The sequence below is a fragment of the Micromonospora sp. bgisy143 genome (assembly GCF_057708145.1).
Genome location: NZ_JBYIRN010000009.1, coordinates 111,832 through 169,291, shown reverse-complemented (window position 1 = coordinate 169,291; position 57,460 = coordinate 111,832). Strand labels below are relative to the sequence as shown.

The window sequence follows — 57,460 nt, the reverse complement described above, 5'->3', positions numbered from 1 at the left end:
CACGGGCAGGTCCGCGCGGCCGGCGGCGCGCAGCCCGTCGAGCACCGCGGGTACGGCCGCCAGGTGCGAGCCGGACAGCACCGACAGCCCGACCAGGTCGACGTCCTCCTCGACGGCGGCGGCCACGATCTGCCCGGCGGTCAGCCGGATGCCCTGGTAGACCACCTCGAAGCCGGCGTCGCGGGCGCGTACGGCGATCTGCTCGGCGCCGTTGGAGTGTCCGTCCAGGCCGGGCTTACCGACGAGCAACCGCAGCCGTCCGCTGCCCAGCTCGCGGGCGGTGGCGGCGACCCGTTCGCGTACCGCCGCGAGACCCGCGTCGCCGCCGCTGCCGGTGGCGCCGGACAGGCCGGTCGGCGCCCGGTACTCACCGAAGACCTGGCGCAACGCGCCCGCCCACTCCCCGGTGGTCACCCCGACCCGCACACAATCCAGGGTCGCCGGCATGAGGTTGGCGGTGGTCGCGGCGTCCGCGCGGAGCCGGGCCAGTGCGGCGTCGACCGCCGCGTCGTCCCGCCCGGCACGCCATTCGCGTACGGCGGTGACGGCGGCCGCCTCGACCATGGGATCGACCTGTTCGACGGCCTCCGCGCCCGCCGCCGTCAGCGGGGACGGTTCGGTCTCGGCGAAGCGGTTGACGCCGACCACCACGTCGACGCCGGACTCCAGCCGACGGCGGCGCTCGGCCAGCGAGGCGACCAGTGCGCTCTTGAGATAGCCCGTCTCCACGGCGGCCACCACGCCGCCCATCTCCAGCACGGCGTCCAGCTCGACCCGCGCCCCGGTGACGATCTCGTCGACGAGCGCGGTCATGACGTGCGAGCCGGCGAAGAGGTCGGGGTATTCGAGCAGGTCCGACTCGTACGCCAGGACCTGCTGCATGCGCAGCGACCACTGCTGGTCCCAGGGACGGGGTAGACCGAGCGCCTCGTTCCAGGCGGGCAGTTGCACGGCCCGGGCGCGGGCGTCGCGGGACATGGTGACGCCGAGCATCTCCAGCACGATGCGCTGGATGTTGTTCTCCGGCTGCGCCTCGGTGAGGCCGAGCGAGTTGACCTGTACGCCGTAGCGGAACCGCCGCTGCCGGGCCTCGGTCACGCCGTACCGGTCCCGCGTGATCTCGTCCCACAGCACGCCGAACGCGCGCATCTTGGCGATCTCCTCGACGAAACGCACGCCCGCGTTGACGAAGAACGAGACGCGCTGCACCACGTCGCCCATCCGCTCGGCGGGCACCTGACCGGAGTCACGGACCGCGTCGAGGACGGCGACGGCGGTGGCCAGCGCGAAGCCGACCTCCTGCACGGGCGTCGCGCCGGCTTCCTGGAGGTGGTACGAGCAGATGTTGACCGGGTTCCACCTCGGCATGGTGGTCAGGGTGTGCGCGATGACGTCGGCGCTCAGCCGCAGCGAGGCCGCCGGCGGGAAGATGTACGTCCCCCGCGACAGGTACTCCTTGATGATGTCGTTCTGGGTGGTGCCGGAGAGCAGGTCGGCGGTCGATCCCTGTTCCGCCGCCACGGTGCCGTAGAGGGCGAGCAGCCACATCGCCGGCGCGTTGATGGTCATCGAGGTGTTCATCTCGGCGAGCGGGATGCCGTCGAACAGCGCCCGCATGTCGCCCAGGTGGGCCACCGGCACGCCGACCCGCCCGACCTCACCGGCGGCCAACTCGTGGTCGGGGTCGTACCCGGTCTGGGTGGGCAGGTCGAAGGCGACCGACAGGCCGGTCTGCCCCTTGGCGAGGTTGCGGCGGAAGAGCGCGTTGGTGGCGGCGGCCGACGAGTGGCCGGCGTACGTGCGCATGACCCAGGGGCGATCCCGCTCGGGCAGCCGGCTCGGCGTCTCATCCATTTCCGGAGTCTAAGTTACCGTTCAGTAGAAGGAGCTGTGGAAAACCACACAGGTCCATGTCGGGGACGCCCGGGTGCGAAGCGCCCGCGGTGGCGCGGACCGCCACACCCCGGGCACCCGCCGCTTGTCGCCAGGCCGCACACTTGACGTCATGGATGATGAGCTGGCCATCTCCGTCCGTGGGCTGCGCAAGGCGTACGGCGACAACGTGGCCGTGGCGGGTGTGGATCTCGACGTCCACCGGGGCGAGGTGTTCGCGTTGCTCGGCCCGAACGGCGCGGGCAAGACCACCACGGTGGAGATCCTGGAGGGCTACCGGCGCCGGGACGCCGGTGAGGTGGCCGTGCTCGGCGCGGACCCGGCCCGACCGGACGCCGACTGGCGCTCGCGGGTCGGCATCGTGTTGCAGGGCACCGGCGAGTTCGACGAGCTGACCGTGGCCGAGGTGGTCCGGCACTTCTCCGGCTTCTACCCGGACGCGGACGATCCCGCCAAGGTGATCGAGCGGGTCGGGCTGGCCGCGAAGGCGAAGGCCCGTACGCACACCCTCTCCGGCGGGCAGAAGCGCCGCCTCGACGTGGCGCTGGGCATCATTGGCCGCCCCGAACTCCTCTTCCTCGACGAGCCGACCACCGGCTTCGACCCGGAGGCCCGCCGCGAGTTCTGGGAGCTGATCCGCGACCTGGCCGCTGCCGGCACCACTATCCTGCTCACCACCCACTACCTGGACGAGGCGGAGGCGCTCGCCGACCGGGTCGGCGTGATCGCCGGCGGCCGACTGATCGAGGTGGCCACGCCCAACCGGCTCGGCAACCGGCAGGAGGCCCTGGCGACGGTCTCCTGGCGTACCCCGGAAGGGGCTTGGGAGAGCGCGCAGAGCGCGACGCCGACGGCCCTGGTGGCCGATCTGGCCGCGCGTTACGGCGGCGAGGTCCCCGGGCTCACGGTGACCCGGCCGACTTTGGAGGACGTCTACCTCACGATGATCGGACACGCGCGATGACGACCACGACGAAGCCGGCCACGCCGATCGCCGCGACCCCGGGCCGGCGGCCGGGCGCGGGCGCGCTCGCCCTGCGCCAGGGCCGACTGGAGATCACGCAGTTCCTGCGCAGCCGGGAGTCCGTGGTCTTCACGATGGGCTTCCCCATCATCATGATCCTGATCTTCGCGTCGATCTTCGACGGGACGATCGGCGGCGGGGTCAAGTTCACCCAGTACTTCATCACCGGCATGATCGCGACCGGCCTGATGACGGTGAGCTTCCAGAACCTGGGCATCTGGATCCCCATCGAGCGGGACCGGGGCGTGCTCAAGCGCTACCGGGGCACGCCGATGCCGAAGTGGGTCTGGTTCGCCGGCAAAGTGATCATGGTGGTGGCGATCGGGATCGCCGAGACCGCGCTGCTGCTGGCCGTCGCGGTGGCGCTGTTCGACCTCGACCTGCCCGGCACCGCCGGGAAGTGGTTCACCTTCGGGTGGGTCTCCGTGCTCGGGGTGACCGCGTGCACGCTGTGCGGCATCGCCATCTCGTCGCTGGCCCGTACGGCCCGCAGCGGCTCGGCGGTGGTCACCCCGGTCGCGCTGGTGCTCCAGTTCATCTCCGGGGTGTTCTTCGTCTTCACCGACCTGCCCACCTGGATGCAGCAGGTGGCGGCGCTGTTCCCGCTCAAGTGGATGTGCCAGGGGCTGCGGGCGGTCTTCCTGCCGGAGAGCTTCGGCGCGCAGGAGCCGGGCGGCTCGTTCGAGCTGGGACGGGTCGCGCTGGTGCTGGCCCTGTGGTGCGTGATCGGCCTGGCCCTCTGCCTGACCACCTTCCGCTGGACCACCAAGCGCGACGGCTGAGCGGACGACCGGGGCGGGCAGCCCGCCCCGGTCGCCGTCACCACTCAGTACGTGTAGAAGCCCTTGCCGGTCTTGCGGCCCAGGTCACCGGCGGTGACCATGCGCTGGAGCAGCTCCGGCGGGAAGAACTTCTCGTCGGCCGTGTCGGTGTAGATGTTCTTCGAGGCGTGCAGCAGCACGTCCACCCCGGTCAGGTCGGTGGTGGCCAGCGGACCCATGGCGTGCCCGAAGCCGAGCCGGCAGGCGGTGTCCAGGTCCTCCGCCGACACGACGCCGGACTCGACCAGCTTGACCGCCTCCATCACCAGGGCCGAGATCAGCCGGGTGGTGACGAAGCCGGCGATGTCCCGGTTGACCACGACCACGGTCTTACCGATCTCCTCGGCGAAGGTCCGTGCGGTGTCCAGCGTGGCGTCGCTGGTCTTGTAGCCGCGAACCAGCTCACAGAGCTGCATCATCGGCACCGGGGAGAAGAAGTGGGTGCCGACGACCGCCTCCGGCCGCTCGGTGACCGCCGCGATCTGGGTGACCGGAATGGCCGACGTGTTCGTGGCGAGCACCGCGTCGGACTTGCAGATCTTGTCCAGCGCCCGGAACACCTCGTGCTTGATCTCCAGCCGTTCGAATACCGCCTCCACCACGATGTCCGCGTCCGCCGCGGCCTCCAGGTCGGTGGTCGGCGTGATCCGCGCGAGGGTCGCCTCGACCTCGGACGCCTCGATCTTGCCCTTCTCGGCGAACTTCTCCAGCGACTTCCGGATGCCGCCGAGCCCTCGGGTGGTGGCCGCGTCGTCCAGGTCGCGCAGCGTCACCTGCCAGCCCGCCTGCGCCGCCACCTGGGCGATGCCGGAGCCCATCAGCCCGGCTCCGACGACCGCGAGTCGACCCGCCATCTGCTTCTCCCTCGCTGCGATTGAGTGCCTGCCTGCACCCTAGTCGGCGAGCCTGAACGACGGCTAAGTCGGTGGTCAGATCTCCAGCGACGGCTCCTCGGGCGCGGTCCCCCGCTCCACCGCCACACCGAGCGCGCGCAGGTCGGCCACGAAGTCCGGGTACCCCCGGTCGACGTGGTGCACGTGCGACACCTCGGTGGGCCCGTCCGCGCAGAGCCCGGCGATGATCAGCCCCGCTCCGGCACGGATGTCGGTGGCCCGTACCGGCGCCCCGGACAGCCGCTCCCGACCCCGGACCACGGCGTGGTGCCCGTCGGTCTTGATGTCCGCGCCGAGCCGCATCATCTCGTTGGCGAACATGAACCGGCCGTCGAAGATGTTCTCCGTGATCAGGGACGCGCCGTCGCTCACCGACGCCAGCCCGATCGCCATCGGCAGCAGGTCGGTGGCGAAACCGGGGTACGGCAGGGTCACCACGTCCACCGCGCGGGGCCGGTCGTCCATGCGTACCCGGAAGCCGTCTCCCCGCGTCTCGACCAGGCCACCGGCCGCGACCACCTTGTCCAGCGCGACCTCCAGGTAGGCCGGGTCCAGCCCGGTCACCGTCACGTCGCCGCGGGTCATCGCGGCGCCGAACGCCCAGGTGCCGGCGACGATCCGGTCCCCCACGGTGGCGTGCCGCACCGGTCGCAGGCCGGCCACGCCGGTGATCCGCAGGGTGGACGTGCCGGCGCCGGAGATCCGCGCGCCCATCTGGTTGAGCATCGTGCAGATGTCGACGATCTCCGGCTCCCGGGCCGCGTTCTCGATCGTCGTGGCGCCCTGGGCCAGCACCGCCGCCATCACCAGGTTCTCGGTCGCGCCCACGCTGGGGAAGTCCAGCACGATGTCGGCCCCGCGCAGCCCGTGCGGGGCCTCGGCGATGACGAAGCCGTGCTCACCGGAGATCTCCGCGCCCATCCGGGTCAGCCCGGAGATGTGCATGTCCAGGCCACGGGAGCCGATCGCGTCGCCGCCCGGGTGGGCCACCCGCACGTAGCCCCGGCGCGCCAGCAGGGGGCCGAGCACGCAGATCGACGCCCGTAGCCGCCGGACCAGGTCGTAGTCGGCCTCCGCGCCCGGCTGCTCGGGTACGTCGATGGTGACCGAGCGGGACCGGGCGACCCCGCCGTGGGCCACCATCGGGTCGACCGGGTCGTCCGCGTCGAACCGGACGTCGCAGCCCAGCCGCCGCAGCACCTCCCCCATGATCGCGATGTCGGTGATCCGCGGGACGTTGGTGATCACACTGCGGCCGGGCGCGAGCAGCGCGGCGGCCATCAGCTTCAACGCCGAGTTCTTGGCGCCGACGACGTGCACGGTGCCCGCCAGTCGGGCCGCACCGCAGACCCGGATGACGTCGACGTCGTTGACCGCCGGGTCACCGGCGTCGCCCGGACCCACCACCGCCGGCCAGCCGGGTGTCGGGTCCGGCCGAGCGGGGATCGTCAGTTCCGGTATCCGTAGGCTGTGCGTCATGGCCGTCCACCTCACGCGCATCTACACCAAGGCCGGCGACGCCGGCATGACCAGGCTGAGCAACAACGAGCAGGTCCCGAAGACCGATCCACGGATCGCCGCGTACGCGGACGTCGACGAGTGCAATGCGGCGATCGGTGTCGCACTCGCCCTGGGCCAGCTCGACGAGGAGCTGCGGGCCGTCCTGGCGTCGGTGCAGAACGACCTGTTCGACGTCGGCGCCGACCTGTCCACCCCGGTCGAGCCGGAGCCGAAGTATCCGCCGCTGCGGGTGACCGAGGAGTACGTCGAGCGCCTGGAGGGCTGGTGCGACGAGTACAACGCGCGCCTGAGCAAGCTGGACTCCTTCATCCTCCCGGGCGGCACCGCCGGGGCGGCGCTGCTGCACGTGGCGCGGACCATCGCCCGACGAGCCGAGCGGGCGGCGTGGGCGTTGGTCAGCCACGATCCGGACCGGACCAGCCCGCTCCCGGCAAAGTATCTCAACCGGCTCTCCGATCTGCTCTTTATCCTGTCAAGAACGGCAAATCCGGCAGGTGACGTGCTATGGGTCCCAGGCGGCAAGCGCTGAGGTCGGGCTCCGCGCGCGACGTGCGGGTATGGGTTCCCGCTCTCGCCGCCATCACGCGTCGCCGAAGCTGACACCTCGATCCAGCCGCGCTGGCTTGATCGACTCGGGTTCCACGAAGTCGGGGCATCAACGCCACCGGGACACCCCGACTTCAAGGAAACTGAGTCGATCAACTCGCCGCGCGACCCCCGAAGGCGAGACTCAGCGAAACCGGTAACGGCAGGTGATCAAAGACCCGGACCGGACCGACGCACCGCGCCGCGGACGGGTTTCCGGGGCAGCCCGCCCGGCGCAGGGATCAAGCCTGACCGCCCGGAGCCGGGTGGGCTGCCCCGGAAACCCCAAAGAGCGACCACAGAAAGGCCGGATCAGGCAGCCGGCCAGTCCTGGGAGGCCAGACGCGGCGAGACCGCCCCCGGAGGGGCGGCCTCGAGCCAGGAAAGGAAACCGGTCACGGTCGACCGCGCCATGGCGATCTCCACCGGTGCATGGTGACTGGTACAGCGGAGGATCACCCAGTCGGCCGGCATGGAGAGCCGTTCCTGCCCTTCGGGCAACCGCCGGCGCTCGACCGCGAGACCCTTGCGGGACAGAACCCGCTTGGGACGGAGCGCGAAGCTGAACATCCGGTACCAGCGCAGTTCGTCACCGGCGAACCGGCCGAAGCCCGGGGACCAGCCACGCCCGTCGAGCACGGTGGTCACCCGGACGCTGAGCCGGATGATGCCACCGCTGCGGGTGACGACGGCCCGCCGGACGAAGAGTACGAGAAGCGCGACGAGGATGACGGCGACGCCGATCCCGATCCCTTCGACGATCTCCATCCCCGGTGTGGCTCAGCGGCTCTGCGCGGAAACCGGGGTAGCGCTCTCGGCCAGCACGGTGACGCCCTGGGCGCTCACCGAGAGGAAGCCGCCGGCCACCTCGTACGCCACCTGCTCGCCACCGGCCAGCTTGATGCGGACCTGGCCGGGCTCGGCGAGCTGGCCGAGCAGCGGCGCGTGACCCGGCAGGACACCGAGCTCGCCCTCGGTGGTCCGGGCGACGACCATTTCGGCCTCGCCGGACCAGACCTTCTCCTCGACGGCGACGAGCTCGACGTGAAGCTGCTGTGCCACGCTGTCTCCTTGCTGCGGCGACGGATTGCCGAAAGTCTAGTCGTGCCGCTGGAGCGCCCCCAACGCGGGTGGCGAGAGCTACGCCACGACTACTTGGTCTTGTTCTGAAATTCCGGGTGCTCGAGCAGGAACGGGTCCAGTTGTTCATTGTGCAGGGCGGTGAAGAAGTCCGAGACGCCTGCCTGGAACTGCTCACCCTTGTAGGCCTTGCCATCGAAGACCGGGCCGCCCGGCAACTTGATCATCTGGATGGTGTTGGGCCGGATGTTCTTCAGGGCGAGCCCGAAGTCGACCACGCTGTTGCCCCGACCGTTGAAGATCAGCGACTGGCCGGCCGCGCGGAGCACCTTGTCCAGCTTGATCGGGTTGGCCACGACGTCGGCGCTGAACGCCTGGCCGACCATCGCCTTGACGAACTGCTGCTGGTGACGCTGCCGGCCGTAGTCGGCGTCCGGGACACCGTTCTTCGGGTAGCGCTGCCGGACGTAGTCCAGGGCCTGCCACCCCTTGAGGTGGTGGTTGCCCTTCTTGTAGATCGCCTGCGGGCCGATGTAGCCCTCACCGCGCGGGTTGCCCGGGCGGGGCTTGCCGTCGGGCTGCTTGTGCTCGGACTTCACGTCCCGTTCGACGTACATGTCGACGCCGCCCATCGCGTCGACGATCTTCTGGAAGCCGGTGAAGTTGATGATCGCGCCCGCGTCGAAGCGCTTGATGCCGGTCACCTTCTGCACGGTGCTGGCCAGCAGCTCGAAGCCGCGCGCCGCGTCCGGGTTGCCCCCCTGCACCCGGCTGCCGAACGACATGGCAGCGTTGATCTTCGTCGTCTCGCCGGGGAAGTTGGCCTTCTTGAAGGCCGGGATGTCGACGTAGAGGTCGCGCGGCAACGAGAAGAGGTAGGCCCGGTCCATCGACGCCGGAACGTGCAGCACCATGATCGAGTCAGCCAGCGGCGCGGCCGTCGGCGTACGCGGGTCGATGCCGACCAGCAGGAGGTTGAGCGGACCCTTGATGTCGCTCTTCTTCTCCTTGGCGCCCGCCGCCTGGTCACCGAAGAGGTCGGCCTTGCCGACGGCGCCCTCGTAGCGGGCCATCAGCACCTCGGTGCCGACGAGTACGCCGCCGCTGAGCATGGTCAGCACCAGACCGAACACGGTGCAGAGCTTTGCCCAGCGGGGCACGCCCCGCCACATGGACGACTTGCGGCCCTTCTTGCCGGCCTTACCCACGCTCATCTCCGTTCGCTACGCCCACGCAGTGGAGACGGGCTCACGTCGTCGAAAGGTTGCACTCGTCCGCGTTCGTGAAAGGTGAACGCGCCGACCGACCGTATCTCGGCTGCCGCCCGAGCGACGACCACCAGTAACGGACCGCGACGATGGTAAGACGCGAAGATGAACAAAAGACTGCCCCGACATTGCCGGGGCAGTCTTTTGCGGTACGGATTCGATGCGGGCTGTCAGCCCTTCATCAGCTCCTCAGCCTTCTTCTCCAGGTCCTCGAGACCGCCGCACATGAAGAACGCCTGCTCGGGGAAGTGATCGTACTCACCCTCGCTGATCTTCCGGAACGCCTCGATGGTCTCCTTGATCGGGACCGTCGAGCCCGGCACGCCGGTGAACTGCTCCGCCGCGTAGGTGTTCTGCGACAGGAAGCGCTCGATCCGCCGGGCCCGGGCCACGGTGATCTTGTCTTCCTCGGAGAGCTCCTCGATACCGAGGATGGCGATGATGTCCTGCAGGTCCTTGTAGCGCTGCAGGATCCGCTTCACCTCGGTGGCGACCTGGAAGTGCTCCTGGCCGACGAACTCCGGGGCGAGAATCCGGGACGAGGAAGCCAGCGGGTCCACGGCCGGGTAGATGCCCTTGTCGGAGATCGACCGCTCCAGGTTGGTGGTCGCGTCCAGGTGGGCGAACGTGGTGGCCGGGGCGGGGTCGGTGTAGTCGTCCGCCGGCACGTAGATCGCCTGCATCGAGGTGATGGCCTGGCCCCGGACGGAGGTGATCCGCTCCTGGAGCTCGCCCATCTCGTCGGCCAGGGTCGGCTGGTAACCCACCGCACTCGGCATACGGCCGAGCAGGGTGGAGACCTCCGAACCGGCCTGGGTGAAGCGGAAGATGTTGTCGATGAAGAGCAGCACCTCCTGCTTCTTCACGTCCCGGAAGTACTCGGCCATGGTCAGCGCGGAGAGCGCCACCCGGAGCCGGGTGCCCGGCGGCTCGTCCATCTGGCCGTAGACCAGGGCGGTCTTGTCGATGACGCCGGACTCGGTCATTTCGGCGATGAGGTCGTTGCCCTCACGGGTGCGCTCACCCACGCCGGCGAAGACCGAGGTACCACCGAAGTTGCGGGCAACACGGGTGATCATCTCCTGGATGAGCACCGTCTTGCCCACGCCCGCGCCGCCGAACAGGCCGATCTTGCCGCCCTTGACGTACGGGGCGAGGAGGTCGATCACCTTGATGCCGGTCTCCAGCATCTCGGTCTTCGGCTCCAGGTCGGCGAAGGCCGGCGCCTTGCGGTGGATGCCCCACCGATCGTCGGCGTCGATGGTCTCGCCCTCGGTGAGGTTGAGGCACTCGCCGATCGCGTTGAACACGTGGCCCTTGACCGCGTCGCCCACCGGAACGGTGATCGGCGAGCCGGAGTCACGAACCTCCGCGCCGCGGACCAGGCCGTCGGTCGGCTGCATCGAGATGGCGCGGACCAGGTTGTCACCCAGGTGCTGGGCGACCTCCAGGGTCAGCGTCTTCTCACCGCCGGACAGGCTCACGTCCACGTTGAGGGCGTTGAACAGGGCCGGCATGGCGTCGCGCGGGAACTCGGCGTCGACGACCGGGCCGATGACCCGGACCACGCGACCCGTGGCCGTCTTGGTCTCTACTGGGGCAGTCATCACACTTCACTTCCCGACGCGGCCAGCGCGTTCGCGCCGCCGACGATCTCGCTGATCTCCTGGGTGATCCCGGCCTGGCGGGCCGAGTTCATCTCACGCGTGTACTTCTCGATCATCTCTTCGGCGTTGTCGGTGGCGCTCTTCATCGCCCGCCGCCGCGCCGCCGACTCGCTCGCCGCCGACTCGATCAACGCCGCGTAGATCCGCGTGTTGATGTACCGCGGCAGGAGCGCGTCGAGCAGCGCCTCCGCCTCCGGCTCGAACTCGTACGCCGGCAGTAGCCCCTCGGAGCGCGGCCGGTCCTCCACCTGCATCGGGCCGACGATCTTGGTGACCGGCGTCTGCGTCATCAGCGAGTGGAACTCGGTGTAGACGATGTGCAGTTCGTCGACGCCGAGCACCCCGTCCGCACCGGGACCGCCGTCGACGTCGTCCGCGCCGGCGGTGAACGCCTTGATCAGCGTCTCACCCACCGTGCGGGCGTCCTCGAACGACGGCTGCTCGCTGAAGCCCGTCCAGTTCGCCTCGATCGGCCGGTTGCGGAACCGGTAGAACCCGACGCCCTTACGCCCGATGACGTAGAGCACCGGCTCCTTGCCGTCCGCCTTGAGCCGCGCGATAAGCGACTCGGCCATCCTGATCGCGTTGGAGCTGTAACCGCCGGCCAGGCCACGGTCGCTGGTGACCAACAGGACGCCCGCCCGCCGCACCCGCTCGCGCGGGGTGAGCAGCGGGTGGTCGATCCGCGCGTTGGACGCCAGCGCCGTGAGCACGCCGGTGATGGCCTGGGCGTACGGCAGGGACGCCTCCACCCGGGCCTGGGCCTTGGCGATCCGGCTCGTCGCCACGAGCTCCATCGCCTTGGTGATCTTCTTCATCGACTTCGCCGAGCGGATCCGTTGACGAAGAACGCGAACCTGGGCCGCCATCGGATCAGCTCTCGGCCGGGCGGTCGGTCGCGCCGTCGCGGAAGCGGGTCACCGTCTCGCGGTTCTGCTCGCCCTCGAGCGGGGCGGCCGGCGCGTCGTTGATCGTGCGCTCGTCCTCCTTGCCGAGGAAGACCTGCTTGAACTCGCCGATCGCGGTGTCCAGCGTGTTGATGATGTCATCGCCCCACTGGTTGTCGGCGATCGCCGCGAGGACACCCTCGTGCTTGTGCCGCAGGTACTGCAGGAACTCCGCCTCGAAGCGCCGGATCTCGCCGACCGGAACGTCGTCCAGCTTGCCCTCGGTGCCGGCCCAGACGGAGACGACCTCCTCCTGCACCGGGTACGGCGAGTAGTTCGGCTGCTTGAGCAGCTCGACCAGCCGGACACCGCGATCCAGCTGCGCCCGCGAGGCCTTGTCCAGGTCGGAGGCGAAGGCGGCGAACGCCTCCAGCTCGCGGTACTGGGCCAGGTTCAGCCGCAGCGAACCGGCGACCTTGCGCATCGGCTTCACCTGCGCCGCGCCACCCACCCGGGAGACCGAGGTACCGACGTTGATCGCCGGACGGACGCCCTGGTTGAACAGGTCGGTCTCCAGGAAGATCTGGCCGTCGGTGATCGAGATGACGTTGGTCGGGATGAAGGCCGAGATGTCGTTGGCCTTCGTCTCGATGATCGGCAGACCGGTCATCGAGCCGCCACCCAGCTCGTCGGAGAGCTTCGCGCAGCGCTCCAGCAGGCGGGAGTGCAGGTAGAAGACGTCACCCGGGTACGCCTCACGGCCCGGCGGGCGACGCAGCAGCAGCGACACGGCCCGGTACGCCTCGGCCTGCTTGCTCAGGTCGTCGAAGACGATCAGGACGTGCTTGCCGCCGTACATCCAGTGCTGCCCGATGGACGAGCCGGTGTACGGGGCCAGGTACTTGAAGCCGGCCGGGTCGGACGCCGGCGAGGCGACGATGGTCGTGTACTCCATCGCGCCCGCCTCCTCCAGCTGCCCCTTGATCGAGGCGATGGTGGAGGCCTTCTGGCCGATGGCGACGTAGATGCAGCGGACCTGCTTCTTCGGGTCGCCGCTGCGCCAGTTCTCCCGCTGGTTGAGGATGGCGTCCAGCGCGACGGTGGTCTTGCCGGTCTTGCGGTCACCGATGATCAGCTGACGCTGGCCGCGGCCGATCGGGGTCATCGCGTCGATGGCCTTGATGCCGGTCTGCAGCGGCTCGAACACCGACTGCCGGGCCATCACGTTCGGAGCCTGCAGCTCCAACTCGCGGTAGCCCTCGTCGGCGATGTCGCCGAGCCCGTCGATCGGCTGGCCGAGCGCGTTGACCACGCGGCCGAGGAACGCGTCGCCGACCGGAACCGAGAGCACCCGGTCGGTGCGCTTGACGCGCTGCCCCTCCTCCAGGTTGGCGGAGTCACCCAGGACGACGACGCCGATGTCCCGGACGTCGAGGTTCAGCGCCACGCCGAGCGTGCCGTCCTCGAACTCCAGGAGCTCGTTGGTCTTGGTCGAGGGCAGGCCCTCGACGTGGGCGATACCGTCACCGGTGTCGGAGACGGTGCCGACCTCCTCGCGGGAGACGTCGGACGAGTAGGAGGAGACGTAGCGCTCCAGCGCGCCGCGGATCTCCTCCGTCGAGATGGTCAGCTCGGCCATCCTCTGCTTCCTTAAAATTCAGGGGCCCGGGATACCTAGTACCAACCGGTCCGAATGGCGTCTGTCAATCCGGGCGCTGCGGCGGCGGAGCCGCCCCGATGGTGGGGCGGCGGAACCACCGCATTACTGGCGGCGAAGCCGTTCAGCGCTTCGCGAGCGCGTTGCGGGTCTCGTTGAGGCGGCGCAGGATGGTGCCGTCGTACAGATCGGAACCGACCCGGACACTCACACCACCGAGAACGGCGGGGTCGACCGTCTGCTTGACGGAGACCTCTCGACCGTATATCGCGGCGAGGCTCGCACCCAGTCGACGCTCGTCCTCGTCACTCAACGGGGCCGCGACGGTCACGTACGCCACCTGCCGGTCACGCCGGTCGGCGGCCAACTCGACCAGCCGGGTGAGCGCTCCGCCGAAGGAACGTCCGCCGAATCCGGCGAGCGCCGCCTCGACGAGGCCGACGGTGACCGGCCGGGCCTTGCCGGCCAGCAGCTCGCGGGCCAGGGTGGCCCGCTGCTCGACCGGGGCGACCGGGTCGGCGAGCGCGTTGCTCAGCGCCGGCTGACCGGACACGACCTGACCGAAGCGGAACAGCTCGTCCTCCACCTCGCCCAGCTCACCGGCGGAGTCGGCGCTGGCCAGCAGCGCCTCCACGCCGAGGCGCTCGGTGCCGTCGAGCAACTCCGACGGTGCCGACCACCGGCCGGAGACCAGCGTGACGAGCAGGTCGAGCGCGTCCGCGCCGATCCGCCCACCCAGCATGTCGCCGAGCAGCGCGCCGCGGTCCTCGCCGGACCGGGCCGGGTCGGAGAGCGCCCGACGCAGCCGCGGCTCACGCCGCAGCAGGGTCGCCACGGAGAGGATGGCGTCGGCGGTGGCGGCCACCGCCGACGGCTCCGCGCCGCGGACGTACGCGTCGAGGCGCTCGGCCGCGACCTTGTACGACTCCCGGCTGGCGGCCTGCATCAGCGGGCCCCCGTGCTCTCGAGACCGCTCAGGAACCGGTCGACGGTGCCCTTGCGCCGCGCCTCGTCGGCCAGCGACTCGCCGACGATCTTGCTGGCCAGGTCCACCGCGATGGTGCCGACCTCCGCGCGCAGCTCGCGCACGATGGTGGCCCGCTCGGCGGCGAGCGCGTCCTTGCCGGCCTGGATGACCCGGTCGGACTCCTCGCGCGCCTTGGCGAGGATGTCCTGCCGGATGCCCTCCGCGTCGGCCCGCGCGTCGTCACGGATCTTCGCGGCGTCGGTCCGCGCCTCGGCGAGCTGGGCGCGGTACTGCTCGAGCAGCTGGTTCGCCTCGGCCTGAGCGGCCTCGGCGCGCTTGATGCCGCCCTCGATCGCGTCGACACGCGCCTGGAACGTCTGCTCCATCCGCGGGAAGACGAACTTCATCAGCACGAAGCAGAGCACGGCGAAGGCGACCGTGCCGACCACGATCTCCTGCCAGATCGGAATGATCGGGTTGTGGTCTGACTCACCACCCTCGGCGGCGAGGAGGAACAACATGGGTGACCTCCCGGTCGGAAGGGGCGGGATCAGCCGGCCCAGATGAAGCCGAAGGCGATGCCGAACAGGGCGAGCGCCTCGATGACGGCGAAGCCGATCCAGACGTACGGCAGGGTCATGCGCGACGACTCGGGCTGCCGGGCGGTCGACTGGATGTAGGCGGCGAAGACCAGGCCAACGCCGATGCCCGGGCCGATGGCCGCGAGACCGTAGCCGATGGCGGCGGTGCTGCCCTCTACCGCGGCGACGTAATCCATTAGTGGTTCCTCCTGGTTATCACGCGTGACTCTCACGCGGGACGACAACGGTTGGTGCGTGGATCAGTGCTCTTCGGCGAGAGCGCCCTGGATGTAGCTGGCGCTCAGGACCGTGAAGACGTAGGCCTGCAGGACGATGACCAGCGCCTCGAGGAGGGTCAGCGCCACGGTCATCACCCAGGAGACCACCGAGACCGGCGCCAACCAGGCGTTGGCGTTGAGCATCGCGAAGCCGCCGAGCGTGAAGACCAGCAGGAGCATGTGGCCGGCGAACATGTTCGCGAAGAGACGAACGGCCAGCGAGAACGGCCGGATGATGAAGGTCGAGAACGCCTCGATCGGAATCAGCAGCGGCAGGATGTACCAGGGTGCCGGCGGGATCAGGGCGTGCTTGAAGTACTTGCCGAAGCCGTGGTGCCGGATGCCGATGTAGTTGAACAGCACGTAGCTGATCACGGCGAGGATCGCCGGGAAGGCGATGTGCGAGTTCGGCGAGATCTGGAAGAACGGGATGATCGCGAACGCGTTGGTCAGCAGCACGAAGCAGAACAGCGTCGTGAAGTAGGGGGCGAACCGCACGCCCTGGTGCCCGATCATGTCGACCGAGATGTTGTTCCGCACGAAACCGTAGATCGACTCGGCGAACCACTGCTTCTTGGTCGGCACCAACTGAGGGTTCCGGTAGGTCGCCAGGAAGAAGATGATCAGGACGCCGACCGCGATCCAGACCATCAACGTGAACTTGGTGAACCACGGAGCGTTCTCCGCGCCCCAGGGCACGATCGCGGGCAGGTAGAAGTCCTCCACACTGGGTGGGAATGCCGCCTGGCCCGCTGCCAGGACGTTCGCCTGTCCGAACACCGCGTCCCTTCCTAAGTAGGCGTGCCGAGTCGGCGGATGACCAGGATGACGCCCCCAGCCATGCCGAGCACGAAGCCGATCCCGGTGGCGACGCCACCGGTGTCGAGCCACTGGTCGACCAGCCAGCCGATGAAACCCCACACGAGCATGCCTCCGATGAGGTAGCTGAGCGCGGTCCAACCCTGACCGGCGCCGGACGGATAGTCGTCCGGTGGACCGGCGGGACGGGGGTTTTGGTCATCAGCCATGACGGGGCGAACGATATCAGCCGGGAAGACGAGGCTGTGCCTCACCCCCCGCACAACCGTCGTTGTGTGGGCTTCTCGTGGGCGCCGTCGTCTGTGGGCACGCTACTCCCCTTCCGCCCGTCGGAAAATGACCGGAGGCCGACACATTGCCGCGCGTCCGATAGGTGGGACACCCGTGTCGACGACCAGGTCAGCCGGAGCGGCGGGCGTGCACCGTGGTCAGCCACCAGAGGTGCGCCGCCGTCCACACTGCCACCCCGGCGACGATGCCGAGGCAGAGCGGAACCAACCCCGCCCAACCGGTCGACGCCACGGCCACCAGGACGACACCCAACAGGGTGAACTTCAGCACGTACAGCCCCAGACCGAGCGGCAGCAGCAACTGCGGGTTGACCTTGTCGGCCCGCGCCAGCACCACGGTCGTGAGGGTGTAGCTGAAGACCGTCACAGCCACGCCGGCCGCCGCGCCGAGCGCGGCCGTCGCGCCGCCGGTCACCCCGCCCACCACGGCCGCGACCACGGCCAGCGCCGCCGACGCCGCCAGCAGCACCGGCAGGTGCCGCAACCGCCACCGTCCGTCGGCGGCGGGCTCGACCACCCCGGGCTCAGCCACGGGGGTACGCCGGGAAAGCCGCCGCCAGCTCGGCTACCTCGGCGCCGATCGCGCTCAGCGCGTCGGCGCCACCCGGTTCACCCGGGTTCGTCCGGACCGCGCGGGCGATCAGGGCGGCCACCTGGCGCAGCTCACCCTCGCGCATGCCCTGGGTGGTGACGCTCGGCGTGCCCACCCGGATACCCGAGGCCACCAGCGGCGGCTGCGGGTCGTACGGGATGGCGTTCTTGTTGAGCGTGATCGAGGCGGCGTCGCAGCGGGCCTCGGCCTCCGCGCCGGTCACCCCCAGCTCGCGCAGGTCGATCAGGGCGAGGTGGGTGTCGGTGCCACCGGAGACCGGGCGCATGCCCTCGTCGGCCAGCCCGGCGGCGAGCGCCTGCGCGTTGCGGACCACCTGGGCGGCGTACGTCTGGAACTCGGGCTGGGCCGCCTCGCGCAGCGCGACCGCCTTCGCCGCGACGGCGTGCATCAGCGGGCCGCCCTGGGTGAACGGGAAGACCGCCTTGTCGATCCGCTGGGCCAGCGACTCCCGGCAGAGGATCATGCCGCCGCGCGGACCGCGCAGCACCTTGTGGGTGGTGGCGCAGACGACGTCGGCGTACGGCACCGGGGACGGGATGGCCCGGCCGGCCACCAGGCCGATGAAGTGCGCGGCGTCCACCATCAGGTACGCGCCGACCTCGTCGGCGATCTCCCGGAACCGCTTGAAGTCGATCAGCCGGGGGTACGCGGTGGCCCCACAGATGATCAGCTTGGGCCGGTGCGCCCGGGCCAGGTCGCGTACCTCGTCGTAGTCGATCAGCTCGGTGTCCGGCCGGACCGGGTAGCCCACCGGGTGGAACCACTTGCCGGAGAAGTTCACCCGGCTGCCGTGGGTGAGGTGCCCGCCGTGCGGCAGGTCCATCGCCAGCACCGTGTCGCCCGGCTGCACCAACGCGGCGTACGCGGCCAGGTTGGCGCTCGCCCCGGAGTGCGGCTGGAGGTTGGCGTGCTCGGCCCCGAACAGCTCCTTGGCCCGGGCGATGCCGATCTCCTCGGCCCGGTCCACCTCGGCGCAGCCGCCGTAGTAGCGCCGCCCCGGGTAGCCCTCGGCGTACTTGTTGGTCAACGTCGAGCCGAGCGCGGCCAGCACCGCCGGCGAGGTCAGGTTCTCGCTGGCGATCAGTTGCAGGCCACCCCGCAACCGGTCCAGCTCGCCGAGGACCACCCCGGCGATCTCCGGATCGGTGGCCCTGAGCTGGGCGAAATCCGGCCCCCAGAAGGTGCTCGTCTCGGTCTCCACAGCGAACGAGTCTAGGGGGCCGCACACTGGGAGCCGTGAGATGCCTCGTCACCGGTGCCACCGGATACATCGGCGGGCGGCTGACGCCGCTGCTGCTCGCCGACGGGCACACCGTGCGCTGCCTGGCCCGCAAGGCCGTCCGCCTGCGCGACGTGCCGTGGGCGGCGGCGGCCGAGATCGTCGAGGGCGACCTGAGCCGGCCGGAGACGCTGCCCGCCGCGTTCGCCGACGTCGACGTCGCGTACTTCCTGGTGCACTCGCTCGGCCGGGCGGACTTCGAGGCGGCCGACCGGACGGCGGCCACGAACTTCGCGGCGGCGGCCCGCGCGGCCGGCGTACGCCGGATCGTCTACCTCGGTGGTCCGGAGCCGGCGGCCGACGCCGAGGTCCCGTCGCCGCACCTGCGGTCCCGGGCCGAGGTGGGCCGGATCCTGCTGGCCAGCGGCGTACCCACGGCGGTGCTGCGCGCCGCGGTGATCATCGGCTCCGGTTCGGCGTCGTTCGAGATGCTGCGCTACCTGACCGAGCGGCTGCCCGCCATGGTCACGCCGCGGTGGGTTCGTAACCGGATCCAACCGATCGCGGTCCGCGACGTGCTGCGCTACCTGGCCGGCTGCGCCAGCCTGCCGCCCGACGTCAACCGCGGTTTCGACATCGGCGGACCGGACGTGCTGACCTTCCGCGACATGATGCAGCGCTACGCCCGGGTGGCCGGGTTGCGGCGGCGGGTCATCGTGCCGGTCCGGCCGCTCACGCCGTCGCTCTCGTCGCACTGGGTCGGCCTCATCACCCCGGTGCCGAACAAGATCGCCCGGCCGCTGGTGGAGAGCCTGATCCACGAGGCGGTGGCCCACGAACACGACATCGCCCGGTACGTGCCCGATCCGCCGGGCGGCCTCACCGGCTTCGACGAGGCGGTGCGGTTGGCGCTGGTCAAGGTGCGCGACGCCCAGGTGGAGACGCGCTGGTCCACCGCGAGCGGCCCGGACGCGCCCGCCGAGCCGCTGCCCAGCGACCCGGACTGGTCCGGCGGCACGGTCTACACCGACGTACGCGAACGGACGGTGCACGCCTCACCGGCAGCGCTCTGGCGGGTCATCGAGGGTGTCGGCGGCGAGCACGGCTGGTACTCGTTCCCCCTCGCCTGGTCGGTACGCGGCTGGCTGGACCGACTGGTCGGCGGGGTGGGGCTGCGCCGGGGCCGACGCGACCCGCACCGCCTCCAGGTCGGCGAGGCGCTGGACTTCTGGCGGGTCGAGGAGATCGTTCCGGGTGAGCTGCTGCGGCTGCGCGCCGAGATGCGACTGCCCGGCCGCGCCTGGCTGGAGATGCGGGCGCTGCCGGCCGACGACGGCCACAGCCGCTACCAGCAACGCGCCGTCTTCCTCCCCCGCGGCCTCGCCGGCCACGCCTACTGGGGCTCGGTGACCCCGTTCCACGCCGTGATCTTCGGCGGCATGGCCCGCAACATAGCCCGCAATGCCGAACAAACCCCCTAATCCCCCCGCCCACGCCCCTTCCCCACGCCCACGCCCACGCCCACGCCCACGCCCACGCCCACGCCCACGCCCACGCCCACGCCCACGCCGATCTTGCAGTTTGTGTTGCCGATTTGCCGCTCTTTGTGCCCTACGTCCCCACAGAAAGTGCAAGATCGGCGCGACGGCGGCGGGCGCGGGCGGGGCGGCGGGCGCGGGCGCGGGCGCGGGCGCGGGCGGGTTAGTTTGTGGTGCGGGCGCCGGTCACCTGGAAGGCGGCGCGTTCGCTGGGGGGGACGAAGTCGCGGACCGGCTGGTCGCGTAGGGCCACGCCGAGCACTTGGCCCACCGCGGTCACCATCCGGGCCTGCACGGCCTGACCGACCGCGTCGCGCGGATCGTCGGGGTTGGCCGCCATCGAGGCGACCACCAGCTGCGGGGTGAAGGCCACCACCGTCTCCGTCTCGTACCGCTCGGAACTGCCGGTCTTGCCCGCCACCGGACGGCCCAGCCGGGCTCGCAGGTCAGGGGCCGTGGCGCCGTCGCACCGCCCGTACATCGACTGGTCGCCCACCGGACAGCGGGCCGCGTCGGCCGCCGCGCGGGCCACATCGGTGTCGAGCACCTGCCGGCAGTCCGGCTTGGCGGCATCCACCGGACGACCGGTCGAGTCGTTGATCGAGACCACCGGCAGCGGGGCACACCACGTTCCCTCGGCGGCCACGGTGGCGTACGCCCCGGCCAGGTCCAGCGGGGTCGTCGCGGCGACCCCCAGGGTGAACGGGCCCCAGTCCTTCGCACCGTAGCGGGCCAGCCGCTCGTCCGAGTCGGCGCGCAGCACGATGCCCAGCCGCTCGGCCATCTCCACCACCCGGTCGGCGCCGACCCGCTCGGTGAGCCAGGCGAAGTAGGTGTTCACCGACCGGCCGAACCCGGTCCACATGGTGCGAGGGCCGTCCATCGACGACGGGCTGGCGTTCGCCGGGCACCAGCGACCGTCACAGCTACCCGCGCCGGTCGCCGGGAAGCGGGTGAGCAGTTGCGTGGGCGCGGTGAACTCGGTCGACAGCGGCATGCCGGATTCCAGCGCGGCCAACATGGTGAAGAGCTTGAACGTCGAACCGGCCTGGTACCCGTCGATGGCCCCACCACCGGCCACCAACTGGTTGACCGTGTTCGGGTAGTTCTTCTGCCCGACCGGGTTCTCCTTGACGCTGTAGTTGCGGTTCACCGACATCGCCAGCACCCGGCCGGTGCCCGGCTGGACTACGGCGGTGGGTACCGCCCGCGCCTCGGTGGGCCGGTAGATGCGCAGGATCTGCTCGGTGGTGGCCTGCTGCACGGCCGGGTCCAGCGACGAGACGATGGAGAAGCCGCCCCGACGCAGGGTGCGCTGCCGCTCGTCGGCGCTCGACCCGAACGCCGACTGGCTGCTCCACCAGCGGGTGAACCAGTCGCAGAAGAAACCCCAGTCCTGGTGCCCGTCGGGCACGCCCGTGCAGTCGTTCGGCGTCTCGCTGGGCCGCAACTGCAACGGCTCGGCCCGCGCCGCCGCCGCCGCGTCGGCGGGGACCTGGCCCGTCTCGACCAGGCGTTCCAGCACGTACGTCCGCCGGCGCAGGGCGCTGTCGGCGTCCCCGTTGATCGGGTCGTCGCTGTCCGGCGACCGGACCAGACCGGCCAACAGCGCGGCCTGGGACAGGGTCAACTCCGCCGGCGAGACGGAGAAGTAACGCTTGCTGGCCGCCGCGATCCCGTACGCCCCGGCGCCGAAGTAGGCGATGTTGAGGTACCGGGTGAGGATGTCCTCCTTGCTGAGCTCCCGCTCCAACGCCAGCGCGTACCGCATCTCCTGGAGCTTGCGGGCGGTGGTGACCTCGGTGGCCGCCTGGCGCTGCCGCTCGGTGAGCCGGGGATCGCTGCTGAGCACGTTGCGGACGTACTGCATGGTCAGGGTGGAGGCGCCCTGCCGGGTCCGGCCGTCGCGCTTGTTCACCGTGAGGGCACGCACCACGCCGCGCAGGTCGACCCCGCTGTGCTGGTAGAACCGGACGTCCTCGGCGGCCACGATGGCCTGGCGCATCACCGGGGCGACCTCGCGCAGCGGCACGTCCACCCGGTCCTCCTGGTAGAAGGACGTGATCAGGGTGGTGCCGTCGTTGGCGTAGAGGTTGGAGCGCTGCGCGGTGGGCGGCGTCCGGAGCGTGTTGGGCAGCTCCGAGTACGGCGTGGAGAGGGCGCTGAAGCCGATCCCGAAGACCAGGGCGGCGGGTAGGGCGGCCCCGGCCAGCACCAGTCCGGCCAGCACGCCGGCGATCACCACGGTCAGCAGTTTGTCGAGTCGGGCCCGGATCATCAGCTCTCCCCGCAGGAGCCGGTCACACTAGGACCCGTTCAGAATGACCCGGAACACCCCTTTCGCCCCTGGTTTTCCCCAAACCCGGAGGAAACTCGCACGGCGCTCAGGGCAACAGCGCGGCGGCCAGCGGGTGGACCGTCTCCTCGATCTCGTCCGCGACCCGGGTGAAGCACTGGTCGCCGCGCCCCCACGGATCGTCGAGATCGTCGGTGGGCAGCGGCGAGGCGCCCAGCCGGTGGTCGTGCGCCGCCGCCACCAGGGCCACGCCCCGCGCGTACACCGCCTCCGGGGTCGCCTCGGCCGCCGGCAGCGCGGACACGTCCACCGCGCCCAGCAGCCGACCGAACTCGCCCAGCACGAAGGTGCGGGCCGCCGCGTCCGGGCGCAGCGCCACCACGTACTCCTGCTGGTCGGCGGTGGCCGTCAGAACCAGGTCCGCCGCGTCGATGTGGTCCGAGCGCAGTTTGCGCGCCGCGAACCCGTCGACGTCGCCGCCACGGTCGATGACCTGCCGGGCCGCCGGCGGGTTCATCTCCTCGCCGGCGTGCCAGCCCCCGGTGCCGGCGCTGTGGCTGTACAGCAGCCCCTCGGCGCCGGCCGGGTCCTGCGCACGCCGCGTCAACCGCTCCCGCACCGCGAGGGCGAGCAGCCGCTCGGCCATCGGGGAGCGGCAGATGTTGCCCATGCAGACGTGCAGGACGGTGAACGGGGGCACTCAGGCCCCCTGGAGGTCGAGGAGGTCCGGTACGACGTCGCGCAGCTTCTCCAACGGGATCGCGCCGGCCCGCAGCAACTGCGGCACCTCGCCGGTCAGGTCCACGATCGTGCTCGGCACCGGATCGGGACAGGGCCCGGCCTCCAGGTAGGCGCGCACCGAGTAGCTGAGCTGGTCGCGCGCCTCCTCGGCGGTCACCGCAGCCGGCTGGCCCGTCTTGTTGGCCGAGGAGACCGCCATCGGGCCCGTCTCACGCAGCACCTCCAGCGCCACCGGGTGCAGCGGCATGCGTACCGCCACGGTGCCGGTCTTGTCGCCCAGGTCCCACTGCAGGCTCGGCGAGTGCTCGACCACGATGGTCAGCGCACCCGGCCAGAACGCCTCCACCAGGTCCCGCGCCGCCGAGGGCAGCGAGAAGACCAGGCCGTCCAGGGTGTGCCGCGAACCGATCAGGACCGGCGGCGGCATCTGCCGGCCCCGGCCCTTCGCGTCCAGCAGCGCCTTGACCGCGTACGGCGTGAACGCGTCCGCGCCGATCCCGTAGACGGTGTCCGTCGGAAGGACGACCAGCTCGCCGTTCTTGACCGCCTCGATGGCCGCAGCGATGCCGCGGTCCCGATCGGCGGGCGATCGGCAGTCGTAGAGCATCACGAGGAGTCAGTCTGCCACGCCGGCCCGGACGCGGTGTGCTGGCCGTCCGCCCGTCGGGACGCGGTGGCGTAGCGGGGCCGACCGGTGAGGTCCGGATGCGCCACGACGGCGTCGAAGCGGCCGTCGAGGGCGAACAACTCCGGCACCGCCTCGCCGTGCGTGTCGTCGTGCTCGACCCCGATCACGCCGCCGGGTCGCAGCAGCGCCGCTGCCCGGTCGATCACCGGCCGGATCACCGCCAGACCGTCGAGGCCCCCGAAGACCGCCTCCGCCGGATCGTGCGCGGCCACCTCCGGCGGCACCACCACGTCCACCGGAACGTACGGCGGGTTGCAGAGCAGCACGTCCACCCGACCCACCAGGTCGGCGAGCAGGTCGGGCGCGGTCACGTCGGCCTCGACCACCTCGATCGGCCGGTCCCCCGCCGCCGCCCGCTCGGCCGCGTTGCGGCGCAGCCACGCCAGCGCCGCCGGGGACCGCTCCACCGCGACCACCCGCGCCCCGGGCAACTCCTGCGCCACCGCCAGGGCGATCGCGCCGGTGCCGCTGCACAGGTCCACCACCAGCGGCTCGGATCTGCCCCGGCCCTGCTCGACACCCCAACCGGCCAGCAGCTCCGTCTCCGGGCGGGGTACGAAGACGCCCGGGCCGACCGCCAGCTCCAGGTGCCGGAAAGCCGCCCGACCGGTCAGGTGCTGCAACGGCTCCCGGCCGGCGCGCCGAGCGACCAGCTCGTCGAGCCGGGCCAGTTGGGCGTCGTCCAGGTCGTCGGCCAGGACCAGCCTCCCCCGGGGCACGTCCAGCACGTACGCCACCAGCAGCTCGGCCTCCACCCGCGCCGGGCCCACGCCGGCCGCGGCGAGCACGCGGGCCGCCCGGGCCACCGCGGCGGACGGACGGGTACGGCCTGTCCCTTCGGGGGGGTGTTGCGGCAGAGTGGTCACACGATAATCATGAGGCGTCGCGGGGCGATGCCATGAACGGGTGCGTCGAGGCGCACACGACAGGAGGTTGTGGGTGGGCTGGCTCGACCGGGTCCATGACCAGGTTGACACTCTCTCGCACGCCCGCGCTTTGCAGGAAGCAAGTCGCTCCGCGGAGTCGTACACCCTGCTGGAACGTGTGATCCGCACCACGTCGGACCCGGCGGCCCGCGCGGACGCCATGGTCCAGCGGCTCTCCGCGTTGATCAATCTCGGTCGGACGGCGGAGTTCACCCGGGCCATCGAGGAGGCGTCGGCGGCCGTCCGGGACCTCGCCGAGCCCTACCTGCACGGGCACCTCAACGCGCTGGCCGCGCTCGCCGCCCACCACCAGGGCGCGCTGGACCGGTGCGTCACCCACCTCGTCAAGGCGGCCCGGGCGCTGAACGCCGTGGAGGACCCGGACCGGGACACCGCCTGGGGCTGGCACGACCTGGCGATGGCCTACAGCTACCTCAGCTTCCACGGGTACGCGCTGGGCGCGATCGAACGCGCACGGCAGCTCGGGTTGACCGCCGGCATCCCGGAGGAGACGTTCGCCGCCCCGGGCATCCGGCTCCGCAACGCCGTGGCGCTGGACCACAACGGCGACAGCGACGGGTGCCTGCGCGTGCTCCGGGACGTGGCGGCCGACCTGGCCCAGTTCGTCCAGAGCGGGCGGGCCGGCCGGCTACGGCCCAGCAGCCTCGCCGCGTACGGGTACTCGGCGGCCCGGCAGGCGGCGCTCGGCGACACCCTGGAACCGAACGGCGACGCCGTACCGTCCCGGCTGCTCACCCACGGCGGCGACAGCGCCCGCGCCCGGGACCTGCGGCAACTCGGCATGGTCTGCCTGGCCGTGGCGGACGGTCGGCCCATCGAGGCGGTCGCCCGGCTGGACACCATCCGGGTGTCCACCGAGACGCTCGGGGCGGCCGAGCCGGCCCGGCTGCGCAGCATCGCGCTCGCCCGCGCCGGTGACCATCCCGCCGCCCACCGGGCGGACCGGCTGGCGTTCCGGCTCGCCGCCCAGCGCAACGACCGGCTGCGCGACGTCTACATCGACGGCATCGCCGCCCGGATCGACCACGAGGAGATGCGCCGGGAGGCGGCACGGTACGAGGGCGAGGCGTTGACCGACCCGCTCACCGGACTGCCCAACCGGCGTCGTCTGGAGCGGTACATCACCGCCGTCGTCACCCGGGGCGAGCGGGTCGTCATCGGCGTCTGCGACCTGGACGGCTTCAAGGCGGTCAACACCCGGCACGGCCACCACTCCGGTGACCTGGTGCTGCAACGCATCGCCGGAGTGATCAACCGGGTGATGCGCCGGGGCGACTTCGTGGCCCGCTACGGCGGCGACGAGTTCGTGGTGGTGCTCCCGGACACCGGCATGGCCGAGGCCGCCGAGGTGGCCCGCCGGATCGAGACCGCGGTACGCAACGAGGACTGGGAGTCGCTGGTGCCGGGCACCCCGGTCGGGGTGAGCATCGGCTTCGCCGAGGTCTCCGGCGGTAGCGGGTTGCGCGACGCGCTCAGCGTCGCCTTCGAGCAGGCCGACCGGGAGATGCTGCGCGCCAAGACCCGCCCCCGCGCCAGCTGACCCCCAGCGGGGTCAGCGGCGGGTCAGTTCGGTGTCGCCGGCCAGGCGGGCGGCGCGGTCGGCCTCGGCCAGGGCGTCCAGGACACCGTCCAGGTCACCGGCGAGCGCCAGGTCCAGGTTGTACGCCGTGTAGCCGATCCGGTGATCGGTGATCCGGTTCTGCGGGAAGTTGTAGGTGCGGATGCGCTCCGAGCGGTCCACGGTGCGTACCTGCGCCTTGCGGGCGTCCGAGGCGGCGGCGTCGGCCTGCTCCTGGGCGGCGGCGAGCAGCCGGGCCCGCAGGATCCGCATCGCCTGCTCCCGGTTCTGCAACTGGGACTTCTCGTTCTGGCAGGACACCACGATGCCGGTCGGTACGTGCGTGATCCGGACCGCCGAGTCGGTGGTGTTCACCGACTGGCCACCCGGGCCGGACGAGCGGAACACGTCGATGCGCAGGTCGTTCTGGTCGATGGTGACGTCGACGTCCTCGGCCTCCGGCAGCACCAGCACCCCGGCGGCGCTGGTGTGGATGCGGCCCTGCGACTCGGTCACCGGGACGCGCTGCACCCGGTGCACGCCGCCCTCCCACTTGAGCCGCGACCAGACACCGTTGCCGCCGTCCGGCACGCCCTTGGTCTTGATCGACAGCGAGACGTCCTTGACCCCACCGAGGTCGGAATCCTGCGCGTCGATCACCTCGGTGACCCAGCCGTGCCGCTCGGCGTACCGGGTGTACATCCGCAGCAGGTCGCCGGCGAACAGTGCCGACTCCTCACCGCCCTCGCCGGCCTTGATCTCGACGATCACGTCCTTGGCGTCGTGCGGGTCACGCGGGATGAGCAGCTCGGCGAGGCGTTCCTCCAGGGCCGGCAGGGACGCCGCGATGGCGTCCGCCTCGGCGGCGAACGACGGGTCCTCGTCGGCCAGCTCGCGGGCGGCGGCCAGGTCGGCACGCGCCTGCTCCAGCTCACCGGCGGCCTTGTGCAGCGGCACCAGCTCGGCGTACCGGCGACCCACCCGACGCGCGGTGCCCTGGTCGGCGTGGATGGCCGGATCGGCCAGCCGCTTCTCCAGCTCCGCGTACTCGTCGAGGAGTCCGGCCAGACGCTCGCTGCTCATGCTGCGGATGCTCCTTCGACGATGCGGCACCGGGAGGGCCGGAGGTGTTGCCGGGCGAAACGCGGACGGCGCCCGCGTCCGGTGAAAAACCGGACACGGGCGCCGAACGAGGAGTTACTTGGCCTTCTTGGCCTGAACCTTGGCGTACTTCTGCTGGAACTTCGCGACCCGACCGGCGGTGTCGAGAACGCGCTGCTTACCGGTGTAGAACGGGTGGCAGGCGCTGCAGGTCTCGACGTGGATCGCGCCGCCCTTGGCGGTGCTGCGGGTCGTGAACGTGTTACCGCAGGAGCAGCTGACCTCGGTGGTCACGTACTCCGGGTGGATGTTTGCCTTCATTTCGCCTCGGTCCTCTCGTTGGTGGTCGCCGGGTCGCCGTCATCGCTCGTCGCGCCGTACGCGACGGGCTCGGGCGTGAACCGGAACCGGTGTGGCCGATTGACCAGTGTGCCATGGGCCTGAGCCGACCCGGTAAGCGGGCCGCACACCTCGTCCGGCATCGTCAACACAGGTCTCCCTGTCCGCATTCCCGCCGTCCGGGCCGGCATTCGTCCGGGTCGGCGTGCCCGCCCGGAGGCACGGCTGTGCCCTCACCGGCCCCACCAGCCTCCCCTTCGCCACCTTTGCTCTGCTTCAACGGACGCAACGGTTCGTGCCGCTTACTGTTGCGTCCGTTGAAGCAGAGCAAAGGACGTGTGGCGCGCAGACGGGGTGGGACGGGGTGACATTCGGCTGAGGCTGAAAACGAGAAGAGGCGCGGCCGTTGCGACCGCGCCTCTTCTCGTCAACTGGTCAGCGACGGAGGTTCACTCCCCCGGCGTCGACTTCGCGATCTGCATCAGGAACTCGATGTTGGTGCGGGACTGCTTGAGGCGGTCCAGCAGCAGGTCCATCGCCGCCTGCGAGTCCAGCGAGTGCAGCACCTTGCGGAGCTTGTGGATGATGGCCAGCTCCTCGGGCGCGAGCAGGACCTCTTCCTTACGGGTACCGGACGGGTTGATGTCGATGGCCGGGAAGGTCCGCTTGTCGGCGATCTTCCGGTCCAGCTTCAGCTCCGCGTTACCGGTGCCCTTGAACTCCTCGAAGATGACCGTGTCCGCCATGGAACCGGTCTCCACCAGCGCCGTGGCGATGATGGTCAGCGAGCCGCCGTTCTCGATGTTGCGGGCCGCGCCGAGGAAGCGCTTCGGCGGGTAGAGCGCGGTGGAGTCGATACCACCCGACATGATCCGGCCGCTGGCCGGCGCCGCCAGGTTGTACGACCGACCGAGCCGGGTCACCGAGTCGAGCAGCACGACGACGTCGTGCCCCAGCTCGACCAGGCGCTTGGCCCGCTCGATGGCCAGCTCCGCCACCGTGGTGTGGTCCTGCGGCGGACGGTCGAACGTGGCCGCGATGACCTCGCCCTTGATCGACCGCTGCATGTCGGTGACCTCTTCGGGCCGCTCGTCGACCAGCACCACCATGAGGTGGCACTCCGGGTTGTTGCGGGTGATCGCATTGGCGATCGCCTGCAGCACCATCGTCTTACCCGCCTTCGGCGGCGACTGGATGAGCGCCCGCTGGCCCTTGCCGATCGGCATGACCAGGTCGATGACCCGGGTGGTCAGGATGTGCGGCTCGGTCTCCAGCCGCAGGCGCTCCTGCGGGTAGAGCGGCGTGAGCTTGTAGAACTCGGGCCGACGCCGCGCCTCCTCCGGCTCCATCCCGTTGATCGTGTCCAGCCGCATCAGCGGGTTGTACTTGTCCCGCCGCTGGTCGCCGCTGTTGCCGCCCTCGCGGGCCGCCCGCACGGCACCGGTGATCGCGTCACCGCGACGCAGGCCGTACTTCTTGATCTGGGACATCGAGACGTACACGTCGTTCGGGCCGGCCAGGTAGCCGGTCGTCCGGACGAACGCGTAGTTGTCGAGCACGTCGATGATGCCGGCAACGGGGACGAGCACCTCGTCCTCGCCGACCTGCGGTTCACGGCCGCCGGTGTCGCCGCCGGTCTCGCCACGCTCGCCCCGACCACGCCGACGGTCCCGGAAGCGGCTGCGCCGGCCACGCCGACCGCCGCCCTCGCCGTCCTCGTCGTCGCTGTCGCGCTCGACCCGCTGACCACGGTCGTTACGGTCGGCACGCTCCGAACGGTCGTTGCGGTCGCCCCGGTCGTTGCGCTCGGCACGCTCGTTGCGGTCGCCCCGCTCGGCGCGATCGCCCCGGTCGTTACGGTCGGCACGCTCACCGCGCTCGGCACGCTCGCCCCGGTCGTTACGGTCGGCACGCTCGCCCCGGTCGTTGCGCTCGCCCCGGTCGTTGCGCTCGCCCCGGTCGTTGCGCTCGCCCCGGTCGGCACGCTCGCCCCGCTCACCGCGCTCGCCCCGGTCGTTGCGCTCGGCACGCTCGCCCCGGTCGTTGCGCTCGGCCCGGTCGCGGCGGTTCTCGCCACGTTCGGACCGCTCGCCGCCCTCGACCTCGTCGGTACGGGCCTCGGCGGCACGCGGCTCGGCGGTGGCGGCCTCGGCGGTACGGGCCTCCGCCGCAGCGGTACGGCTGCGGCGCGAACGACCACGGCTCTCAGTCTCGGCGGCCGGCTCGGCCGGCGCCTGGTCGGTGCTGCGACCCTCGGCCGCCGGGCGGTCCACGGTCTCCCGCACCTCCTCACGGGCCGGAGCGGCCGCGGCGGCGACCTCGGCCCGCGGTCGAGGGGTTCCGGCGGCGTTGCCGCCCTGCCGCTCGGAGATCGCGGCGATCAGCTCACCCTTGCGCATGCGAGCAGTGCCGGAGATGCCGAGCGACGCAGCCAGGCTCTGCAGCTCTGGCAGCAGCATCGCCGACAGCCCGGTACCGCTGCGCCGACGACGGGCGGGAGCGGCAGCGGTGGCATCGCCAGCGACGTTGGAAACATCCGACGTCACGTCGGTGGTGTCGCTCAATGGATTCCTTCCCTCGATAAGGCCGGGACTGCCCGGAGTCGGAGCTCAGGTGGCCGGGCGGCCTCGGTGCACCCGCCTCGCAAGGACGCGTCGCGGGAGTCTGTGACACAGCAGCCGGTGGTTTCCCGACCCACCAAACGTCGGTGAGCAGGTCTCGCCGTCTGCGGCGACCTGTGGAAACTGCGGTGCGGCGTGGGCCTTGGCAGGGGTGACGGGCTGACCGCCGAGAGCTTCGGGGGTGCGCCGCCCCGCAGGAGATCGCGTGCTTCGCGGCTGTGCTAGGTCTAGAGCGTAATCAACTCTTCCGACCTGCGGCAACAGGGTCCCGCTCGGCGTGTCCCAGTCTACCCCGGGCGACCCGGGCACCGCTGACGTCTATCGGTAACTTCCAAATCTGCCAGTCTGTTCCCGCGTCGAGGCCCGCAGGCGGCTCGCCGAATGCCAGCACACTCGGCCCGGCACCGGAGACCACAGCCGCCACACCCGCCTCTCGCAACGCCCTGACCAGCGCCGATGTGGCTGGCATCCCGGCCGCGCGGTAATCCTGGTGCAGCCGGTCGACGGTGGCCGGCAACAGCAGCGCCGGGTCCGTGGTGAGCGCATGCACCAGCAGCGCGGCCCGTCCCGCGGTCAACGCGGCGTCGGCATGCGGCACGGTGGCCGGCAGCGCGGCCCGCGCGGTCGCGGTCAGGCCGCGCTCGGCGGGCACGAAAACCGTGGGTCGTACGGCGTCGGCGACCGGCAGGGACACCGCCCGGGCACCGTCCGGCTCGGTCCAGGCCAGCGTGAAGCCGCCCAGCAGGCACGGGGCGACATTGTCCGGATGGCCCTCGATCTCGGCGGCCAGCCGGAGCACGGCCGACTCGTCCAGCCGCCGTTCGCCGTCGGCGACCAGGGCACGGGCGAGCAGGACCCCGGCGACGATGGCAGCCGACGACGAGCCGAGGCCGCGCGCCTGCGGGATCCGGTTGACGCAGTCGACGATCAGGCCGGTGGGCTGCGCGCCGAGCACGTCGAACGTGGCCCGCATGGCCCGCACCACCAGGTGCTGGTCGTCGTCCGGCAACTCACCGGCGCCCTGACCGGCTACCGCCACCCGGACCCCGCCGGAGGACACCTCGGCGGCCAGGTCGTCGTAGAGCCCGAGGGCGAGCCCCAGCGCGTCGAAGCCCGGACCGAGATTGGCGCTCGTCGCGGGGACCCGGACCCGGACCGGCCCGGCGGTGAAGTTCGTCGGCACGCGCTCATGCTAGGACCCGACACCGACGATCCGGCCGCTCGCCCGCACCGTGGGACCGGCCGGGTCTCAGCCGGCGGCGCCGGGGACCGGTTCGGCGGCCGGATCGGTCAGCGAGAGACGGCGGGTGGCGATCCGCCAGCCGATCGCGTAGACGACGGTGACCAGTCCGCAGCCGGCCAGCACCACCCGCTCGTCCACCACGTCCACGACCAGGGCCACCGCCAGTTGACTCACCGAGATGGCAAGCGTCGCGAGCATCATGTCGGTGGCGAACACCCGCCCGCGCAGTCGGTCCGGCACCTCGCCCTGGAGGGCGAAGTTCGACATCACCCAGTTGCTGCCGCCCGCGAAGTGCGCCACGAAGACCAGCAGCAGCACCAGCGGGAACCAGCGGACCACCGACGTGCCCACATAGGACAGACCATAGAGCGACATGGAGAGCGCGAGCCCGGGCAGCAACCAGGACCGGTTGGTCAACACCCGGCGCATCAGGATGGGGCCGACCAGCGCACCCGCTCCGCGTACCGCGAAGAGCAGACCCGCGCCCAGCGAACCGACCCCGTACACGCCGGCGAGCAGCGGAAACACCGTCAGCACGCCGTTGCCCAGGCCGACCGCCGACTTGACCGTGACCAGCGCCAGCACCCGAGGCCGGTGCCCGATGTAGCCCAGCGCCTCGCGGACCGCCGTCCACGTCCGCTGCGCCGGCGCCAGCGGGTCGCGGGCCGCCTGCAACGGCCGGCGGATCCGGGTGGCGAGGCCCGCGGCCAGCGCCAGACCCACCGCCGCCACCCAGAAGCAGGCGTACGGGCCCGCGGCCGAGCTGAGCACGCCACCCAGGGACGCGCCCACCACCGTCATGGTGCCCCAGGCCGAGCCGGCCACGGCGTTACCGGCGGCCAACTCGTGCGGCTCCAGCACGTTGGGCAGCGCGGCCTGCGCGGCGGGCGAGTAGAACGCCTTGGCGACCGCGACCGCCCCGATCGCCACCAGGGCCAACCAGGCCGTGCCGCGGTCCCGGACGCCGAGCAGCAGCAGCACACCGGCCAGCGCGGCCAGGTTCGCGGCGATCATGATTTTGCGCCGGTCGAAGCGGTCGGCGATGGTGCCGGTGTACGGCAGCAACAGCGCCACGATGCCGGTGTCCACCGCCAGCACGAGGGCACCCCAGACGCCGCTTCCGGTCAACTGCGGCAGCAGCACCAGTAGCGGCACCATGACGAACCAGTCGGCGCCGAAGACCACCAGCTCGGCGAGGAAGAGGTTGCGGAAGCTCCGATTGCCGGTAAGGACCGAAAGGGTGGACGCCACGGACCGGCACCCTACCCGGTCGGCGTGCCGGCCACACCCGCTCCCAGCAGCGCCGAGACGGTGACGAAGGTGTACCCGCGCGCCCGGAGTCCGGTGATCATGTCGGGCAGGCCGCGCAGCGCGACCAGCCGCCGCCGCTGACCGACGTCGTGCCCGAGCAGGATCGTCCCGGGCCGGACGCCGTCCACGATCCGGCGGGCATGGCCGGCAGGGTCGCCGGGGAACTCCCGCTCGACCATCTGCAACGACCAGAGCACCAGCCGATAGTTCAACCGGGCGGCCGCGTGCAGCACCGCACCGCCCAGGTGCCCGTACGGCGGACGGACCAGCCGGGGCGCGCGGCCCGTCACGTCGGTGATCACGTCGTGGGTACGGCTCAGGTCGTCGTACACCGCGGCGGCGTCCAACTGCGCGAGGTCCCGGTGCGCCCAGCTGTGATTGCCGACCTCGTGCTCGCCGAGCCGGTCGCGTACCAGGTCGGCATGCTTGCGCACCTGGGTGCCGACCAGGAAGAAGGTGGCGGGCACCCGGTGCTGGGCGAGGGTGTCCAACACCATGGGCGTCCACTGTGGGGCCGGACCGTCGTCGAAGGTGAGGGCGACCAGCCGCTGGGTGGTCGACCCCGACCAGACGACCGGCAGGGCGCCGGTGCCGACGTCCTGAGCGCCGTTGCCGACCGTGGCGCTGGCCGGGCCGCCGGCCAGCGGGAGTCGCCGGTGGGTCAACCAGATGTCCGTGACACTCGCCCCGGCGGCCGCTCCGGTCACCACCAGGGCACCTCGGCGCAGCAGGTCGCGCCGGGACCAACCGCGCGCGCCCTCGCTCATCCGCCTGCCCCGCTCCTCAAACCTGACCTCTACCAGGAGTATGCAAGAGGCGACACAAAGTCGAGGTCCGGTCGCGCGATCGGTGTGTTCACGGGCGCGACGGACAGCGCCCCCGGCAGGCGATCCTGCCGGGGGCGCTGTGTGATCCGTGCGACTACTCGGTGGGCTCCGACGGCGGCAGCGGAGAGGTGCGGCTACGGGGCAGCCGCAGCACCTCGAACTGGTCCGTCCCGTCCACCAGCGCACCCGACGGCGCGGGGCGCGTCGCCGACGGCTGCGCGCTCTCGGCCGACGTCGCCGCCGGTGCGCTCGCCGGCACCGCCACCTGGTTGGGACCGTCCGGCTCGACGGTCTCCGACCCGCTCGGCGCGGCGTCGCCGGAACGCCGGCGGGTACGGCGTCCCCGCAGCGACTCCTTGGTGTGCTCCACCATCGAGTAGAGCGTCGGCACCAGGATCAGCGTCAGCAGCGTCGAGCTGAGCAGGCCACCGATCACCACGACCGCCAGCGGCTGCGAGATGAAGCCGCCCTCGCCGGTCAACCCGAAGGCCATCGGCAGCAGCGCGAAGATCGTCGCGACCGCGGTCATCAGGATCGGACGCAGCCGCCGCCGGCCACCCTCGACCACCGCCTCCTGGACCCCCATGCCCCGTGCCCGGTACTGGTTGATCAGGTCGAGCAGCACGATGGCGTTGGTCACCACGATGCCGACCAGCATCAGCACGCCGATCAGCGCCGGCACACCCAGCGGCGTCCCGGTGATCAACAGCAGACCGATCGCGCCGGTCGACGCGAACGGGATGGAGATCAGCAGGATCAACGCCTGGGTGAGGCTGCGGAACGTCGCCACCATGATCAGGAACACGATGGCGATGGCGACGAGTACCGCCAGGCCCAGGTCACCGAAGGCGTCCGACTGGTCGGCGCTGACCCCACCGATGGTGAAGGTCGCCCCCGGGACGTCGATGCCGTCGAGCCGCTTCTGCAGCTCCTTCGTGGTCGCGCCCAGGTTGGAACCGGTCGCGGCGCCGGTCACCGAGACGCTGCGCTCACCGTCGATCCGGGTGACCTGCTGCGGCCCCTCGGCCTGCGTGACGTCCGCGATGTCGTCCAGCTTCACCGGTCCGACCGGAAGGGCCCGCAGCTCCTCCACCGACACCGGCGCGGTCGCGCTCAGCCGCAGCACCACGTCCTGCTGGCGGCCGTCGAGCGCCACCTGCCCCAGCGGAGCGCCACGGAACGCCTGCGACACGAGCTGACCGACGGCGGCCTCGGTGAGGCCGACCCGGCCGGCCGCGACCCGGTCGACGGTCACGTCCACCCGCGGCACGCGCGCGGCGAGGCTCGTGGTGACGTCCTCGACGTCCGGGACGTCGTCCATCGCCGTACGGGCCGCCTCGGTCGCGCGGGTCAGCACCTCCGGGTCGCTGGCCTGGACGATCACCTCCAGCTGACTGGTCGACGCGTCCTGGCCACCGCCGAAACTGACCTCGCCCACGCTGGTGCCGAGCTTGTCGAACTCCCGCCGCAGTTCCTCGCGTACCTGCTTGGCGTCCTTGTCGCCGCCGAGCGCCAGTGACCAGCTCGCGACGTTGTTGCCGCCGCCGCCCGCCCACGGCGTGTCGCCGCCCCCGGCCGTCACCTGGTACGTGTCGATCCCCTTGATCCGGCCAAGGACCGCCTCGACCTGTTTGGCCGCGGCGTCGGTCGCGGCCAGACTGCTGCCCGCCGGCAGTTCCTGCCGGAAGCTGAGCGTGTCCTGGCCGGAGTCGTCCAGGAAGTTCGTCTCCAGCTTCTGCGCCAGCCCGAAGGTGGCGAAGAGCACCAGCAGGCCCAGCCCGACGGTGATCCAACGGGTCGACCGCTTGCGGGTGGCGAAGCCGATGACCGGCAGGTACGCCCGCTGCAAGGGGCTACGCAGCTCCTTCTCCTCGGCCTCGCGGCGCACCGCCTCGTCGTCGACGGTGCCGCCGCGCGGCTTGAGGAACCAGTACGCCAGCACCGGGATCACCGTCAGCGAGACCAGCAGCGAGGCGAGCAGGGCCACCGTCACGGTGATCGCGAACGGCGCGAAGAGCTGCCCGACGAATCCGCCGACCAGCGCGATCGGGGCGAACACCGCCACCGTCGTGAGGGTGGACGCGGTCACCGCGCCAGCCACCTCACGGACACCGGTGATGATCGCGTGCCGCTTCTCCTCGCCGTACTCCAGATGCCGTTTGATGTTCTCCAACACCACGATCGAGTCGTCCACCACCCGGCCCACCGCGATGGTCAGCGCGCCGAGGGTCAGCAGGTTGAGCGAGTAGTCGCCGATCCACAGGGCGATCAGCGCCACCAGCACCGACAGCGGGATGGAGACCGCGGTGACCACCGTCGAGCGCACCGACAGCAGGAACACCAGGATGACGATGACCGCCATCAGCAGACCCAGCAGGCCCTCGGTGGTCAACGACTCGATCGACTTCTCCACGAACGGCGCCTGGTCGAAGACCACGGTCAACTCCGCGCCGGAGGCGTCCTTCAGGTCGGCCAGCCGGTCACGGATCTCGTGGGAGATCTCCACCGCGTTGCCGTCCGGCGCGGCGGTGACGGCGATGCCGAGGCTGTCCTTGCCGTTGGTCCGGGTGATCGCGGTGGCCGGGGCGAGCTGCTGCTCGACCGTCGCCACGTCACCGAGGCGGACCGGGGTCGCACCGGGCGCGACGACGATGCCGCGCAGGTCGTCCAGGGTGGCGACCGGCGTTCCGACCTGCACCGGCAGGGCCAGGCCGCCCGAGGCCACCGCGCCGGCCGGCACGGACACGCCGTTGGTCTTGAGGGCGGTCCCGATCGCGGTCGGCGCGAGCTTCGCCGCGGCCAGCTTCGCCGGGTCCGGGGTGACCACCACGACGTCGTCGCGGGTGCCGGTCACCTCGACCGTACGGACGCCCTCGATGCTCTCCAGCTCCGGCACCACCGTGGCGCGCAGCTTCTCGGCGAGCGCCCGCTCGTCCGCACCACCGGCCGCGGCCAGCACCACCGCCGGCAGGTCGTCGGTGCTGCCCGCGATGACCTGCGGGTCGACGCTGTCCGGCAACTGGGCGTCGATCCGGCTCAGCGCGGTCTGCATCTTGTTGACCACGTCGTCCAGGTCGGTGCCGAACTCGTACTCCACCTGGACGGTGGCCGATCCCTCACGGGACGTTGAGGTGATCTTGTCCAGCCCGGGGATGCCCTGGAGGGCGTTCTCGATCGGCTCGGTCACCTGCGACTCGACGATCTCGGGTCCGGCGCCGGGGTAGGCGGCCACGATGAAAGCGGCCGGGAACTCGAGCGACGGCAGCAGTTGCTGCTTCAGCGACGGCACGGCGAACGCTCCGAACGCCGTGGTCACCACCGCTATGAGGGCGACCAGCCCTCGGTTGGCGAGGCTGAATCTGGCGAGCAGCGACATCGGCCTGGCTCACTCCTGGAAGAGAATGCGGGCGGGGATACGTGAAAGTGTGCCGGACTCGATCACCGGAACCCCCGCCGCCCCCAGGGGCGGCCCACCGCGCGGTGGCGCGCTCAGGCCAGGTCGAGGGCGCGGGCCGCGGCCAACGGGTCGTTGCCGATGGTCAGCGGGGCGGGCGCGGTGGAGATCGCCCACTCCGGGTCCTTGAGACCATGGCCGGTCACCGTGCAGACCACCGTCGAACCGGCCGGCACCGCTCCCGCGGCGGCCTGCTGGAGCAGGCCCGCCACGCTGGCCGCGCTGCCCAACTCGACGAAGACGCCCACCTCACGGGCGAGCAGCCGGTACGCCGACAGGATCTCCCGGTCGGTCACCGCCGCGATGAGGCCGCCGGAGGCCTCCCGCGCGTCGAGCGCCTTGGTCCAGCTCGCCGGGTTGCCGATCCGGATGGCGGTGGCGATGGTGGACGGCTCCGGCACCACCTGACCGGTCACGATTGGCGCCGCACCGGACGCCTGGAAGCCGTACATCTTCGGCGCGCGCGTGGTGGCGCCGGCGGCCTGCTCCTCCGAATACCCCATCCAGTACGCGGAGATGTTTCCGGCGTTGCCGACCGGCAGGCAGTGGATGTCCGGGGCGTCGCCGAGCGCCTCGACGATCTCGAACGCGGCGGTTTTCTGCCCGTGCAGCCGGTCGATGTTCACCGAGTTGACCAGCGCGACCGGGTGGTCCTGGGCCAGCTTGGCGGCGAGCGCCAGACAGTCGTCGAAGTTGCCGCTGACCTGGAGCAGCTTCGCGCCGTGCACCAGCGCCTGGGCCAGCTTGCCCAGCGCGATCTTGCCCTGCGGCACCAGCACCGCGCAGGTCAGCCCGGCCCGGGCCGCGTACGCCGCGGCGGAGGCGCTGGTGTTACCGGTGGAGGCGCAGATGATCGCCTTGTTGCCGGCCTCGACCGCCTTCGACACGGCGAGGGTCATCCCCCGGTCCTTGAAGGAGCCGGTCGGGTTGGCGCCCTCCACCTTCAGGTAGACGTCACAACCCAGCCGGGCCGAGAGCACCGGCGCCGGCAGCAGCGGGGTGTTCCCCTCGTGCAACGTGACGACCGGCGTGGCCGCGGTGACGGGCAGCCGATCCCGGTACGCCTCGATCAGACCCCGCCACATGTCGCTCTCCTCGCCTCTCTACCGCCGCTTCGACCCGAGCACCGGGTCACCCTGGACCACCCTGCCGGAGCCATCGATGGCACACCCCGGGTTACCCACCTGGCGGGACGCCCGGACCGTCTGATGGCCCAACGACTCAGGCGCCGCCCTCGACCCGCAGCACGCTCGTCACCGACCGGACGATGTCCAGGCCACGCAGTTCCTCGACGGTCGCGGCGAGCGCGGCGTCCGGCGCGACGTGGGTGACGATGACCAGCTCGGCGTCGCCGTCCCGACCGGGGGCACCACCCGCCGAGCCCTGGCGCACGGTCGCGATCGACACGTCGTGCCGGGCGAACACGCCCGCCACGGCGGCCAGCACACCGGATCGGTCGGCCACGTCCAGACTGACGTGGTAGCGGGTCAGCGCCTCACCCATCGGCCGCACCGACAGGTCGGCGTACGCGCTCTCGCTGGCCGCGCGGACGCCGGCGAGCCGGTTGCGGGACACCGCCACCACGTCGCCGAGCACCGCGCTGGCGGTCGGCGCGCCGCCCGCGCCCCGGCCGTAGAACATGAGCTGCCCGGCGGCGTCGGCCTCGACGAAGACCGCGTTGAACGCGTCGCCGACGCTGGCCAGCGGGTGGCTGCGCGGAATCATCGCCGGGTGCACCCGGACGCTGACCGTCTCCTGACCGGCCGCGTCGACGCCCCGCGCGGCGATGCAGAGCAGCTTGATCGTGCAGCCCATCGCCTGGGCACTGGCCATGTCCGCGGCGGTCACCTCGGTGATGCCCTCGCGGTGCACGTCGGCCGCGCCGACCCGGGTGTGGAAGGCCAGCGAGGCGAGGATGGCGGCCTTGGCCGCCGCGTCGAAGCCCTCCACGTCGGCGGTGGGGTCGGCCTCGGCGTACCCCAGCTCGGTGGCCTCCTCCAGGGCCTCGGCGAAGCCGGCGCCGGTGGCGTCCATCGCGGACAGGATGAAGTTGGTGGTGCCGTTGACGATGCCGGTGACCCGGTTGATCCGGTCGCCGTGCAGTGACTCGCGCAGCGGGCGCAGCAGCGGGATGGCGCCGGCGACGGACGCCTCGTAGTAGAGGTCCCCGCCGCCCTCGGCGGCGGCCTCGTGCAACGCCACGCCGTCCTCGGCGAGCAGCGCCTTGTTGGCGGTGACCACGCTCTTGCCGGCGCGCAGCGCCTCGACCAGCCAGCTCCGGGCCGGCTCGATCCCGCCGACCACCTCGATCACCACGTCCACGTCGTCGCGCTTGATCAGCCCGAGCGCGTCGGTGGTGAACAGGTTCTCGTCGATCGGCAGGTCACCGCGGTCGCGGCCGAGCCGGCGGACGGCGATGCCGGCGATCTCCAGTGGAGCGCCGATCCGGGCGGCCAGGTCGGCCGACTGCTCGTGCAGCAGCCGGACCACATCCTGGCCGACCGTGCCGCAGCCGAGCAGAGCCAAGCGCACAGGTGACGTCATCCCACATCCAATGCCAGCAGGTCCTCTTCGGTTTCCCGCCGGACGATCAGGCGCGCCTGGCCGTCGCGTACCGCGACGACCGGCGGCCGGGGCACATGGTTGTAGTTGCTGGCCATGCTCCGGCAGTACGCGCCGGTGCCGGGCACCGCGACAAGATCTCCGGGCTGCACGTCGGCGGGCAGGAATTCATCCTTCACCACGATGTCCCCGGACTCACAGTGCTTTCCCACCACGCGGGCGAGCAACGGCTGCGCGTCCGAGGCGCGCGAGGCCAGCGTCGCCGAGTACGAGGCGTCGTAGAGGGCGGTACGGATGTTGTCGCTCATCCCGCCGTCCACGCTCACGTACGTCCGGATGCCGTCGAGGTCCTTGACCGTGCCGACCTCGTAGAGGGTGAACACGGCCGGCCCGACGATGGCCCGGCCCGGCTCGATCGACAGGTGGGGTACGGCCAGGTTCTCGGCGGCGCACTCCGAGTCGACGATCTTGCGGAGCCGCTTGGCCAGGTCCTGCGGTGCGGCCGGGTCGTCCTGGGTGGTGTACGCGATGCCGAAGCCGCCGCCCAGGTCCAGCTCGGGCAGCTCCACCCCACGGGCGTCGCGGATCTGCGCCTGGAGGGCGAGCACCCGTCGGGCCGAGACCTCGAAGCCGCTGGCGTCGAAGATCTGCGAACCGATGTGCGAGTGCAGGCCACGCAGCTCCAGCACGTCCTCGTCGAGGATCTTGAAGGCGGCGTTCGCGGCGGCCCCACCGGCCAGCGAGAAGCCGAACTTCTGGTCCTCGTGGGCGGTCGCGATGAACTCGTGGGTGTGCGCCTCGACGCCCACCGTCACCCGGACCAGCACCCGGGGCCGGACACCGCGCTCGCGGGCCAGGGCGGTGAGCCGGTCGATCTCGGTGAACGAGTCGACGATGATCCGGCCCACCCCGGCGTCCAACGCCCGGCCCAGCTCGGCGACCGACTTGTTGTTGCCGTGGAAGCCGATGCGCTCCGGCGGCATCCCCGCCGACAGCGCGGTGGCCAGCTCACCGCCGGTGCAGACGTCCAGGTACAGGCCCTCCTCGGCGATCATCCGGACCACCGCCCGGCAGAGGAACGCCTTGCCCGCGTAGTAGACGTCCTCGGTCGGGAAGGCCGCCCGGAAGTCGCGGCAACGCGAGCGCAGGTCGGCCTCGTCGAGGACGTACACCGGGGTGCCGAACTCGGCCGCGATGTCGCGGACGCTCAGGCCCGCGACGGTGACCGCGCCGTCCGCGCCGCGCGCCACCGACCGCGGCCACAGCGCCGGCACGAGGGCGTTGACGTCGACCGGGGTACGCAGCCAGGCCGGCCCCTGGTTGCTGATGTCCGCATGCAGCGCGCCGGCCTCGTGAGCCCGCATGTCACATCCTCTCGGGGGCGGAGACGCCGAGCAGGCGCAGACCGTTGGCGATCACCGTGCGGGTGGCGTTGTTGAGCCAGAGCCGGGCCCGGTGCAGGTCGGTGACCTCCTCGTCGCCCAACGGCAGCACACGGCAGTTGTCGTAGAACCGGTGGTAGGAGGCCGCGACGCTCTCCTCCAGGTAACGGGCCACCCGGTGCGGCTCGCGCAGCTCGGCGGCCGTGGCCACCACCGCCGGGAACTCGGCGAGCGCCTTGAGCAGCTCGTTCTCCTTCTCATGGTCCAGCAGCTCGGGGCGGAACGCGTCGGCGTCGCCCGGGACCAGGCCCACCTCGGCGGCGTTGCGGGCCACGCCCGCCGTCCGGGCGGCCACGTACTGCACGTAGTAGACCGGGTTGTCGCGGGTCGCCCGGGTCCACAGCTCGATGTCGATGTCGATCGGCGAGTCGCTGGAGTAGCGGGCCAACGCGTACCGGGAGGCGTCCACGCCGATCGCATCGACCAGGTCCTCCAGGGTGATCACGGTGCCGGCCCGCTTGCTCATCCGCATCGGGGCGCCGTCGCGCAGCAGGTTGACCAGCTGCCCGATGAGGATCTCCAGGTTGCGGTCCGGATCGTCACCGAAGCAGGCCGCCATCGCCTTCATCCGGCCGATGTAACCGTGGTGATCGGCGCCCAGCATGATCACGACCCGCTCGAAGCCGCGCTCGCGCTTGTCGAGGTAGTAGGCGCAGTCCGCCGCGAAGTAGGTCCACTCGCCGTTGGACTTGCGCAGCACCCGGTCCTTGTCGTCACCGAAGTCGGTGGTCCGCAGCCAGGTGGCGCCCTCGGACTCGTACAGGTGCCCCTGCTCGCGCAGCCGCGCCAGTGCGAGATCCAGCTCGCCCCGGTCGTGCAGGTCCTTCTCGTTGAAGTAGGTGTCGAACTCCACCCCGAAGTCGCGCAGCGACGACCGGATCTCGTCGAACATCAGCGCGACACCCTCGACCCGGAACACCTCCTGGGCGGCGGCGTCGTCGAGGTCGAGCACGTCCGGCCGGCGGGCCTGCACCTCATTGGCGATCTCCGCGATGTACGCGCCGCCGTAGCCGTCCTCCGGCACGGCCTCACCCTTCGCGGCGGCCAGCAGCGACCGAGCGAACCGGTCGATCTGCGAGCCGGCGTCGTTGAAGTAGTACTCGGTGCCGACGTAGGCGCCGGTGGCCCGCAGCAGCCGGCTCAACGCGTCGCCGACGGCCGCCCAGCGGACGCCGCCGATGTGCACCGGGCCGGTCGGGTTGGCCGAGACGAACTCCAGGTTGATCCTCTCGCCCGCGAGCCGGTCGCTGCGGCCGTACTCCGGGCCGGCCTCGACGATCACCCGGGCGAGCTGGCCGGCGGCGGCAGCATCCAGCCGGATGTTGAGAAAGCCCGGCCCGGCGATCTCCACCGACTTGATCCCGGGCGCCCGACCCAGCTCGTCGGCCAGCGCGGTGGCCAGCTCACGCGGCGGAACACCCACCTTCTTGCTCAACTGCAGGGCGAGCGTGGAGGCGTAGTCGCCGTGCTCGGGGTTGCGCGGTCGCTCCACCACCGTGCGCTCCGGCAGCGCGGCGTGATCCAGGCCACGGTCGGCGAAGACGGCGTGGGCGGCGGTGAGGACGACCGAGGCGAGTTCTGCAGGAGTCACCCAACCATGTTATCGGGGGTAGACTCGGGCACTCGGCGGCTACCCTGCGCGTCAACCGGCCCGCCATCTCCCCTGACCGACCGACTTGACGAGGCACGATGAGCATCAGCACCCCGGGTGGCCCGGAGCGCCGCCCGACCGTGGTCAGCACCGGCAAGAAGCCGGCTGCGGGCCGGCCGGCGTCCGGCGCCAAGGCCGGTTCCGGCAAGCCGGCGGGCTCCCCCCGGGCCGGCGGCAAGGGCCCCCGCAAGCCGGTGGCACCGGTCAAGGTGAGCCAGGGCCGGGCCTGGGGTCCGATCGCGCTCTTCGTCGCCGTGGGCGTCATCGCGGCCGGCATCATCGGCTACGGCTCCTGGGCGGCGTTCCAGGGCTCCAAGCCGTGGGACAAGCGGGCCAACGCCATCGACGGCATCACCAACATCCGCAAGTCCGACCCGGAGAGCCTCAAGTACGAGGCGCACAAGGCCGGCCCCCTGACCTACAAGTACTCGCCGCCGGTGGGTGGCGTGCACAACGCGGCCTGGCAGAACTGCATGGGCGACGTGTACGACGCCCCGATCGCCAGCGAGCACGCGGTGCACAGCCTGGAGCACGGCGCGGTGTGGATCACCTACCGGCCGGACCTGCCCAAGGACCAGGTCGACAAGCTCGCCGGCAAGGTGCGTGGCGTCGAGAAGATGCTGATGAGCCCGTACGAGGGTCTGGACAAGCCGATCTCGCTCCAGGCGTGGGGCTACCAGCTCAAGGTCGACAACGCCGACGACAAGCGGATCGACGACTTCATCAAGGACCTCCGGGTCAACGCCTCGGTCGAGGGCCCCACGGCACTCTGCAACCAGGGCGTCACCGCCACCGGCACCACCCCGCGTGAGCTCCAGCAGCAGCCGCCCACCCAGTAAGGACGTCGATGACAGCCCCCGCCACCACCGACAGCGAGTACGACGAGGCCCAGGCCGTCCCGGACGAGGACGGCCGGGCACCGGCGCGGCGTTACGGCGTGCTCGCGTTGGCCGCCCTGCTGGTGGTGGGGCTGTTGCTCGGGTACGCCGGCGGTCTGCTCACCCCGCGGCTCACCCGCCCGGGTGACGCCTCGGTCGAGGCGGGCTTCGCGCGGGACATGACGACCCACCACACCCAGGCTGTGGAGATGAGCCTGATCGCGTACCGGTCGGCGACGCTGCCCGAGGTCCGGCAGATCGCCGTCGACATCGCCACCGGCCAGCAGGGCGAGATCGGTGCCATGCAGACCTGGCTGCGCGAGTGGGGGCTGAGCCCGACCGGCTCGGAGCCGCCGATGTCGTGGATGTCCGACGGCGCGACCGTCAAGGACGGGCTCATGCCGGGCATGGCCACACCACAGCAGATGGCCGCCCTGCGCGACGCCAAGGGCATCGAGGTCGACCGCCAGTTCCTGGCCCTCATGTACAACCACCACCTGGGCGGCATCCACATGATCGACGCGGCGCTCGCCGAGACCGACAACGCCGAGGTGGTACGCGTGGCCGAGACCATGAAGTCGACCCAGCAGTCCGAACTGAACAACCTCCGGCAGCTCCAGGCGCAGGCCAAGGGCTGATCCACTCCGAGGGCGTACCGGGCCCGCGTCACCGCCACACCGAGGCGGGACGCGGGCCCGGCCCATGTACGGCCACTTCCCCAGGCTGGCCAGGCCGCACCGGGCCGCGATAAGGCCCGGCGGGATTCGACAGACCGCAGCACAGCCGCCCGCGGCGCGGCGTCGGCGAGCGCGGGCGCGGGCGAGCGCGGGGTGGCGCGGGCGAGTGGGATGGGGCAGGACGGGACAGGGCGGGCGCAGCGGGGCGCGGGCGCCCGCGGGGCGGCGTAGGCGGACGAGCGCGGGGCCGGCGCGGGCGAGCGCGGCGGGACGGGGCAGGGCGGGCGGCGGGGCGTGGCGGAGCGCGGGCGGGCGACCGCGGCAGGACGGGATAGGACGGGCGCGGCACAGCGCGGGCTCGATGATCGACTCGGTTTCCTGCAAGGTGGGCTGTCGGCGCGGCCGGGACACCCCGACTTCCGAGAAATCGAGACGATCACGGCCTCCACGCCGTCGGGGTGCGCGAGATCGGCGATGTGGCGGTGTCCAGGCGTGCGGATGCCGCCACATCGGCGACCTGGTGACGGGCCACCTCAAGACGCCGCCGATCCGCGCCTCGCCGCCGGGTCTGCGGGGCCACGCAACGACCTGCGCGTCCCATAAAGACCGTCTCGTCGCTTTTGAGCGCTTTGCGTTAGACAGGCGATTGCGTTGCTTAGAGAGTTTTCTCCACACATATCGTGACCAGTTGTGATTCGGGCTCGTTGCCCAAGACGTGGGGGTTGCACTCAGAGACGCACGGCGCTCGGTCACCAGTTGGTGCCGACGCCACACCATCGGCGGTGACGGGGCGGTGGCAGCCGTCCGTCGCGGACAGCGGCAGGGCGAGCCGGGAATGCTCAGCCGCGACCAGGAACTCGAACTGATCGACACACTCCGGGGCGTCCACCCCGACGAGTTCGGCCTGGACGAGGAGCTGTGGACACGGCAGAGCCTCACCACGCTCATCCAGCGCCGGTTCGACCTTCCGTTGGACGTGGGAGCGGTCGGGGCGTACCTGCGGGCCTGGGGGTTGGGTCCGCGCGAACCGCGCGAGCGAGCCTGCGGGCTCTGCGTCAGCGCGGTCGAACGGTGGGTACGCAGCGAGTACCCGGCGATCACCCGGACGGCCCAGGAGCACCTGGCTGAGGTCTACTGGATCGGGCGGGTACGGCTGCGCGGCACGATGCCGGCCGCCGACGTGATCTCCGCCGTCTCATCCCGGGGCCGGGTGCGCTTCATGATCACGACACCGACGGTCGATCCGCCGCTCCCCCGCGACTTCGTCCTGCGACTCAGCGGCGAGGAGCAGCGCACCGTCCACCTGATCGTGGACGGATCCTGGCCCCGCAACGAGTGGCCGCGCCGACTGCCCCGGCGGATCGTCCTGCACCCGCTGCCCAGTTGCGGGCGGGCCGTCGCGGCCTGAGTGCCGGGTGGGCCGGTCGACGCGACACGGTCGGCCCACCCGATACCGATTCGGCGTACGCCCGGGAGGTTTGCTAGTCTTCTCCCGTCGCTGAGCCCCCGTAGCTCAGGGGATAGAGCACCGCCCTCCGGAGGCGGGGGCGCAGGTTCGAATCCTGCCGGGGGCACAAGCTTTTCGCGCTCCATGTCCGCTGAAGAACGCGGACCTGGGGCGCTTGTCATTTCTGCTCCGGGGCCGAGCCCCGGACCCCACGCTCCCGGCGCCAGCTCACGTCGACCCGCTCCGGGCCCAAGCCCCACCCTCCCGGCGCCAGCTCACGTCGACTCCGCCCCGGGCCTGAGCCCTGGACCCACGTCTTCCACGGCGCCAGCTCACGTCAACCCGTCCCAGGCCCAAGCCCTGGACCCCACGTTCTCCGGTGCCAGCCCACGTCGACCGGTTCCGGCCCGAGCCCGGACACACGCCCTCGCACCCGACTCGCGCCGAACCACCCCACCCCGAACCCCTTGACCCCGCGATCTTGCAGTTCCGGTTGTCGTTCTGGGGCGGAATGCGCCTTCTGTCGCCACAGAAAGTGCAAGATCGCGGGGGTCGGGGCGCGGGGCGGGGCGCGGGGCGCGGGGCGCGAGCGGGGTTAGGCGTTGACGTATTCGGCTAGGTGTTGGCCGGTGAGGGTGTTGCGGACGGCTACCAGGTCGGCGGGGGTGCCTTCGAAGACGACGCGGCCGCCGTCGTGGCCGGCGCCCGGGCCGAGGTCGATGATCCAGTCGGCGTGCGCCATGACCGCCTGATGGTGCTCGACCACGATCACCGACGTGCCGGAGTCGACGAGCCGGTCCAGCAGGCCGAGCAGTTGCTCCACGTCGGCGAGGTGCAGGCCGGTGGTCGGCTCGTCGAGGACGTAGACGCCGCCCTTCTCGGCCATCCGGGTGGCCAGCTTGAGCCGCTGCCGTTCGCCGCCGGACAGGGTGGTCAGCGGCTGACCGAGGCTGAGGTAGCCGAGCCCGACGTCGACGAGACGGTCGAGGATGGCGTGCGCGGCCGGGGTACGCGCCTCGCCCGAGCCGAAGAACGCCTCCGCCTCGGTCACCGACATGGCGAGCACCTCGCTGATGTCCCGGCCGCCGAACCGGTACTCCAGTACGGACGCCTGGAACCGCCGCCCCTCGCACTCTTCGCAGGTGGCGGCGACGCCAGCCATCATCCCCAGGTCGGTGTAGATGACGCCGGCGCCGTTGCAGCCCGGGCAGGCGCCCTCGGAGTTGGCGCTGAACAGCGCGGGCTTCACGCCGTTGGCCTTCGCGAACGCCTTGCGGATCGGGTCGAGCAGACCCGTGTACGTCGCGGGGTTGCTCCGTCGGGAACCGCGGATCGCGCTCTGGTCGACCGACACCACCCCCTCCCGGGGCGACACCGAGCCGTGGATCAGCGAACTCTTGCCCGAACCGGCGACACCCGTCACCACCACCAGCACGCCCAACGGAATGTCGACGTCGACGTCGCGCAGGTTGTGGGCGTTCGCGCCCCGCACGGCGAGCGTGCCGGACGGGGTACGCACCGACGACTTCAGCGCGGCCCGGTCGTCCAGGTGTCGCCCGGTCAGGGTGTCGCTGGCGCGCAGCCCGTCGACGGTGCCCTGGAACACCACCTCACCACCGCCGGTGCCGGCGCCGGGACCGAGGTCGACGACGTGGTCGGCGATGGCGATGGCCTCCGGCTTGTGCTCGACGACCAGGACGGTGTTGCCCTTGTCGCGCAGGCGCAGCAGCAGACCGTTCATCCGGGCGATGTCGTGCGGGTGCAGCCCGATCGTCGGCTCGTCGAAGACGTACGTGACGTCGGTGAGCGAGGACCCGAGGTGGCGGATCATCTTGGTGCGCTGCGCCTCGCCACCGGAGAGCGTGCCGGACGGCCGGTCCAGCGACAGGTAGCCCAGCCCGATCTCCTCGAACGAGTCGAGGAGGTGTTGCAACCCGCTGAGCAGGGGCGCGACCGACGGCTCCTCGATGCCTCGGACCCAGGCCGCCAGGTCGCTGATCTGCATGGCGCAGACGTCCGCGATGCTCTTGCCCGCGATCTTCGACGAGCGGGCCTCGGCGCTGAGCCGGGTGCCGTCGCAGTCGGGGCAGGTGGTGAACGTGACCGCCCGGTCCACGAAGGCCCGGATGTGCGGCTGCAACGTGTCGATGTCCTTGGACAGGAACGACTTCTGGATCTGCGGGATCAGGCCCGAGTACGTCAGGTTGATGCCCTCGACCTTGATCTTGGTCGGTTCCCGGTGGAGCAGGTCCTGCAACTCCCGCTTGGTGTACCTGCTGATCGGCTTGTCCGGGTCGAAGTAGCCGCAGCCCCGAAAGATCCGGCCGTACCAGCCCTCCATGCTGTAGCCCGGAATGGTGATCGCACCCTCGTTGAGCGACTTGCCGGCGTCGTAGAGCGCGGACAGGTCGAAGTCGGTGACCGCGCCCATGCCCTCGCAGCGCGGGCACATGCCGCCCAGGCGGTTGAAGGTCGCCTTCTCGGTCTTCGTCTTGCCCGCGCCGCGCTCGACGGTGATCGCGCCGGTCGCCCGGACCGAGGGGACGTTGAAGGAGAAGGCGTTCGGCGAGCCGATGTGCGGCTGCCCGAGCCGGCTGAACAGGATTCGCAGCATGGCGTTGGCGTCGGTGGCGGTGCCGACGGTGGAGCGGGCGTTGGCGCCCATCCGCTCCTGGTCGACGATGATCGCGGTGGTGAGCCCGGCCAGTACGTCGACCTCGGGCCGGGTCAGCGTCGGCATGAAGCCCTGCACGAAGGCGCTGTAGGTCTCGTTGATCATCCGCTGCGACTCGGCGGCGATGGTGCCGAACACCAACGAACTCTTGCCCGAGCCCGAGACACCGGTGAACACCGTGAGCCGGCGCTTCGGCAGCTCGACCGTGACGTCCTTGAGGTTGTTGACGCGAGCGCCCTGCACCCGGATCAGGTCGTGGCGGTCGGCGACGTGTGCCGCGGGCGAGTCCGTGGCCTTGCTCATCGTCTCTCCATCTGCTCGGGTGGGCGGGCCCGGGTCACGCTACGGGTGGCGGCGTGACCTGCGCTTCTCGATTCCTGACGGGTCGGGTGACCTGCTTCGCCGTACAGGACGGCAGCCCGACCGTCGACAGCGCCGCCTCCCGGCGGTAGGTGCTGGGCGGCATGCCGACCAGTTCGGTGAAGCGGGTGCTGAAGGTGCCGAGCGAGGAGCAGCCGACCGCGAAACATACATCGGTGACGCTCATGTCGCCACGACGCAGCAGGGCCATGGCGCGCTCCACGCGCCGGGTCATCAGATAGCTGTACGGAGATTCGCCGTAGGCGAGCCGGAACTCCCGGCTGAGGTGCCCGGCCGACATGTGCACACCCCGGGCGAGCGCCTCGACGTCGAGCGGCTGCGCGTACTCCCGGTCGATGCGGTCGCGGACGCGACGCAGCCGCGCGAGGTCGGCGAGGCGCTGGCTCTCGGTCGATCGGCTGCTCACCCGGAAAATCGTGCCACAGACCCCCGACGAATCGGGCCCGCCGAGGGCCGGGGCGCGCGACCGGCCGAGCCCGACCCGAGCCGCGCGGCGGCGGATGGGGTGGCCGTCCGGGGCGTACCGTCAGGTGGTTTCGCGGCGGGCGCGGGCCCGGCGCTTGCCCTCGTGCATGGCCTGCACGCGGGCCACCGGGATGGTGCGGCCCTCGGCGACCAGGTCGGCGGGGATCTGCTGGGGTTCCGGCAGCAGGGCGACCCACGGGTCGGTTCCGGCGAGCAGCGCCGGGGCCGTCCGGATGGTGAAGTCCGCCGGGGTCACCTCGGTCAGGTCGGCCCAGTCGACCGGGAAGGACACCGGCATCCCGGGCCGCAGTCGCGGGCTGTACGCGGCCACGACCGTCGCCCCGCCGGAGCGGGTGGCGTCGACGAACACCTTCCCGCCCCGGTCCTCGCGGATGTACGCCGTGGTGGCGAGCGCCGGGTCGAGCCGTTCGGCGCGGACCGCGAGCGCCCGGGTGGCGGCGGCCAACTCCTCGGCGGTGGCGTCGCCGGTGACCGGGACGAAGACGTGCACGCCCTTGGCACCGCTGGTCTTGACCGCTCCGGCCAGGCCGGCGTCGGCGAGCGCCTGGCGGACCAGCAGCGCCGCGTCGACCGCCGCGCGGAACCCGTCGCCCTCCGGCGGGTCCAGGTCGAGCACGAGGTGGGTCGGTCGGTGCGGGTCGGTCGCGGTGGCCAGGGTCGGGTGGTACTCGACCGCGCGCTGGTTGGCGAACCAGAGCAGGGTGCGCCGGTCGTCGCAGAGGGCGTACGAGATCTCCCGGTGCGACGCCTCGGCCCAGACCGCCGTTCGGCGCACCCAGTCCGGGGTGTAGCGGGGCAGGTTCTTCTGCATGAACGGCGGCTGGCCGGGGCGCACCCGGATCACCGACAGCGGTCGGTCCCGGAGCTGTCCGATGATCGGCTCCCGAACGGCGTCGAGGTAGTCGACGAGGTCGCGCTTGGTGGCGTCGTCACGGTCGGACAGCGGCTGGTCCAGGTTCGTCAGGGCCACGCCGTCGCGGGTCTCGTCAGCCTCACTCACCCGATCACCCTCGCCGCCCCGGCGTCGTCGGTCAACCGGACACGGCGCTTCGACGCCCGTCGACCGGCCCGCCGCCGTCGACCGGCCCGCCGCCGTCGATGGGCCCGTCGCCGTCCACCGCCCCGTCCCCGTCGACCCGCCCGTCGCCGTCGGGCCGCGCGGCGGCCGGCTGTCGGGGCACCAGGCCCAGCGCCACCAGCAGAGCGGCGAGCACCAGGGCGGCGGCCACCGCGTAGGCGAGCCGGTAACCGCCGGCCAGCGCGACCACCTCGGCCTGGCCGGCGGCCCGTAGTCCGTCGCTGCGGGACGCCGCCAGGGTCGCCAGCGCCGCCAGGCCGACCGCCCCGCCGACCTGCTGGGTGGTGTTGGCCAGCCCGGAGGCGAGCCCGGCGTCGGCGTCGGTCGCGCCGGCCATGGCCAGCGTGGTGACCGCCGGCAGGGTCAGACCGCCGGCCAGCCCGAAGACCACCATCGCCGGGAGTACGTCGGCGAGGTAGCCGCCGTCGGCGGTCAGCCGGGCGAGCAGCAGGAAGCCGACGGCGGCCAGGCCGAGCCCGGCCACCAGCACGGTTCGGGCGCCCCAGCGGGCGATCAGCCGGCCGGCCAGGCCGAGCGAGACGACCGCGATCACCACCGGGGTGGGCAGGAACGCCCAGCCGGTCGCCGCCGCGTCCAGCCCGAGCACGAGTTGCAGCTCCACGGCGAGCAGGAACTGGAAGCCGAAGAAGGCGGCCACCATGAGGAACTGCGCGGTGTTCGCCGCGAGCAGCCCCGGTACGCGCAGCAGTCGGCTCGGCAGCAGCGGGGTGGACGCCACGCGCTGGCGTACCGCGAACCCGCCGAGCAGCAGCGCGGCGAGCGCCACCGCACCGAGGGTGCGTGGGCTGGTCCAGCCGTGCTCACCCGTACCCACGATGCCCAGCACGGCGGCCATCAGGCCGGCGGTGGCGAGCAGCGCGCCGGGCACGTCGAGACCGGTCCACGGCCCGCTGCCCCGCTCGGCGGGGAGCCGGCGGACGGCGGCGAGCAGGATCGCCGCCCCGATCGGGAGATTCACCAGGAAGATCGAGCGCCAGCCGGCCAGCTCGGTCAGCACTCCCCCGGCCACCGTGCCGACCGATGCGCCGGCCGCCCCGGTGAAGCTGTAGACGGCGATCGCGCGGGCCCGCTCGGCCGGCTCGGGGTAGAGCCGGACGATCATGCCGAGGCTGACCGCCATGGCCAGCGCGCCGCCGACGCCCTGGCCGAACCGTGCGCCGACGAGCAGGACCGGCCCGCTGGCGAGCGCGCAGGCCGCCGAGGCCAGGGTGAACAGCAGGACGCCGGCCAGGAAGACCCGGCGTCGGCCGAGCAGGTCGCCGAGGCGACCGGCGAGCAGCAGCAGCCCGCCGAAGGCCACCAGGTACGCGTTGACGACCCAGGCCAGTCCGGCGGCGGTGAAGCCCAGGTCGCGCTGGACGGCGGGCAGGGCCACCGACACCACGCTGCCGTCCAGAATGATCATGAGGCTGCCGGCGCAGAGCACCAGCAACGCCGGCCAGCGGGACGGGGTGACACGGTCCACGGGACTCCTCCTTGGTGCACGGTTTGTTACTGACGCCATCGTCTGTGACCATGACCGGGAGCGGAAGGAGGCACTGTTGTGTCCCAGAGGAACAGCGATGTGTCCGCGCAGGTAGCGGCCGAGTTCACGTGCGCCGCGGGGAACGTGCCGTTCACCCCCGGACAGGCGCGCGCCTGCACCGTCCGCGAGGTGCTCGATCGGGTTGGCGGCAAGTGGAGCATCGGCATCCTGGTGGCGGCCTCGCACGGACCGGTCCGCTTCACCGAGCTGGAGCGGCACATCGAGGGCATCAGTCGCCGGATGCTCACGCTGACGCTGCGCAACCTGGAACGCGACGGCCTGCTGCACCGCACGGTCTATCCGACCGTGCCGCCCAAGGTCGAGTACGTGGCCACCCCGATGGCGTTGGAACTGTACGAGTCGCTGGTGGCACTGACGAGCTGGGCCGAGCGGCACCGCCGGGCCATCGCCGAGGCGCGGACCAGGTACGACGCCGAACACGCCGCCTAAACAAGCGAGCGGTGTGGGGAACGCCACGCGGTTTGTCTGACCGATCGGTCAGGGTCTGACCGATCGGTCAGGCATGCTGGTTCACGGAGGTGGACCGGTGATGGCCAGAGCGGTGTCCGAGACGCACGGTGAGATCCTCGCCGCGGCGGCGCGACGGTTCGCGGTGACCGGTTACCGGGGCACCTCGTTGCAGGACATCGCCCGCGAGGTCGGCTGCTCCAAGGCCACCGTGCTCTACCACTTCGCCAACAAGGAAGCGCTGTTGGCCGAGCTGATGGCGCCGGCCATCACGGTGCTGACCGACCTCGACGACCAGCTCAGCGGCCTGACCGGCGCGGCCGCCCAGGAGGCCGCCGCGGTCGGCTTCGTCGACCTCGCGGTCCGGTTCCGGCGGGAGATCGCCGTCCTGCGCGGCGAGTTCCCGGAGCTGCTCTGCCAGCCGGCCTTCGCCCACATCCAGCAGATCTCCGAACGGCTGCGCGACGCGTTGGCCGGCCACTCCGACCGGCCCAGCGCCCGGATTGCCGCGCTGGTGCTGTTGGCCGGCATCTCCGAGGCGTGCGCCGAGTTCGTCGACGTCCCCGACGACGAGCTGCGGCCCGCCCTGCTCACCCTCGCCCGACGGGCCGTCGAACCCGTCGGGTCACCCCTGCCCCAACCACCCACGACCGAGGACAAGGACTCCTGATGGCCACCCTGCTCTACCGGCTCGGCCGGGGCGCGTTGCGCCGGCGACGGCTCGTCGTCGCGCTCTGGCTCGTCGTACTCGTCGGTGCCGGCCTGGCCGCGGCGACCCTGCGCGGCCCGACGGCGAGCAACTTCACCATGCCCGGCACCGAGAGCCAGCGGGCGCTCGACCTGCTCGCCGAGCAGTTCCCCGCGGCCAGCGGCGCCACCGGCACGATCACGCTCAAGGCGCCCGGCGACGGCCAACTGGCCACCCCGGAGGGCCAGGCCGTGGTGCAGGAGCTGGTCCAGCAGGCCGGGACCCTGCCCGGCGTGGTCGGCGCGGTCAACCCACTCCAGGTCGGCGCCGTCTCGCCCAACGGCCGGTACGCCCTGGTCCAGGTCCAGTTCGCCACCGGGGCGGACGAGGTGACCGACGCGCAGAAGACCGCGTACGAGGAGGTCGGCGCGGCGGCCAGGGCGAAGGGCTGGCAGGTCGCCCCGGGCGGAGAGGTGCTGGGCGGCGAGCCGGAGGTCGGCTCGACCGAGGCACTCGGCGTGCTGGTCGCCGCGATCGTCCTGATCATCACGTTCGGCTCGCTGGTGGCCGCCGGGATGACCATGCTCAACGCGCTGATCGGCGTGGGCGTCGGCATGGCCGGCCTGTTCGCGCTGAGTGGCGTCATCGAGTTGACCAGCACGGCGCCGATCCTCGCGCTGATGCTCGGCCTCGCCGTGGGCATCGACTACTCGCTGTTCATCACCTCCCGGCACCGGCAGAACCTGCTCGACGGCCTGCCGCCGGACGAGGCGGTCGGCCGGGCCGTGGGCACCGCCGGCTCCGCCGTGGTCTTCGCGGGCGCCACCGTCGTCATCGCGCTCGCCGGGCTGGCCGTGGTGGACATCCCGTTCCTCACCGTGATGGGTCTCGCCGCCGCCGGCACCGTCACCGTGGCCGTCCTCGTCGCCATCACGCTCCAGCCGGCGCTGCTCGGCTTCGCCGGTCGCCGGGTGCTTCCCCGCCGGCTGCGGACGCCCGCCACCGACGGCACGTCGGGCACCGACGCGGACGTCGACCGGCCCGCCCCGCTCGAGGACCGGTCGGCGTTCGGCTTCCGCTGGGCCCGGTTCGTCACCCGCTTCCGGGTACCCGTGATCCTGGTCGGGCTGCTCGGCCTGGGGCTGCTCGCGCTGCCCACGCCGGACATGCGGCTGGCGCTGCCGGGCGCGGCGACGGCCGCCGTCGGCTCTCCCGCCCGGGTGGCGAACGACCTGACCGTCGAGGGCTTCGGCCCGGGCTTCACCGGCCGGCTCGCGGTGGTCGTCGCGGGCGATGACGCGCAGGCGACCTCGGCCGCCGTACCGCAGGTCACCGCGCTGCTGCAACGTACCGAGAACGTCCTCGCGGTCGCGCCCCCGCAGCTCAGCCCGGACGGCCGGACGGCGCTGCTCGGCGTGGTGCCCAAGACCGGCCCGACCGACGAGGCCACCGAGACGCTGGTGCACGACATCCGCGACTCGGTGGGCGACATCCGCGGCGCGGACGTGCTGCTCACCGGTGTCACGGCGATCGGCATCGACGTGTCCGAGAAGCTCTCCGACGCGCTACCGGTCTACCTGCTGCTGGTCGTCGGGCTGTCGGTCCTGCTGCTGATGCTGGTGTTCCGCTCGCTGCTGGTGCCGGTCAAGGCCGCGCTGGGCTTCCTGCTCACCGTCGCCGCCACGTTCGGCATCACGGTGGCGGTGTTCCAGCAGGGGCACCTCGCCGACCTGGTCGGTCTGGACACGCCCGGCCCGCTGATCAGCTTCCTGCCGATCCTGCTCATCGGCATCCTGTTCGGGCTCGCCATGGACTACGAGGTGTTCCTGGTGTCCCGGATGCGGGAGGACTTCGTGCACGGCGAGTCGGCCCGGGACGCCACGATCAGCGGCATGGGGCACGGCGCCCGGGTGGTCACCGCCGCCGCACTGATCATGATGTCGGTGTTCGGGGGCTTCGTGTTCCTCGAGGACCCGGTGATCAAGTCGATGGGCTTCGCGCTCGCCATCGGCGTGGCGATCGACGCCTTCGTGGTCCGCATGACCATCGTCCCGGCCGTGATGTCCCTGCTCGGTGACCGCGCCTGGTGGCTGCCCCGCTGGCTGTCCCGCGCCCTGCCGAACGTCGACATCGAGGGCGAGGGCCTCCGCGACCACCTGACGACCCAGGAGCCCGCGCGGGTCTAGGCCCCCGCCTCGTCGATCATGGAGTTGTGGTGCCCGTCGCGCCCCGACCCGGGCGCTTCGTCCGGCACCACAACTCCATGATCCGCGCGCGCCGGCCCGGTCACACGCCGGCCGGGTAGGTCTCCATCTCGCCGGGGACGGCCGGGACGGCCAGCGGGTGCAGGGCCGTCGTCTCGTCGCACCAGATCAGCGCGTCGTAACGGGCGCCCAGGCGGGTCGGCACGTAATTGCCCCAGGACTCGAAGGACGGGTCGTACACCACCCCGATCGCCCGGTGGTCCGCCGGCTCGGTGACCCAGCCCGGTTGGTCGTCGCCGCCGAAGACGAGCACCGCCCGTTCGGGCATCAACTCGTGCAACCGCCGCTCCACCGAGCCCTCCCGCGCCGGCGGCACCACCATCGCCTCCGACGGCGAACCCCAACGGGGCGCCGCGATCACCGTGCCCCGGTAGGTGCCGAACCCGATCAGCGCCACCGCGTCGTCGCCGTGCCGCTCGCGGGCCAACTGACCAATGTTGACCATCCCGTCGGCGGCCATGTCGGTGGCCCGCGCGTCCCCCACGTGCGTGTTGTGCGCCCAGACGATCCCTCGGGCGTCCGGGCCGTAGCGGTGCAGCAGCCGGTCCAAGGTGTCCTGCATGTGGGTGTCCCGGATGTTCCACGAGTCCGGACCGCCGGCCACCATCGCCCGGTAGTAGCGCTCCGCGCCGGCCACGACCTCCGCGTTCTGCCAGGCCGAGAAGCGGTCCGGGCCGTCCGACATGGCCTGTTCCCGGGTACGCGCCAACAGCCGGATGACCTCCTCCTCGCACCGGGCGGAGACGAACCGGCTGGCCGCGCCGTACTCCTCGACCCGCTTGCCGTACGGCTCGAAGCACCGGTACGCGTCCTGCGCCGCCTCCAGCGAGGTCGGGTCCTCCTCCCCCAGGTAGTCGAAGATCGCCTGCATCGACTCCCAGAGGCTGTAGACGTCGAGCCCGTGGAAGCCGGCCCGCTCGCCCTCCGGCCGTTCCAGGTTCCACGCCCGCAGCCACCGGCAGAAGCGGGCCACCTCGGCGTTCGCCCACATCCAGGTCGGCCACCGCTCGAAGCCTTCCAACGCCGTCTGCGGATCGAGGACCCCACCGGGGGCGGCGGTGACCGAGCGGTGCACCCGGTCGCAGTCCGGCCAGTCGCCCTCGACGGCCACGAACGAGAAGCCGCACTCCGTGATCAGCCGACGGGTCAACTGCTCGCGCAGCCGGTAGTAGTCGTAACTGCCGTGCGTGGACTCGCCGATCATCACCACCCGGGCGTCCCGGACGCGCTCCAGCAACGGGTCGAAGTCGCTCGGTGCGCCGAGCCGCTGAACCAGCATGGCAGCGGCTACCCGGCGGTCGCGCCGACAAACCGTCGGCGCGTCGCCCACCGACACGCCGTCCGCGTGTACGCCTGACACCACCGGGTAGCCAACCGACATGACCGTGTCAGGCGTGCAGTTGCAGGAGTACCTGGCCGGGCTCGACTACCCGGTCTCCCGCGAGGACCTCATCCGCTGGGCACAGGAGAACGGTGCCAGCACGGCCACACTGCACCTGCTCCAGACACTACAACCCGAACAGTTCGAAACCCCCGAAGAACTGACCGAGGCCCTGACAACCCCCACCTAACCACCCCACCCCTGTCGCCCCCCTCCCACCCATCCCCCTCACCCGCCCATCCCCGGTTGATCATGAAGTTATTGCCATGACACGCCGGCATCGATGGCAATAACTTCATGATCAACCGGGGGAAGCGGGGGCGGAAGGTGGGCGGGGAGGGGGAAGCGGCGGGGGGGGGTTATGGGAGGGGGATGGTGCGGTTTTCGTGGCGGGCCGATTCGGCGGCGGCGATGATCGTGACGACCTCGGCCCCGAAGCGGACGTCGCAGCGGTGGTCGCGGTCGCCGGTCCGGACCTGCTCGAGGAGTTGGTCGATCGCCACACCGAACGCCGTCGCGGCGTCGTACTCGCCGTGCGGCACGGTCTCGATGCCGTTCTCGCCGTAGAACACGAACTCCCGGGCCATCGCCTCGGTCGGCGCGTCCAGGGAGAGCGAGGCGCTGCTGGTCGCGCCACCCTCGTGGGTGAGCAGCAGGTGCACCATCCCGCTCGGGCCGTCCATCGCGGCCACCTGGGTCACCCGCCCCAGCACCGGCAGGAGGATCGAGAGCGCGTGCGGGGCGATGTCCCAGAGCGCGCCGTGCTCACGACGCCACAGCGAACCGCCGTACGGGCTGCCCTCCTGGAAGATCGATGCGAACGCCGTGGTGCGGCCGTGCTGCCAGCCACCCGCGGCGGCGGTCGACGCGAGGAACGCGGTGACGTTCGGCTGGAACCGCTGGGTGAAGAACACCACGGAGGCGACTCCCGACGCCTCGACGGCGGCGACCACCCGGTCGGCGTCGTCCACGCTGAGCGCGAGCGGCTTGTCCAGCAGCAGGTGCCGGCCGGCGGTGGCGGCCCGGACCGCGATGTCGGCCTGGACGTCCGGCGGCAACGCGACGGCTACGGCCTCGCACTGCTCGATGAGGGCGTCGACGTCGGCGTAG

50 protein-coding genes and 1 tRNA gene (2 of these 51 running past the window's edge) are annotated in these 57,460 nt (G+C 71.5%); 13 read left to right on the top strand and 38 right to left on the bottom strand.

Annotated features, from left to right (window positions below):
* A protein-coding gene (locus AC3EN4_RS13990) for a protein meaA (protein ID WP_435206302.1) crosses the window boundary here: on the bottom strand, positions 1-1,854 show its 5' portion. The gene continues 147 nt to the left of window position 1, outside the view; the window shows 1,854 of its 2,001 coding nt (coding positions 1-1,854); the start codon lies at positions 1,852-1,854; its stop codon lies beyond the left edge, outside the window.
* Positions 1,855-2,005: 151 nt separating this feature from the next.
* Between AC3EN4_RS13990 and AC3EN4_RS13985 the strand changes: the two genes are divergently transcribed.
* Both AC3EN4_RS13985 and AC3EN4_RS13980 read left to right on the top strand, forming a co-directional pair.
* Positions 2,006-2,857: an ABC transporter ATP-binding protein gene (locus AC3EN4_RS13985; protein WP_435206301.1), complete on the top strand. Its 852-nt coding sequence runs from the start codon at positions 2,006-2,008 to the stop codon at positions 2,855-2,857.
* Entirely contained in the window at positions 2,854-3,699 is an 846-nt protein-coding gene (locus tag AC3EN4_RS13980) for an ABC transporter permease (RefSeq protein ID WP_435206300.1), read from the top strand. The genes AC3EN4_RS13985 and AC3EN4_RS13980 overlap by 4 nt, the downstream gene beginning before the upstream one ends.
* 44 nt (positions 3,700-3,743) lie before the next feature.
* On the opposite strand, the gene AC3EN4_RS13975 is transcribed toward AC3EN4_RS13980, so the two are convergent.
* Both AC3EN4_RS13975 and murA read right to left on the bottom strand, forming a co-directional pair.
* Positions 3,744-4,592, bottom strand: a complete 849-nt coding sequence (locus AC3EN4_RS13975) for a 3-hydroxyacyl-CoA dehydrogenase family protein (protein WP_435206299.1) — start codon at positions 4,590-4,592, stop codon at positions 3,744-3,746.
* Positions 4,593-4,667: 75 nt separating this feature from the next.
* On the bottom strand, positions 4,668-6,110 hold the full coding sequence (gene murA / locus AC3EN4_RS13970; protein ID WP_435206298.1) for a UDP-N-acetylglucosamine 1-carboxyvinyltransferase: 1,443 nt from the start codon (positions 6,108-6,110) through the stop codon (positions 4,668-4,670).
* Here murA and AC3EN4_RS13965 point away from each other — a divergent pair.
* Entirely contained in the window at positions 6,109-6,681 is a 573-nt protein-coding gene (locus tag AC3EN4_RS13965) for a cob(I)yrinic acid a,c-diamide adenosyltransferase (RefSeq protein ID WP_422736649.1), read from the top strand. The genes murA and AC3EN4_RS13965 overlap by 2 nt on opposite strands.
* 368 nt (positions 6,682-7,049) lie before the next feature.
* Here the strand turns inward: AC3EN4_RS13965 and AC3EN4_RS13960 are convergent, their stop codons facing one another.
* The 13 genes from AC3EN4_RS13960 to AC3EN4_RS13900 all read right to left on the bottom strand — a co-directional run bounded on the left by AC3EN4_RS13960 (position 7,050) and on the right by AC3EN4_RS13900 (position 18,045).
* Entirely contained in the window at positions 7,050-7,505 is a 456-nt protein-coding gene (locus AC3EN4_RS13960) for a DUF2550 domain-containing protein (RefSeq protein ID WP_433535454.1), read from the bottom strand.
* A 12-nt stretch (positions 7,506-7,517) separates the two neighbouring features.
* Positions 7,518-7,799, bottom strand: coding sequence for a F0F1 ATP synthase subunit epsilon (locus AC3EN4_RS13955; RefSeq protein ID WP_421472903.1), 282 nt, complete (start codon positions 7,797-7,799; stop codon positions 7,518-7,520).
* 89 nt (positions 7,800-7,888) lie between these two features.
* Positions 7,889-9,031 carry an LCP family protein gene (locus AC3EN4_RS13950; protein ID WP_422736652.1) on the bottom strand — a complete coding sequence of 381 codons (1,143 nt, stop codon included), beginning with the start codon at positions 9,029-9,031 and terminating at the stop codon, positions 7,889-7,891.
* A gap of 224 nt (positions 9,032-9,255) precedes the next feature.
* A complete protein-coding gene (atpD, locus tag AC3EN4_RS13945) occupies positions 9,256-10,692 on the bottom strand; it encodes a F0F1 ATP synthase subunit beta (protein WP_422736653.1) in 1,437 nt (478 codons plus the stop codon).
* Positions 10,692-11,621 (bottom strand): F0F1 ATP synthase subunit gamma, encoded by a 930-nt coding sequence (locus AC3EN4_RS13940; protein ID WP_435206297.1) that lies wholly within the window; start codon positions 11,619-11,621, stop codon positions 10,692-10,694. The genes atpD and AC3EN4_RS13940 overlap by 1 nt, the downstream gene beginning before the upstream one ends.
* 4 nt (positions 11,622-11,625) lie before the next feature.
* Positions 11,626-13,278, bottom strand: coding sequence for a F0F1 ATP synthase subunit alpha (gene atpA / locus AC3EN4_RS13935; protein WP_435206296.1), 1,653 nt, complete (start codon positions 13,276-13,278; stop codon positions 11,626-11,628).
* Between the two features lie 142 nt (positions 13,279-13,420).
* Positions 13,421-14,242, bottom strand: a complete 822-nt coding sequence (locus AC3EN4_RS13930; RefSeq protein WP_435206295.1) for a F0F1 ATP synthase subunit delta — start codon at positions 14,240-14,242, stop codon at positions 13,421-13,423.
* Positions 14,242-14,781, bottom strand: coding sequence for a F0F1 ATP synthase subunit B (locus tag AC3EN4_RS13925; protein WP_112584053.1), 540 nt, complete (start codon positions 14,779-14,781; stop codon positions 14,242-14,244). The genes AC3EN4_RS13930 and AC3EN4_RS13925 overlap by 1 nt, the downstream gene beginning before the upstream one ends.
* A 32-nt stretch (positions 14,782-14,813) precedes the next feature.
* Positions 14,814-15,041 (bottom strand): ATP synthase F0 subunit C, encoded by a 228-nt coding sequence (locus AC3EN4_RS13920; protein ID WP_074314047.1) that lies wholly within the window; start codon positions 15,039-15,041, stop codon positions 14,814-14,816.
* Between the two features lie 63 nt (positions 15,042-15,104).
* Entirely contained in the window at positions 15,105-15,902 is a 798-nt protein-coding gene (gene atpB / locus AC3EN4_RS13915; RefSeq protein WP_435206294.1) for a F0F1 ATP synthase subunit A, read from the bottom strand.
* A gap of 11 nt (positions 15,903-15,913) precedes the next feature.
* Positions 15,914-16,150, bottom strand: coding sequence for an AtpZ/AtpI family protein (locus tag AC3EN4_RS13910; protein ID WP_435206293.1), 237 nt, complete (start codon positions 16,148-16,150; stop codon positions 15,914-15,916).
* Between the two features lie 190 nt (positions 16,151-16,340).
* A complete protein-coding gene (locus AC3EN4_RS13905) occupies positions 16,341-16,763 on the bottom strand; it encodes a hypothetical protein (RefSeq protein WP_435206292.1) in 423 nt (140 codons plus the stop codon).
* The gene (locus AC3EN4_RS13900; protein ID WP_435206291.1) at positions 16,756-18,045 is read right to left on the bottom strand and encodes a serine hydroxymethyltransferase; all 1,290 of its coding nucleotides are present in this window, start codon (positions 18,043-18,045) and stop codon (positions 16,756-16,758) included. The genes AC3EN4_RS13905 and AC3EN4_RS13900 overlap by 8 nt, the downstream gene beginning before the upstream one ends.
* A gap of 35 nt (positions 18,046-18,080) precedes the next feature.
* Between AC3EN4_RS13900 and AC3EN4_RS13895 the strand changes: the two genes are divergently transcribed.
* Positions 18,081-19,544, top strand: coding sequence for an SDR family oxidoreductase (locus tag AC3EN4_RS13895; RefSeq protein WP_435206290.1), 1,464 nt, complete (start codon positions 18,081-18,083; stop codon positions 19,542-19,544).
* A gap of 220 nt (positions 19,545-19,764) precedes the next feature.
* Here the strand turns inward: AC3EN4_RS13895 and AC3EN4_RS13890 are convergent, their stop codons facing one another.
* From AC3EN4_RS13890 to prmC, 4 genes are all read right to left on the bottom strand, one after another.
* Entirely contained in the window at positions 19,765-21,879 is a 2,115-nt protein-coding gene (locus tag AC3EN4_RS13890; protein ID WP_435206289.1) for a transglycosylase domain-containing protein, read from the bottom strand.
* Positions 21,880-21,985: 106 nt separating this feature from the next.
* A complete protein-coding gene (locus AC3EN4_RS13885) occupies positions 21,986-22,597 on the bottom strand; it encodes an arsenate reductase/protein-tyrosine-phosphatase family protein (protein ID WP_435206288.1) in 612 nt (203 codons plus the stop codon).
* Complete coding sequence (locus AC3EN4_RS13880; protein ID WP_422740809.1) at positions 22,598-23,245, bottom strand: L-threonylcarbamoyladenylate synthase; 648 nt, start codon at positions 23,243-23,245, stop codon at positions 22,598-22,600. It lies immediately after the preceding gene.
* Positions 23,245-24,192 carry a peptide chain release factor N(5)-glutamine methyltransferase gene (gene prmC / locus AC3EN4_RS13875; RefSeq protein WP_435206287.1) on the bottom strand — a complete coding sequence of 316 codons (948 nt, stop codon included), beginning with the start codon at positions 24,190-24,192 and terminating at the stop codon, positions 23,245-23,247. The genes AC3EN4_RS13880 and prmC overlap by 1 nt, the downstream gene beginning before the upstream one ends.
* A 73-nt stretch (positions 24,193-24,265) precedes the next feature.
* On the opposite strand from prmC, the gene AC3EN4_RS13870 reads away from it, so the two are divergent.
* Positions 24,266-25,813 (top strand): GGDEF domain-containing protein, encoded by a 1,548-nt coding sequence (locus tag AC3EN4_RS13870; RefSeq protein WP_422736665.1) that lies wholly within the window; start codon positions 24,266-24,268, stop codon positions 25,811-25,813.
* A 12-nt stretch (positions 25,814-25,825) separates the two neighbouring features.
* Here the strand turns inward: AC3EN4_RS13870 and prfA are convergent, their stop codons facing one another.
* The 12 genes from prfA to argS form a co-directional block, all read right to left on the bottom strand.
* Positions 25,826-26,914 (bottom strand): peptide chain release factor 1, encoded by a 1,089-nt coding sequence (prfA, locus tag AC3EN4_RS13865; RefSeq protein ID WP_422736666.1) that lies wholly within the window; start codon positions 26,912-26,914, stop codon positions 25,826-25,828.
* A gap of 114 nt (positions 26,915-27,028) precedes the next feature.
* Positions 27,029-27,253 (bottom strand): 50S ribosomal protein L31, encoded by a 225-nt coding sequence (rpmE, locus tag AC3EN4_RS13860; protein ID WP_007464546.1) that lies wholly within the window; start codon positions 27,251-27,253, stop codon positions 27,029-27,031.
* Positions 27,250-27,420, bottom strand: a complete 171-nt coding sequence (locus AC3EN4_RS13855) for a hypothetical protein (RefSeq protein WP_435206286.1) — start codon at positions 27,418-27,420, stop codon at positions 27,250-27,252. Before AC3EN4_RS13855 ends, rpmE begins: the two co-directional genes overlap by 4 nt.
* Positions 27,421-27,720: 300 nt before the next feature.
* On the bottom strand, positions 27,721-29,835 hold the full coding sequence (rho, locus tag AC3EN4_RS13850; protein ID WP_435206285.1) for a transcription termination factor Rho: 2,115 nt from the start codon (positions 29,833-29,835) through the stop codon (positions 27,721-27,723).
* 295 nt (positions 29,836-30,130) lie between these two features.
* The gene (gene thrB, locus AC3EN4_RS13845; RefSeq protein ID WP_435206284.1) at positions 30,131-31,075 is read right to left on the bottom strand and encodes a homoserine kinase; all 945 of its coding nucleotides are present in this window, start codon (positions 31,073-31,075) and stop codon (positions 30,131-30,133) included.
* A gap of 66 nt (positions 31,076-31,141) precedes the next feature.
* Positions 31,142-32,386, bottom strand: coding sequence for an MFS transporter (locus AC3EN4_RS13840; RefSeq protein ID WP_435206283.1), 1,245 nt, complete (start codon positions 32,384-32,386; stop codon positions 31,142-31,144).
* An 11-nt stretch (positions 32,387-32,397) separates the two neighbouring features.
* Entirely contained in the window at positions 32,398-33,213 is an 816-nt protein-coding gene (locus AC3EN4_RS13835) for a polysaccharide deacetylase family protein (RefSeq protein ID WP_435206282.1), read from the bottom strand.
* A 154-nt stretch (positions 33,214-33,367) separates the two neighbouring features.
* Positions 33,368-36,649: an efflux RND transporter permease subunit gene (locus tag AC3EN4_RS13830; protein ID WP_435206281.1), complete on the bottom strand. Its 3,282-nt coding sequence runs from the start codon at positions 36,647-36,649 to the stop codon at positions 33,368-33,370.
* 113 nt (positions 36,650-36,762) lie between these two features.
* Positions 36,763-37,812 (bottom strand): threonine synthase, encoded by a 1,050-nt coding sequence (gene thrC, locus AC3EN4_RS13825; protein ID WP_435206280.1) that lies wholly within the window; start codon positions 37,810-37,812, stop codon positions 36,763-36,765.
* Positions 37,813-37,948: 136 nt separating this feature from the next.
* The gene (locus AC3EN4_RS13820; protein ID WP_435206325.1) at positions 37,949-39,259 is read right to left on the bottom strand and encodes a homoserine dehydrogenase; all 1,311 of its coding nucleotides are present in this window, start codon (positions 39,257-39,259) and stop codon (positions 37,949-37,951) included.
* 8 nt (positions 39,260-39,267) lie between these two features.
* Positions 39,268-40,653 (bottom strand): diaminopimelate decarboxylase, encoded by a 1,386-nt coding sequence (lysA, locus tag AC3EN4_RS13815; protein WP_435206279.1) that lies wholly within the window; start codon positions 40,651-40,653, stop codon positions 39,268-39,270.
* Position 40,654: 1 nt separating this feature from the next.
* On the bottom strand, positions 40,655-42,322 hold the full coding sequence (gene argS / locus AC3EN4_RS13810; RefSeq protein WP_435206278.1) for an arginine--tRNA ligase: 1,668 nt from the start codon (positions 42,320-42,322) through the stop codon (positions 40,655-40,657).
* A gap of 98 nt (positions 42,323-42,420) precedes the next feature.
* Between argS and AC3EN4_RS13805 the strand changes: the two genes are divergently transcribed.
* From AC3EN4_RS13805 to AC3EN4_RS13790, 4 genes are all read left to right on the top strand, one after another.
* Positions 42,421-43,221, top strand: a complete 801-nt coding sequence (locus AC3EN4_RS13805) for a thioredoxin-like domain-containing protein (RefSeq protein ID WP_435206277.1) — start codon at positions 42,421-42,423, stop codon at positions 43,219-43,221.
* Between the two features lie 8 nt (positions 43,222-43,229).
* On the top strand, positions 43,230-43,898 hold the full coding sequence (locus AC3EN4_RS13800; protein WP_422736675.1) for a DUF305 domain-containing protein: 669 nt from the start codon (positions 43,230-43,232) through the stop codon (positions 43,896-43,898).
* A gap of 754 nt (positions 43,899-44,652) precedes the next feature.
* The gene (locus tag AC3EN4_RS13795; protein ID WP_422736676.1) at positions 44,653-45,345 is read left to right on the top strand and encodes a winged helix-turn-helix domain-containing protein; all 693 of its coding nucleotides are present in this window, start codon (positions 44,653-44,655) and stop codon (positions 45,343-45,345) included.
* Positions 45,346-45,439: 94 nt separating this feature from the next.
* Positions 45,440-45,511, top strand: a tRNA-Arg gene (locus AC3EN4_RS13790).
* Between the two features lie 468 nt (positions 45,512-45,979).
* On the opposite strand, the gene AC3EN4_RS13785 is transcribed toward AC3EN4_RS13790, so the two are convergent.
* From AC3EN4_RS13785 to AC3EN4_RS13770, 4 genes are all read right to left on the bottom strand, one after another.
* Entirely contained in the window at positions 45,980-48,361 is a 2,382-nt protein-coding gene (locus tag AC3EN4_RS13785) for an ATP-binding cassette domain-containing protein (RefSeq protein WP_435206276.1), read from the bottom strand.
* Between the two features lie 34 nt (positions 48,362-48,395).
* A complete protein-coding gene (locus AC3EN4_RS13780) occupies positions 48,396-48,845 on the bottom strand; it encodes a helix-turn-helix transcriptional regulator (protein ID WP_422736678.1) in 450 nt (149 codons plus the stop codon).
* A gap of 120 nt (positions 48,846-48,965) precedes the next feature.
* Complete coding sequence (locus AC3EN4_RS13775) at positions 48,966-49,925, bottom strand: DNA polymerase domain-containing protein (protein ID WP_435206275.1); 960 nt, start codon at positions 49,923-49,925, stop codon at positions 48,966-48,968.
* 31 nt (positions 49,926-49,956) lie between these two features.
* Positions 49,957-51,489 carry an MFS transporter gene (locus AC3EN4_RS13770; protein ID WP_435206274.1) on the bottom strand — a complete coding sequence of 511 codons (1,533 nt, stop codon included), beginning with the start codon at positions 51,487-51,489 and terminating at the stop codon, positions 49,957-49,959.
* A gap of 144 nt (positions 51,490-51,633) precedes the next feature.
* Between AC3EN4_RS13770 and AC3EN4_RS13765 the strand changes: the two genes are divergently transcribed.
* The 3 genes from AC3EN4_RS13765 to AC3EN4_RS13755 all read left to right on the top strand — a co-directional run bounded on the left by AC3EN4_RS13765 (position 51,634) and on the right by AC3EN4_RS13755 (position 54,891).
* Entirely contained in the window at positions 51,634-51,999 is a 366-nt protein-coding gene (locus AC3EN4_RS13765; protein ID WP_422740811.1) for a winged helix-turn-helix transcriptional regulator, read from the top strand.
* 100 nt (positions 52,000-52,099) lie between these two features.
* Positions 52,100-52,687, top strand: coding sequence for a TetR/AcrR family transcriptional regulator (locus AC3EN4_RS13760; RefSeq protein WP_422736681.1), 588 nt, complete (start codon positions 52,100-52,102; stop codon positions 52,685-52,687).
* On the top strand, positions 52,687-54,891 hold the full coding sequence (locus AC3EN4_RS13755; RefSeq protein ID WP_435206273.1) for an MMPL family transporter: 2,205 nt from the start codon (positions 52,687-52,689) through the stop codon (positions 54,889-54,891). The genes AC3EN4_RS13760 and AC3EN4_RS13755 overlap by 1 nt, the downstream gene beginning before the upstream one ends.
* Positions 54,892-54,991: 100 nt before the next feature.
* Here the strand turns inward: AC3EN4_RS13755 and AC3EN4_RS13750 are convergent, their stop codons facing one another.
* Complete coding sequence (locus AC3EN4_RS13750) at positions 54,992-56,248, bottom strand: erythromycin esterase family protein (RefSeq protein WP_435206272.1); 1,257 nt, start codon at positions 56,246-56,248, stop codon at positions 54,992-54,994.
* 100 nt (positions 56,249-56,348) lie between these two features.
* Between AC3EN4_RS13750 and AC3EN4_RS13745 the strand changes: the two genes are divergently transcribed.
* Entirely contained in the window at positions 56,349-56,540 is a 192-nt protein-coding gene (locus AC3EN4_RS13745) for a DUF2795 domain-containing protein (RefSeq protein WP_435206271.1), read from the top strand.
* 169 nt (positions 56,541-56,709) lie between these two features.
* Here AC3EN4_RS13745 and AC3EN4_RS13740 read toward each other — a convergent pair whose 3' ends face one another.
* Positions 56,710-57,460, bottom strand: partial view of a Gfo/Idh/MocA family protein gene (locus AC3EN4_RS13740; RefSeq protein ID WP_435206270.1) — the 3' portion only. 152 nt of this gene lie beyond the right edge of the window; 751 of the gene's 903 nt are visible here — the last part of the coding sequence; the start codon falls outside the window, past its right edge; its stop codon occupies positions 56,710-56,712.

What these genes read in the sequence shown, in the direction of transcription:
- thrC (WP_435206280.1), bottom strand. Translation starts at nt 37,812, where the DNA reads ATGTGGCGGGGTCTGATCGAGGCGTACCGGGATCGGCTGCCCGTCACC.
- rpmE (WP_007464546.1), bottom strand. Translation starts at nt 27,253, where the DNA reads ATGAAGGCAAACATCCACCCGGAGTACGTGACCACCGAGGTCAGCTGC.
- AC3EN4_RS13960 (WP_433535454.1), bottom strand. Translation starts at nt 7,505, where the DNA reads ATGGAGATCGTCGAAGGGATCGGGATCGGCGTCGCCGTCATCCTCGTC.
- AC3EN4_RS13985 (WP_435206301.1), top strand. Translation starts at nt 2,006, where the DNA reads ATGGATGATGAGCTGGCCATCTCCGTCCGTGGGCTGCGCAAGGCGTAC.
- AC3EN4_RS13830 (WP_435206281.1), bottom strand. Translation starts at nt 36,649, where the DNA reads ATGTCGCTGCTCGCCAGATTCAGCCTCGCCAACCGAGGGCTGGTCGCC.
- AC3EN4_RS13755 (WP_435206273.1), top strand. Translation starts at nt 52,687, where the DNA reads ATGGCCACCCTGCTCTACCGGCTCGGCCGGGGCGCGTTGCGCCGGCGA.
- murA (WP_435206298.1), bottom strand. Translation starts at nt 6,110, where the DNA reads ATGACGCACAGCCTACGGATACCGGAACTGACGATCCCCGCTCGGCCG.
- atpA (WP_435206296.1), bottom strand. Translation starts at nt 13,278, where the DNA reads ATGGCCGAGCTGACCATCTCGACGGAGGAGATCCGCGGCGCGCTGGAG.
- AC3EN4_RS13940 (WP_435206297.1), bottom strand. Translation starts at nt 11,621, where the DNA reads ATGGCGGCCCAGGTTCGCGTTCTTCGTCAACGGATCCGCTCGGCGAAG.
- AC3EN4_RS13965 (WP_422736649.1), top strand. Translation starts at nt 6,109, where the DNA reads ATGGCCGTCCACCTCACGCGCATCTACACCAAGGCCGGCGACGCCGGC.
- AC3EN4_RS13760 (WP_422736681.1), top strand. Translation starts at nt 52,100, where the DNA reads ATGGCCAGAGCGGTGTCCGAGACGCACGGTGAGATCCTCGCCGCGGCG.
- lysA (WP_435206279.1), bottom strand. Translation starts at nt 40,653, where the DNA reads ATGCGGGCTCACGAGGCCGGCGCGCTGCATGCGGACATCAGCAACCAG.
- prfA (WP_422736666.1), bottom strand. Translation starts at nt 26,914, where the DNA reads ATGAGCAGCGAGCGTCTGGCCGGACTCCTCGACGAGTACGCGGAGCTG.
- AC3EN4_RS13950 (WP_422736652.1), bottom strand. Translation starts at nt 9,031, where the DNA reads ATGAGCGTGGGTAAGGCCGGCAAGAAGGGCCGCAAGTCGTCCATGTGG.
- AC3EN4_RS13975 (WP_435206299.1), bottom strand. Translation starts at nt 4,592, where the DNA reads ATGGCGGGTCGACTCGCGGTCGTCGGAGCCGGGCTGATGGGCTCCGGC.
- AC3EN4_RS13980 (WP_435206300.1), top strand. Translation starts at nt 2,854, where the DNA reads ATGACGACCACGACGAAGCCGGCCACGCCGATCGCCGCGACCCCGGGC.
- AC3EN4_RS13750 (WP_435206272.1), bottom strand. Translation starts at nt 56,248, where the DNA reads ATGCTGGTTCAGCGGCTCGGCGCACCGAGCGACTTCGACCCGTTGCTG.
- AC3EN4_RS13805 (WP_435206277.1), top strand. Translation starts at nt 42,421, where the DNA reads ATGAGCATCAGCACCCCGGGTGGCCCGGAGCGCCGCCCGACCGTGGTC.
- AC3EN4_RS13800 (WP_422736675.1), top strand. Translation starts at nt 43,230, where the DNA reads ATGACAGCCCCCGCCACCACCGACAGCGAGTACGACGAGGCCCAGGCC.
- AC3EN4_RS13920 (WP_074314047.1), bottom strand. Translation starts at nt 15,041, where the DNA reads ATGGATTACGTCGCCGCGGTAGAGGGCAGCACCGCCGCCATCGGCTAC.
- AC3EN4_RS13910 (WP_435206293.1), bottom strand. Translation starts at nt 16,150, where the DNA reads ATGGCTGATGACCAAAACCCCCGTCCCGCCGGTCCACCGGACGACTAT.
- AC3EN4_RS13880 (WP_422740809.1), bottom strand. Translation starts at nt 23,245, where the DNA reads ATGCTCTACGACTGCCGATCGCCCGCCGATCGGGACCGCGGCATCGCT.
- atpD (WP_422736653.1), bottom strand. Translation starts at nt 10,692, where the DNA reads ATGACTGCCCCAGTAGAGACCAAGACGGCCACGGGTCGCGTGGTCCGG.
- AC3EN4_RS13785 (WP_435206276.1), bottom strand. Translation starts at nt 48,361, where the DNA reads ATGAGCAAGGCCACGGACTCGCCCGCGGCACACGTCGCCGACCGCCAC.
- AC3EN4_RS13890 (WP_435206289.1), bottom strand. Translation starts at nt 21,879, where the DNA reads ATGATCCGGGCCCGACTCGACAAACTGCTGACCGTGGTGATCGCCGGC.
- AC3EN4_RS13745 (WP_435206271.1), top strand. Translation starts at nt 56,349, where the DNA reads ATGACCGTGTCAGGCGTGCAGTTGCAGGAGTACCTGGCCGGGCTCGAC.
- AC3EN4_RS13835 (WP_435206282.1), bottom strand. Translation starts at nt 33,213, where the DNA reads ATGAGCGAGGGCGCGCGCGGTTGGTCCCGGCGCGACCTGCTGCGCCGA.
- AC3EN4_RS13930 (WP_435206295.1), bottom strand. Translation starts at nt 14,242, where the DNA reads ATGCAGGCCGCCAGCCGGGAGTCGTACAAGGTCGCGGCCGAGCGCCTC.